Origin of the sequence: Pseudomonas sp. FFUP_PS_473, from assembly GCF_002858665.1 — a bacterium.
In the GTDB taxonomy this organism is placed as follows: domain Bacteria; phylum Pseudomonadota; class Gammaproteobacteria; order Pseudomonadales; family Pseudomonadaceae; genus Aquipseudomonas; species Aquipseudomonas defluvii.
Genome location: NZ_PJQQ01000011.1, coordinates 57672 through 113915 on the forward strand (window position 1 = coordinate 57672; position 56244 = coordinate 113915).

Consider the following 56244-nt stretch of genomic DNA (forward strand, 5'->3'; position numbering starts at 1 on the left):
CGTCGTAACCGGATTTACCGGCCAGCAACTTGGCTTCCAGCGTTTCGTTACTGTCGAAAACGTCGTAGACCACCTTGATGCCCGACTGCTTTTCGAACTTGGCGATGGTGTCTGCTGCAATGTAGTCAGACCAGTTGTACACGTGCAGCGTCTTGTCTTCTGCCTGAACAGCACTGGCCATTGCCCCCATCAGGGACATTGCCAACAGCGTCTTGCCCAATTTCTTCATGCGTAATGCTCCAGAATTTTTATTGACCATCTGTTCAGCAACCGGGACCTTCGGCGCAGGCACTAGGCGACTGAAACAGCCGCTAGTCTGGCAAGGTACAAGGCGCTCTTTCAAGGAAAGAGCAACCCTGAACCCCCTTAATGTCACAACGCTAGCCTAGCAGCAGGCTTACTGGATCGCCTCATAGGTCAGGTCCAGGCATTTACGTGCCTTTTCCACCAGCTCATCGATCTCTTCACGCGTGATCACCAACGGCGGCGCAATGATCATGGTGTCGCCTACAGCGCGCATGATCAGCCCGTTGTCGAAGCAGAACTGCCGGCAGATCATGCCCACGCCTTTGCCTTCATAGCGCGCACGGGTCGTTTTGTCCTTGACCAGTTCGATCGCACCCAGCATCCCCAAGCCACGAACTTCACCCACCAGCGGGTGATCGTTTAGCTCGCGTAGACGCTTTTGCAAATACGGTGCCGTTTCCTCATGAACATGCGTGATGACCTTCTCGTCACGCAGGATGCGCAGGTTTTCCAGGCCTACTGCAGCCGCCACCGGGTGGCCTGAGTAGGTGAAACCGTGGTTGAAGTCGCCGCCTTCGGTGACCACGCGGGCCACTTCGTCACGCACAATAACGCCGCCCATGGGGATGTAACCGGAAGTCAGGCCCTTGGCGATTGTCATCAGGTCAGGTTTGAGGTCGTAATAATCGGAACCGAACCACTCACCGGTGCGACCAAAGCCACAGATCACTTCGTCGGCAACGAAAAGAATCTCGTACTTGGCGAGGATTTCCTTGACCTTGGGCCAGTAGGTTTCTGGCGGAATGATCACACCACCGGCCCCTTGAATAGGCTCGGCAATGAACGCCGCAACGTTGTCCTCACCCACTTCGAGAATCTTTTTCTCCAGCTGCTCGGCCGCCCAGACGCCAAACTCGTCCGGGGTCATGTCGCCGCCCTCACCGAACCAGTAAGGTTGCGGAATGTGCACGATGCCCGGAATCGGCAGGTCGCCCTGCTCGTGCATGAAGGCCATGCCACCCAGGCTGGCGCCCGCGACAGTCGAACCGTGGTAGCCGTTAACGCGACCGATGATCACCTTCTTCTGCGGCTTGCCTTTGAGCGCCCAGTAATGGCGCACCATACGCAGTACGGTGTCGTTACCCTCGGAGCCGGAACCGGTGAAGAACACATGGCTCATACCCTTCGGAGCAACCGCGGAAATGGCTTTGGCCAACTCCAGTGCCGGTGGGTGAGCGGTCTGGAAGAACAGGTTGTAGTAAGGCAGCTCACGCATCTGGTCGCTGGCCGCTTTCACCAGCTCTTCACGACCGTAGCCAACCGCCACACACCAAAGCCCGGCCATGCCATCGAGGATCTTGTTGCCCTCGCTGTCCCACAAATACACACCCTTGGCCTTGGTAATAATGCGCGGGCCTTTCTCCTTCAACTGTTTATAGTCGCTGAAAGGGGCCAAGTGGTGCTCGCCGCTCAAGGCTTGCCATTCACGGGTTTGCGGGTTCTTGACGCTCATGTGCTTCTCCAATTGCTGGCGGCCGCGCTCCTGCGGCCCCGGGTTGATCAGACCGCGAACAGCAGGAACTCTCGTTCCCAAGAGCTGATTACGCGTTTGAAGTTTTCATGCTCGGCGCGCTTGGTCGCCACGTAGCCTGTGATGAATTTCTTGCCCAGGTACTTCTCCAGGGCCTTACAGTTTTCCATCCGCTCCAGCGCATCCTCGATGGTCAAAGGCAGGCGCAGGTTGCGTCGCTCATAGCCGCGCCCCTGAACCGGCGCACTGGCGTTGATGCGCTCCACCATGCCGATGTAGCCACACAGCAGGCTGGCAGCGATTGCCAGGTACGGGTTGGCGTCGGCGCCCGGCAGACGGTTCTCGACGCGACGATGCTGCGGGCTGGCATCAGGAACCCGCAAACCGACAGTACGGTTTTCCTCGCCCCACTCGACGTTCACCGGTGCCGAGGTATCAGGCAGGAAACGCCGGAACGAGTTGACGTTGGGCGCGAACAGCGGCAACAGCTCGGGAATGAACTTCTGCAGACCACCGATGTGGTAGAGGAACAGGTCGCTCATGCTGCCGTCGTCATTGGAGAAGATGTTCTTTCCGGTCTGCACGTCCACCACACTCTGGTGCAGGTGCATCGCGCTGCCTGGCTCGCCCGTCATCGGCTTGGCCATGAACGTGGCGGCGACGTTATGCTTGAGCGCAGCTTCACGCATGGTGCGTTTGAACACCAGGATCTGGTCGGCCAGGGACAGCGCGTCACCATGACGGAAGTTGATCTCCATCTGTGCCGTGCCGTCCTCGTGGATCAGCGTATCGAGGTCCAGGTTCTGCAGTTCGCACCAGTCGTAGACGTCCTCGAACAGCGGGTCGAATTCGTTGGCTGCTTCGATGGAAAACGACTGGCGACCGGTTTCCGGGCGACCGGAGCGACCGACCGGTGGCTGTAACGGGAAGTCCGGGTCTTCGCAACGCTTGGTCAGGTAGAACTCCATCTCTGGCGCGACGATCGGCTGCCAACCTTTGTCGGCATACAGCTTGAGCACCTTCTTCAGGACGTTACGCGGTGACAGTTCGACCGGGCTGCCAAACTTGTCATAGGTGTCGTGAATCACCTGTGCAGTAGGCTCGATGGCCCACGGGACAAGAAACACTGCGTTCTCGTCGGGGCGGCAGATCATGTCGATGTCGGCAGGGTCGAGCAGTTCGTAATAAATGTCGTCATCAACGTAATCGCCGGTGACCGTCTGCAGCAGGACACTCTCGGGCAAGCGCATGCCTTTCTCGGCAATGAACTTGTTGGTAGGCGAGATCTTGCCGCGGGTAATCCCGGTGAGATCGCTGATCAAACACTCGACTTCAGTGATCTTGTGCTCTTTCAACCAATCGGTGAGCTGATCGAGATTGGTACTCATAAACACCTCTGAAGGTAACCTGCTTCTATTAAGGTGGCGTCAGGCGCGGTGCGATGAATTGGCATCACGCTGACTGGCCCGCTTTCGGCAGGCATCGCCAAACGCCTTGAAAATGGCCAGATAGTCCGGATTGGACATCACGTGCCATTCGGGGTGCCATTGCACCCCCAAAGCAAAAGCCGTGCTACCTTCAATTGATATCGCTTCAATCAAACCGTCTGGGGCCACAGCCTCGATACGCAGGCCTGGAGCCAAACGTGCGATGCCCTGACCATGGATAGAGTTGACCTGAATCTCGGATGCCAGGCCCAAACCGGCCAGTACACCGCCAGGTTGAACCCACAGGGTATGGCTTGGGGCATACTGGACTTCGACCGGTTCGTTTGAAGGTTCACGGTGATCCATGAAGGTTCCGGTTTCATGAACCTTCTGGTGCAGGCTGCCACCGAACGCCACATTCAGTTCCTGGAAGCCACGGCAGATGCCCAGTACGGGTCGCCAGCAGCAACCGCAGCACGCAACAACGGCAGCGTGGTGTGATCACGCTGAGGATCGTGAGGGGTGCCCGGGCCATCGGCCGGCCCTTGGTAGTGATGAGGTTCTATATTTGAGGGGGAGCCGGTAAAGAGCAGCCCGTCCAGGCCGTCAATTATTTCAGCCGGGTCGAGCAGTTCCGCCAGCGACGGCAGAATCAATGGCAAGCCTTTGGCTGCCAGCGCAACTGCGCGCACGTACTTGTCGCCACTGATGTGGAAAGCATGCAGACCGATCTGCTTGGTGCAGGCGGTCACGCCGATTATCGGCATGCGAGACATGTAACCCCCGGTATTATTGCTGTTATGGGTTACGTTCGAGCTTAGCCTTGTTCATTTTTTTACACAACACCCCCGTAAAAAATAGAACACGGCCTGCTCAGCATCACCCCTGTTTACCCGATGGACGGGCTATCGGCGCCCTCAATTGCAGCAAAAGTGCCGCTGAGGCGCCGTTTTAGGGCATCATTGGGTCAGCTTGACTTAAGGGTGGCTTTCGGATTGACTGGAGCTGCAAGCCCCCATTGATTGATATATTTAACAACAAAGGTGTTGCATCATGTCGGTACCCCCGCGTGCCGTTCAGCTTAACGAAGCGAACGCGTTCCTTAAGGAACATCCTGAGGTTCTGTACGTTGACCTTCTGATTGCGGATATGAATGGTGTGGTGCGTGGCAAACGCATCGAACGCACCAGCCTCCACAAGGTTTACGAGAAAGGCATCAACCTGCCGGCCTCACTCTTTGCCCTGGACATCAACGGCTCGACGGTGGAAAGCACCGGCCTGGGCCTGGATATCGGCGACGCCGACCGGATCTGCTATCCGATCCCGGGCTCTCTCTCCAACGAACCCTGGCAAAAGCGCCCTACCGCGCAGCTGCTTATGACCATGCACGAGCTGGAAGGTGAGCCGTTCTTCGCCGACCCTCGGGAAGTCCTGCGTCAGGTCGTGACCAAATTCGATGAACTGGGCCTGACCATCTGCGCCGCCTTCGAGCTTGAGTTCTACCTGATCGACCAGGAGAACGTGAACGGCCGTCCACAACCGCCGCGCTCGCCAATCTCCGGCAAGCGTCCGATTTCGACTCAGGTTTACCTGATCGACGACCTCGACGAGTATGTCGACTGCCTTCAGGACATCCTCGAAGGAGCCAAGGAACAGGGCATCCCTGCCGACGCCATCGTCAAGGAAAGCGCCCCGGCACAGTTCGAGGTGAACCTGCACCACGTCCCAGACCCGCTCAAGGCCTGCGACTATGCGGTACTGCTCAAGCGACTGATCAAGAACATCGCCTACGACCATGAGATGGACACCACCTTCATGGCCAAGCCTTACCCAGGCCAGGCGGGTAACGGTCTGCACGTCCATATTTCCGTACTGGATAAAGATGGTAAGAACATCTTCGCCAGTGAGGATCCCGAGCAGAACGCCGCACTGCGTCACGCGATCGGCGGTGTGCTCGAGACCCTACCCGCGTCGATGGCGTTCCTCTGCCCGAACGTCAACTCGTACCGCCGTTTCGGTGCACAGTTCTACGTACCGAACTCGCCGAGCTGGGGCCTGGACAACCGTACCGTGGCGCTGCGCGTACCAACCGGCAGCTCCGACGCGGTGCGCCTCGAACACCGCGTTGCCGGTGCCGATGCCAACCCGTACCTGCTGATGGCGGCCGTCCTGGCGGGCGTACACCATGGCCTGACCAACAAGGTCGAGCCCGGTGCGCCGGTGGAAGGCAACTCCTACGAGCAGAACGAGCAGAGCCTGCCGAACAACCTGCGCGATGCACTGCGCGAGCTGGACGACAGCGAGATCATGGCCAAGTACATCGATCCGAAGTACATCGACATCTTTGTCGCGTGCAAGGAAAGTGAGCTGGAAGAGTTCGAACACTCGATCTCCGACCTCGAGTACAACTGGTACCTGCACACCGTGTAAACGGTGTGCGCTGCACTGAAAAACGCCGTCGGCCCGCTGGGTCGACGGCGTTTTTTTATGCGCCTGCTGTCTCGTTATCGCCGGCTCTACCGGCGATAGCCTCAGAGGGCTTTCTCGAAGATCTTCGAATTACGCTGGAAGTTGTACAGTGACGCCCGCGCCGCCGGTAGGCGTTCGACGCCACTCGGGGAGAACCCGCGCTCACGGAACCAGTGCGCAGTACGGGTCGTCAATACGAACAGGGTCTTCAGGCCCATTGCCCGCGCGCGCGTCTCGATACGCTCGAGCAGTTCATCACCGCGCCCCCCATGGCGGTACTCGGGGTTGACCGCCAGGCACGCCAGTTCACCCGCATCGGAATCGGCAATCGGGTAGAGCGCAGCACAGGCGATGATCATGCCCTCGCGTTCAACCACACTGAATTGCTCGATCTCACGCTCCAGCACCTCACGCGAACGACGCACCAGAATCCCCTGCTCCTCCAGCGGGCTGATCAGCTCGAGCAAGCCACCGACATCCTCGATGGCCGCCTCGCGGACCTTCTCGAACTGCTCCTGGGCAACCAGCGTACCGCCACCGTCACGGGTGAACAGCTCCGTGAGCAAGGCACCGTCTTCGGCATAACTGACGATATGGCTGCGCGCCACGCCGCCACGGCATGCCTCGGCAGCCGCATCCAGCAATTCGCCCTGATAATCGCTGCCCAGCCGTTGCAGATGCGCCGGTACCTGCTGTGGGCGAAGCTCACGCACCAGATTGCCATTCTCGTCGATCAAGCCACGCTCAGCACCGAACAACAGCAATTTATCGGCACCCAGGTCTATGGCGGCGCGAGTCGCCACGTCTTCGCAGGCCAGGTTGAAAATTTCGCCGGTGGGCGAGTAACCCAGTGGTGAAAGCAACACGATCGAACGCTCGTCGAGCAGCCGGTTGATACCTTTGCGGTCGACCCGGCGCACTTCGCCAGTGTGGTGATAGTCGATGCCTTCAACTACTCCAATCGGCCTTGCAGTCACCAGGTTGCCGGCCGCCACCCGCAGGCGCGAGCCCTGCATCGGCGAGGCTGCCATGTCCATCGACAACCGCGCCTCGATGGCAATCCGCAGGTGCCCGACAGCATCGATCACGCATTCCAGGGTCGCGGCATCGGTGATGCGCATGCCACGGTGGTAATGCGGCGTGAGGCCGCGTGCCGCCAGGCGGCTCTCGATCTGTGGGCGCGAACCGTGCACCAGTACCAGGCGCACACCCAGGCTGTGCAGCAGCACCAGGTCGTGGACAATGTTGCCAAAATTAGGGTGTTCAACCCCGTCGCCAGGGAGCATGACAACAAACGTGCAGTCCCGGTGGGCGTTGATGTAAGGCGAAGCGTGACGCAGCCAGTTGACGTAATCGTGCATAACCAGAGCCTGTAAAAAATTGAACAAAGGCGGAACAACACACAGCGCTCGAAGGGTTATCGTCGGAACAGGCTTGGCGTCACGCGTACTCTCCTTGAAAAAATACAGTTGAACTCAGCGGGCAACAGCCGGGCTGAGGCAATAATGTTCGATCAACTCACGCAATAGACGCACGGTAGGCTGCAAGCGTGACATTTCGAGGTACTCACCCGGCTGATGCGCACAGGCGATGTCGCCTGGGCCAAGCACCAGGGTCTCGCACCCCAGGCGCTGAAGATAAGGCGCTTCGGTGCCAAAGGCTACTGCTTCAGCACTATGCCCGGTAAGACGCTCGGCCAGACGCACCAGCTCGGCATCAGCCGCCTGCTCAAACGGCGGCACCTCCGGAAACAATGGCGCATAGTCGATACGCACCTGATGACGCTCGGCCAACGGCTGAAGCTTGCCACGAATGGCGGCACGCAACGCTTCCGGGTCCATGCCGGGCAACGGCCGCAGGTCGAACTCCAGAGCACATTGGCCACAGATGCGATTGGGGTTGTCGCCGCCATGAATGCAACCAAAGTTCAGGGTCGGCTGGGGGACGCTGAACTGCGCATTGTTGAACTCGCGCTGCCATTGCCGACGCAGCCCCATCAATTCGCCCATCGCCTCATGCATCGCCTCCAGAGCACTATGGCCCAGGCGCGGATCCGACGAATGGCCACTGCGCCCGAGAATATCGATGCGCTCCATCATCACGCCTTTGTGCAGGCGGATCGGTCGCAGCCCGGTGGGTTCACCAATCACCGCCGCGCGCCCCAATGGCCGCCCCGCCGCTGCCAACGCGCGGGCCCCCGCCATCGAGCTTTCCTCGTCGCAGGTCGCGAGAATCAGCAGGGGTTGCTTGAACGGTTGATCGAGCAGGGTGCGCACCGCTTCGATGATCAATGCAAAGAAGCCTTTCATGTCACAGCTACCCAGGCCCACCCAGCGCCCGTCCACCTCGGTCAGCTTCAGCGGGTCGGTCTGCCACAGTTGCGGGTCGAACGGCACGGTGTCGCTGTGCCCGGCCAGCACCAGCCCGCCCGGGCCGCTGCCATAGCTGGCCAGCAGGTTGAATTTTCCGGGGTTCACCTGCTGGATCTCGCAGGCAAAACCGAGGTCGCCCAGCCAACCGGCGAGCAAGTCGATCACCGCACGGTTGGATTGATCCAGCGCGGCTTGAGTACAACTGACCGAGGGTGCGGCAATCAGCGCGGCAAACTGGTCTTTGAGCGGCGGCAACGGCATGCGGATTCTCCTCGGGTCGGACCTCATCATAGGGCCATCGGGCATCTGGAATAAACCGTCTGCGGCCGACTCCTGTACACTGCACGGCCAAGACGCCCCCTGTCATCCGACGCCGGATTGCCCAGCAATGCATAAAGAAACCGAAATCAAACTGCGGGTCAGCCGCGACACCCTCGCGGCCCTGCGCGAACACCCATTGCTGAAGAAGCGCAACAAGTCCGGCTGGCAGCAGCGCGAGCTGCTCAACCAGTACTTCGACACGCCTGAGCGCGACCTGGCTGCGGCCAAGGTCGCCCTGCGTTTGCGCCGCGATGGCGAGGTCATCATCCAGACCCTCAAGACCCGTGGTCAAAGCGTTGCCGGCCTGTCCGAGCGCCATGAATACGAATGGCACCTGGAAAAAACCAAGCTGGACCTGAAGAAACTCGACGCACAGTGCTGGCCAGAACAACTGGCCGAGGTCGACAAGAAAACCATCAAGCCACTGTTCAGCACCGACTTCACCCGCGAATACGCGGAAATTGCCTGGGGCCGTGGCAAGGCCAAGGTCGTGATCGAAGCGGCCCTGGACCTGGGCAAGGTCATCGTCGGCAAGCAGCACGAAGAGATCTGCGAACTGGAGCTGGAACTGCGTGAAGGCCCCGCCGAAGCCCTGCTGGAGCTGGCCGCCGAACTCGCCGCCAGCCTGCCGATGATGCCCTGTGATATCAGCAAGGCCGAGCGTGGCTACCGCCTGCTCGACCCGGCCAGCTATGACCTGAGCCTGCCTGCGGCGGAACTGAACGCCGAAATGACCCTGGACGACGCCTTCGCCGCACTGGGCTGGCAGTTGCTGGGCAGCAGCCAGCGACTGGCCGAGCAGTACCGCTTCAATGGCCACTGGCGCCTGCTGCAGGACTGGGTCGAGAACCTGACCGAACTGCGTGCCCTGGCCAGCAGCCTGGGCCAGGCTGCGCCACGCGCCAGCACCCGCGAACTGCGCAACAGCCTCGACGCCTTGCTGGAAGACTGGAAGCCACTGGTACTGGCCGGCCTGGAAGACGAAGACGTCCGCCGTGCCGCACCGGAACAGTTCGCTGAAGAGCTGCTGGAAACCCGCTGGGGCCAGTTCTCCCTGGACACCTCGCGCTGGCTGCTGGCCCGTGCCTGGACAGTCGAGCGCAACAACCGTGGCAATCGCCAGGGCGCTGCGCAACTGGGTAACTGGCTGACCCACCTGCTGGCCGAGGAAGCCCAGGCCCTGCAACTGCCGCGCTACCAGCAGCAGCCTGAAGACCTGGCCGAGCAACTGCCACGCATCGAACGCCTGCTGGCCTGGCTGCATCACGCCCGCAACGTGCTTGAGGTGCCGGAAGTCGACCGCCTGTACGGCGAGCTGAACAAGCTGCAACACCTGGCCCATCAGCCCATCAACGACGAAGCTCTGGATGCCCGGGTACAACAGGCCATTGCCGTGTTCCAAAGCCGTGCCTGGAAATACCTGCTGCGCAAGTAAGCCTCAGAGCACCGGCAGACTCGTCGTGGACTTGATTTCAGACAAGGCCACGATCGAGTTGACCTCCTGGATCCCCGGCACCATCGACAGCTTTTCGAAGAAGAACCGTTCGTAGGCTTCGATGTCCGGGGTGACAATACGCAAGAGAAAATCCACAGCCCCCATCAGCACGTAACACTCCAGAACTTCAGGGAAGCCGCGAATCTGCTCGGTGAACTCGGTGAAGTTTGAACGCCCGTGGGCGTTGAGTTTGACCTCGGCAAAGATCTGAGTGTTCAGGCCGATTTTCTTGCGGTCGAGCAGGGTCACCTGCCCGCGAATAATCCCTTCCTCCTTCATACGCTGTATACGCCGCCAGCAGGGCGACTGTGACAACCCCACACGCTCGGCAATCTGCGCGCTGGACAGCGAAGCATCCTCCTGCAGCAGGGCCAGGATGCGTCGGTCATAGGCATCTAACTCGCTCTGCATAATTTTTTCTCCAGACGACTTATTCAAGAATTAATCAATTCAATTGATAGCAATAACTGCGGATCATAGAGAAAAAATACCCCGCGCATCATGCAAAAATCTTCTCATCAACTTCGGAGAATTCCATGAGCGCACTCGAACGGCTGGACCACCCTGTCACTGCGCTGCGCACCGATGCGTGGGCCAGCAATGCCACGCACGCACACGTTCAGTACCGATTGCAGGCTGAAGCCGAGCCGGACAGCCTGTGCCGTATTCTCAATCTGTTCGCATTACAGTTCCTCGTGCCTCAACAGCTACAGATGAAACAAGAAGATGAGCTGATGCACATTGAGGTACAGATCGGCGGCCTGAGCTGGCATCGCGCCGAACTCATTGCGCAAAAAATGCGCAACCTGATCAGTGTTGTCGAGGTACACCTTGAGCCCTGCCTGCCACCGGTCAGCGCCTTCGGATCACGACCCGCACGCTGAGCCACGACATACCCGGAAAACCTTGCGCCCGACCGTCGAGCACGGCAGCAACTAGCCTTGGCAGGCCATAACCGACCTGCAAGGAAGCCCCATGCCCGCGCTCGCAGAGGATCGCCCACTCGACCTTGTTACCCTGCTGGATGCACTGGTTGCACAACACGTCATCCACGCCGAAGACGCCCAACGTGTTGTGCCAACCGCCGACGACCCTGACCATCCGCTGGAGGTCATCGCCCGCCGCAGGCTGCCCGACGCGCGCCAGCCTGGCCAGGTGCTGGAGCTGGAAGGGCTGTGCCAATGGCTGGCCGCCGATGCTGGCCAACCCTACCTGTGCATCGACCCGATGCGCATTGATGCAGCCCACGTTACCGCCCTGATGTCTGCAGCATTTGCCCAGCGCCACGGCATACTTGCAGTCGCGGTGGATGCCGACAGCGTGACGGTGGCCAGTGCACAACCGTTTGTACGCAGCTGGGAGAGCGACTTGGCCCACGTCCTCAAACGGCAGATCAAGCGGGTAATCGCCAGCCCTGAACGCATCCGCAACCTGAGCCGGGAGTTTTTCAATGTCGCCCGTTCGGTCAACAGCGCCTGCCAACTGGAAATCGCCCGGCCCGCTGCCAGCATCGAGCACCTGCTCGACCTTGGCACCGCACACCAGGAAGCGGACGCCAACGACACGCACATTGTGAGCATCGTCGATTGGCTGCTGCAGTACGCCTTCGAGCAGCGCGCCAGCGATATCCATATCGAACCTCGCCGCGAGCAGGGTGGCGTACGCTTTCGTATCGACGGCGTGCTGCATGAGGCCTACCGGTTTCCACCGTGGGTGACGCTGGCAGCGATAAGCCGGCTGAAAAGCCTGGGACGCATGAATGTCGCAGAAAAACGCCGCCCACAAGATGGCCGGCTGAAGACTCGCACACCCGCCGGCAGCGAGGTGGAAATACGCCTGTCCACCCTGCCGACCACCTTCGGTGAAAAGCTGGTGCTACGGATTTTCGACCCTGAGCTGCTGCAACGGGATTTCCAGCAGTTGGGCCTGGTCGGCGATGAGCTGGCATGCTGGCAACGCATGCTGGGGCACAACCACGGGATCGTCCTGGTCACCGGGCCGACCGGCTCCGGCAAGACCAGCACCTTGTATGCCAGCCTCAAGCAACTGGCAACGCCTGAGGTCAACCTCTGCACCCTGGAAGACCCGATCGAAATGGTCGAACCCGCGTTCAATCAGATGCAGGTCGACCCGGCCATCGACCTGTGTTTCGCCAACGGAGTACGCGCACTGCTGCGCCAGGACCCGGACATCATCATGATCGGGGAGATACGCGACCTGGAGACCGCACAGATGGCCATCCAGGCAGCGCTGACCGGTCACTTGGTGCTGTCCACCCTGCACACCAACGATGCCTGTACTGCCATTGGCCGTTTGCTGGAGCTGGGCATCCCGCACTACCTGATCCGTACAACGTTGATCGGGGTGATGGCCCAACGCCTGATCCGTACCCTCTGCCCCGCCTGCAAAGTGCCCGCAACCCTGTCCGAACAGGATTGGCATACCCTGGTCCAGCCCCAGCAGTGGCCGTTACCCACTGAGGCGAAGCAGGCAGCGGGCTGCCCTGCCTGCCGACACACCGGCTACCGGGGGCGTACTGGCATCCATGAGCTGCTGCCCTTGAGCGAGTCGCTCAAGCCATTGATCTGTGCCGACGGCGACGCTCAGGCGTTACGTCACCAGGCGCTTGCCGAAGGGATGCGAAGCCTGCGCTTGAATGGCGCGCAAAAGGTCGCCGCTGGCCTTACCAGCGTGGCGGAAATTATCAGGGTCGCGCCATGATCAACGTACGTTCATCGGCCCGTTGAGGGCCAGGGAACTTGCCGAGGGGTGACAAGATCAAACCCGCTAGATCCCCCCCAATGTTGGAGTCACCCACCATGCGCTTCAAGCGTGCTGTAGCAACACTTGCATTACTGTCCCTGCCCTTCGGCGCTGCCATGGCCGACACCTTCTGGCGCGACGTTATTTCCTCGGGTGCAACCACTGCCTCTACTTACCTGACGTTCAGGGATCACAAGTTGATCGTTGCGGCTCAAGATGACGCGGGCAGCTTCGTCGCTAGCGAAGGCAGCATTCGCGGACCTTACCTCGAAGCGGCCATCCAGAAAGTGCGGGCCGACAACCCAGGGCTGAAAGCCAGCGACATGGAGCTGGCCAACGCCATCCTGGCGAAAAACGCCGGCGCCAACGAATAACCCGCCAAAACCATCGCAGGCAAGCCTCCCACAAACCCTGTAGGAACGGGCTTGCCCGCGATGCAAACACCGCGACCAACCTTCAGCGGTAGTCCTCTACCGGTACACACGCGCAGAACAGGTTGCGGTCGCCATACACGTTGTCGACCCGGTTCACCGCAGGCCAGTACTTGTGCAGCCGGGCATGCGTGCTGGGCGTCACAGCCTGCGCAATGCTGTATGGCCGCTCCCATACGCCGACAACGTCTGCCAGGGTATGCGGCGCGCCTTTAAGTGGGTTGTCTTCTGCTGGCCAGTTACCGTTCTGCACTTCGGCAATTTCTGCGCGGATACTCAGCATCGCTTCGATAAACCGATCCAGTTCCGCCTTTGACTCACTCTCCGTAGGCTCTACCATCAACGTGCCAGGCACCGGAAAGGACATAGTCGGGGCATGGAAACCGTAATCCATCAGGCGTTTGGCGACATCCTCCTCGGTAATGCCGGTCAGAGCCTTCAACGGCCGCAAATCGAGAATACACTCATGCGCCACCCGCGCATTGCGACCGCGATAGAGCACCGGAAACGCCCCGCCCAATTGCTGCGCCAGGTAGTTGGCGCACAGGATCGCCACCTCACTGGCGTCCGCCAATTGCGGCCCCATCATTGCGATGTACATCCAGCTGATCGGCAGGATACTCGCGCTGCCCCACGGCGCGGCGCTGATTGCCGTGTTCTTCGGATCAGGCCCCGGTACAGGCACCACCGGGTGGCTGGCGACAAAGGGCGCCAAGTGGGCCCGAACACCAATCGGCCCCATACCCGGGCCACCGCCACCATGGGGAATGCAGAAGGTCTTGTGCAGGTTCATGTGCGACACATCGGCACCGATATCGGCCGGCCGGGTCAGGCCGACCTGAGCATTGAGATTGGCCCCGTCCATGTACACCTGACCACCATGGCTGTGGATAACCTCGCAGATTTCGACAATCCCCTCTTCATACACACCGTGGGTCGAGGGGTAGGTCGCCATCAGGCAGGACAGGCGCTGACCCGCCGCCTTGGCTTTCGCCTTGAGGTCGGTCAGGTCGACGTTGCCGTCCTTGTCACAGTCAACGATGACCACCTGCATACCGGCCATTTGTGCAGACGCCGGGTTGGTCCCATGAGCTGAGGCGGGGATCAGGCAGATATCGCGCTGGCCCTGCTGGCGGCTGCGATGGTACTTGGCAATCGCCATCAACCCGGCATATTCACCTTGGGCACCGGAGTTGGGCTGCATGCAGACCGCGTCGAAACCGGTGATCGCGCAGAGCCAACTCTCCAGTTCGTCGATCATGGCCTTGTAGCCCTGCACCTGCGCGGCGGGGGCGAACGGATGCAGCTGTGCAAAACCTGGCCAGGTAATGGGGATCATCTCGCTGCTGGCATTGAGCTTCATGGTGCAAGAGCCCAGTGGAATCATCGACTGGTTCAGCGCCAGATCCTTGTTCTCCAACTGCTTGAGGTAGCGCAGCATCTCGGTTTCGCTGTGGTGCAGATTGAATACCGGGTGCGTCAGGAAGGCCGAGCGGCGCACCAATGCTGCAGGTATCCCCTCAGGCAGGGCATGGGTATCGAGGGTTGCGATGTCCAGGCCGTGGTCGGCGCCCAGGAAGATATCGAACAGGCGCAGCACCGTGGCTTCGTTGCACGTTTCATCGAGGCTGACACCCAATTGGCCGCGCCCCAGAATCCGCAGGTTGATCTGCGCCGCCTCGGCGCTCTGAATGATCGCAGTCTGGCTGCCGCCCACTTCCAGGGTCAGGGTGTCGAAGAAATGCTCATTGAGCCGCTTGATACCCTTGCTCTCCAGCCCGGCCGCCAGGATGAAGGTCAATCGGTGTACCCGCTGAGCAATCCGTTTCAGGCCTTCCGGCCCATGGTAGACCGCATAGAATCCGGCGATATTGGCCAGCAGCACTTGTGCCGTGCAGATGTTCGAGTTGGCCTTCTCCCGACGAATATGTTGCTCACGGGTCTGCAGTGCCATGCGCAGCGCGAGGTTGCCACGGGCGTCCTTGGACACGCCGATGATCCGCCCCGGCATCGCCCGCTTGAACTCGTCACGACAAGCGAAATAAGCCGCATGCGGCCCGCCATAGCCCATCGGCACACCAAAGCGCTGGGTAGAACCCAGCACCACGTCGGCCCCCAGCTCGCCCGGTGGCGCCAACAGCACCAGGCTCAGCAGGTCGGCGGCGACACACGCCAGTGCCTGCTGCGTATGCAGCTGTTCGATAAACGGCCTCAGGTCGCGCACCTCGCCATGGGTGTCGGGGTACTGCAACAAGGCACCGAACACAGCGTATTTGGCGAGGTTATCCACAGCGTCGATGACCAGTTCAAAACCAAAACCGTCGGCGCGGGTCTGCAATACCGAGAGGGTTTGTGGATGGCAGTGCTCATCGGCAAAAAACACGTTGCTCTTCGACCTGGCAACGCGGCGAGCCAAGGCCATCGCTTCGGCGGCAGCCGTGGCTTCATCAAGGAGCGAGGCGTTCGCCAGGTCCAGCCCACTGAGGTCAATGATCATCTGCTGAAAGTTCAGCAAAGCTTCCAGTCGCCCTTGAGCAATCTCGGGCTGATACGGCGTATAGGCCGTGTACCAACCGGGATTTTCCAGGACGTTACGCAGGATCACCGTTGGCGTGAGGGTACCGTGGTAGCCCATGCCGATAAGGCTGGTCCAGATCTGGTTTTGCTCGGCGTAACCACGCAGCTTCGCCAGCGCGGCCTCTTCATCGAGGGCGGGCGGCAAGTCGAGGGGGCGGTTCAGGCGAATGCCGGGTGGGACGGTCTGTTCGATAAGCTCGACACGACTGCCCAGGCCAAGGGCTTCGAGCATGGCCTGCTGCTCGCTGGGGTCAGGCCCCAGGTGGCGACGCAGGAAAGGATTGGCGTCGTACAGTTGGCTCAGGGACGGCGACTGGGACATAGCGGCTCTCTCTTCCTAGACCAAGCCTCGACCAGCCGAGGCATATTGAGTCTAGGAAGAGATTGCCGCTTGTGTCGGAAAACTATTCGCCGATAAGCGCTTTGTAGCCTGCCGCGTCGAGCAGATTGTCCAGTTCAGCCGGGTTGGCGGGCTTCAGCTTGAAGATCCAGGCGCCATACGGATCGCTGTTCAGCGACTCAGGGCTGTCGCTCAGATCCTCGTTGACCGCGATGACTTCGCCGCTGATCGGGGCGTAGATGTCCGAAGCGGCCTTGACCGACTCGACCACACCGGCGGTATCGCCAGCGGCAAACACCATGCCCACTTCGGTCAGCTCAACGAATACCACATCGCCCAAGGCTTCCTGTGCATGGTCGCTGATGCCGACCGTGACACTACCGTCAGCCTCCAAACGGGCCCACTCATGGCTATCGGCAAAACGCAGTTCGGCAGGGATATCGCTCATATTGTTGTCCTCGATAAGGTCAGCGGTCGGCCCGCCAGAAAAAATTCAGATCAGAATCTTGCCATGCCGCACGAACGTTGGCTTGACCACTCGCACCGGGTACCAGCGACCACGGATCTCGACTTCAGCGCGATCGGCAGTCGCCATTGGCACCCGTGCCAGAGCAATCGATTTGCTCAGCGTAGGGGAGAAACTACCACTGGTGATCTCTCCTTCGCCAATTTCACTGATACGCACGACCTGGTGCGCCCGCAACACCCCGCGCTCCTCCAGCACCAGGCCCACCAGCTTAAGCTTCGGCCCGGCATCACGCTCGGCCTCAAGCGCGGCACGACCGATGAAGTCTCGCGTCGCCGGCTCCCAGGCAATGCTCCAGGCGAGGTTCGAGGTCAGCGGAGAATGGGCTTCGTCGATATCCTGGCCATAGAGGTTCATACCCGCCTCAAGACGCAAGGTATCGCGTGCGCCCAGCCCACTCGGGGCAATACCGGCACCGACCAGGTCGTTGAAGAACCCGGGCGCCTGAACTGCTGGCAGCATGATTTCCAAACCATCTTCGCCGGTATAACCGGTACGAGCGATAAACCAGTCACCGTCGACCAGGCCCTCGAACGGCTTGAGTTCGCGAATCAATGCCGCACGTGCGGCAGTCACCAGATCTGCGACCTTTTCGCGGGCATGAGGCCCCTGGACCGCCAGGATCGCCAAATCCGTGCGCTCCTGGATACTCACGTCAAAACCAACCCGGCACGCTTGTAGCCAGGCCAGGTCCTTGTCGCGGGTCGCAGCGTTGACCACCAGACGATAACCGTCATCACAGCGGTAGACGATCATGTCGTCGATCACCCCGCCTTGCTCATTGAGCAGGGTGCTGTACAGGGCTTTGCCTGTGGCACTCAGGCGCTCGATATCGTTGGCCAGCACATACTGCAGCCACGCCGCTGCCTGAGCGCCGCCGATATCAATCACGGTCATGTGAGATACATCGAAAACCCCGCAGTCGCGACGCACCTGATGGTGCTCCTCGACTTGCGAGCCGTAATGCAGGGGCATGTCCCAACCGCCAAAATCGACCATCTTGGCGCCAAGCGCCAAATGCAGGTCATAAAGAGGCGTACGCAGTCCCATGGGTTTCTCCTTCCGCGCGTGGCGAGGCTACGACCGGCGGCAGTGCAGCCACCGACGTAGCGAATGCCGCGCATTGTAGCTGCAAGGCTGGATGCTTACACCCTCAGTGCGCTTGGCCGGGGTGCCGAGCCGACCGTCGAATCAGCCCGATAACCGGCAACAGGCCGACCAACACCAGGGTTAGCGCAGGCAGCGAAGCACGTGCCCACTCGCCCTCACTTGTCATTTCAAAGACCCGCACCGCTAGCGTGTCCCAGCCAAAGGGCCGCAGTAGCAAGGTAGCAGGCATTTCCTTGAGTACGTCGACAAACACCAACAGCGCCGCGCTCAGCGCACCAGGCACCAACAACGGCAGGTAGACCTTGAAGAACAGGCGCGGCCCCGCAACCCCAAGGCTGCGCGAAGCTTCCGGCAGCGAAGGCCTAACCCGCGCAAGGCTGCTTTCCAAAGGCCCGTAGGCAACGGCCACGAACCGCACCAGGTACGCCAGTATCAATGCACTGAGGCTGCCCAGCAGTAACGGCTTGCCAGCGCCACCCAGCCAGCTGGACAGCGGGATGACCAGTTGCTTGTCCAGGTAACTGAACGCCAACATGATCGACACAGCCAGTACCGATCCCGGCAAGGCGTAACCAAGGTTAGCCAGGCTGACGCCAGCCCGGATACCGCGCGTGGGCGCCTGCCGTCGGGCAAATGCCAGCATCAGCGCCACGCAGACCGTGATCAACGCCGCCATGGCGCCCAGGTAGAGGGTGTGCACAATCAGCCCGGCATAGCGCTCGTCGAGGTCGAAACGACCACGCTGCCAGAACCACACCAGCAGTTGCAGCACCGGGATGACGAACGCACAGGCAAAGACCAGCAGGCACCAACCGGTCGCTGCAAACGCCTTGACCCCGCGCAGGTGATACAAGGCCTTGCCCCGTGGCCGCTCACTGCCACTGCGGGTTGCACCACGTGCCCGGCGCTCGCCGTACAGCACCAGCATGACCGCCAGCAATAACAGACTGGCCAGTTGTGCCGCACTGGAAAGGCTGAAGAAGCCGTACCAGGTTTTATAGATGGCCGTGGTGAACGTATCGAAGTTGAACACCGAGACCGCACCGAAGTCCGCCAGGGTTTCCATGAGTGCCAATGCCACGCCCGCGCCAATCGCGGGACGCGCCATGGGCAGGGCAACCCGCCAGAACGCCTGCAACGGCGAATGCCCCAGTACCCGCGCGGCCTCCATCAAACCCTTGCCTTGAGCAATGAACGCAGTGCGAGCCAGCAGGTAAACGTAGGGGTAGAACACCAGCACCAGCACCGTGATCACGCCACCGGTGGAGCGCACCCGAGGCAGACGCATCGGCCCGAACCACTCGCGCAGCAGGGTTTGCACCGGCCCGGAAAAATCCAGCAAGCCGACAAAGACGAACGCCAGTACATAGGCCGGGATGGCGAAGGGCAGCATCAAGGCCCAATCGAGCCAGCGACGCCCGGGAAACTCACAAAGGCTGGTCAACCAGGCCAGGCTGACGCCCAACAGGGTGACACCCATGCCGACACCGGCGACCAGTGTGGCGGTATTGCCCAACAGGCGGGACATCTGGGTTTCGAGCAGGTGCGACCAGATCTGCCGGTCAATCGTCTCCCAGGACAGGAGCAGAACACTGATCGGCAACAGCACCAAGGTGACAACGGCGAAAACCAGGGGATACCAGCGGCGTTGGGCAGGGTGGGCCAAAGGGCGATGCTCTAGGTTTTAATGACTGTCGCCGGCAACACCTGCCCATCAGAGCTGGCCTTGCCGGCGATGAAGCCGCAAAGGGTCGAACAAGCATAAAGCCTGGGGCTTAGTTCCAGCCAGCCCGGTCCATCAAGCGAATCGCTTCAGCCTGACGCTTGCCTGCGACTTCCACCGGGAGGGCGTCAGCCTTGAAGGTTCCCCAGGCGGCGACTTCCTCGGACGGTGCAACCTTCGGGTTGGCCGGGAACTCCTGGTTGATACTCGCGAACATCTTCTGTGCATCCGCACCGGTCATCCACTCGACCAGGGCCTTGGCTGCCTCTGGATGCGGCGCGTACTTGGTCAGGCCGATACCCGAGAGGTTGACGTGAACACCGCGGTCCGCCTGGTTAGGCCAGAACAGCTTGACCGGCAGTTGCGGGTCCTGCTGGTGCAAGCGACCGTAGTAATAGGTGTTAACGATACCGACATCGCACTGACCGGCCTTGATCGCCAGCAGCAAGGCCGTATCGTCAGAGAAGACGTCTGTGGACAGGTTGTTCACCCAGCCCTTGATGATCTGTTCGGTTTTCTCGGCGCCATGGGTCTCGATCAGGGTGGCGGTCAACGACTGGTTGTAGACCTTCTTCGCGGTACGCAGGCACAGGCGGCCTTCCCATTGTTTGTCGGCCAGTGCCTCGTAGGTGCTCAGCTCTTCCGGCTTGACCCGCTCGGTGGAGTAGACAATGGTTCGTGCGCGCAGGCTCAGGCCTGTCCAGTCATGGGACGAGGCACGATATTGAGACGGGATGTTGGCATCGATCACCGACGACTGGATCGGCTGCAGGATGCCCATTTGCTCGGCCTGCCAGAGGTTGCCCGCATCGACGGTGAGCAGCAGGTCGGCGGTGGCATTCTCGCCCTCGGCCTTGATCCGCTGCATCAGCGGTGCTTCCTTGTCGGTAATGAACTTGACCTTCACACCAGTCTTGGCCGTGTAGGCATCAAATACCGGCTTGATCAGCTCATCAATTCGCGAGGAGTACACCACCACTTCATCCGCTGCCTGGGCGGTGCTACCGAACAGGGTCAATGCCAGGGCGGCCAGTAAATGCTTGCGTGACAACATGGAAGCGGTCCTCGAAAGACAAGAAAGGCAGAAATGGTAGTGAATCCCATTTGCCATCTCAACCTAACTCACAACAGAGCAGTTACCAGATGTTGCAAGCCTCTCAGGGCCGCGCCAATTCGGGCAGATCACCGCTCAAGCCGAGGGCCTGACGCACAAACAGCGCCTTGGCCTCAGGCAATTGCTCGACCCACTTCAGGCCCGTATTACGCAGCCAGCGCAGCGGCAACGGATCGGCCTGGAACAGCCGCTCGAAGCCTTCCATTGCCGCCATCAAGGCCAGGTTGTGCGGCATCCGGCGCCGCTCGAAGCGACTCAGTACCCGCACATCGGCCAGCCGCTCGCCACGGTCCAGAGCGTTTAACAGTTCCTCGGCGAGCACCGCCGCATCGAGGAAGCCCAGGTTGACGCCCTGCCCGGCCAACGGGTGAATGGTATGCGCAGCATCGCCAATCAGCGCCAGGCCCTCGGCCACATAGCGCTTGGCATGGCGCTGGCGCAGCGGCACACACAATCGCGGGTCGGCACTCAGCACCTGGCCCAGACGACCTTCAAAGGCGCGCTCGAGTTCGGCGCAGAACGCCTCATCGGCCAACCCCATCAGGCGCTCGGCCTGCTCCGGCGTGGTCGACCAGACAATCGAGCACCACCCCTGCTCGCCGTCGCGCTGCAGCGGCAGAAACGCCAGCGGGCCATCATCCGTAAAGCGCTGCCAGGCCGTGGCCTGATGAGCCTGGCTGCAGCGCACACTGGTCACGATGGCGTGATGCAAGTAATCCCACTCACGGGTTTCGCATCCCGTCAGGCGGCGCACGGCCGAGTTCGCCCCGTCGGCTGCGATCACCAAGGGTGCACGCAGCGTACGGCCATCGGCCAAGGTCAGCAGCCAGTCCTCTCCAGAACGCCGTATCTGTTCCAGGCGTGCATTGGCCAGCAGGCCGATCTCGCTGTCATGCAGGCGCTCCAGCAGCGCATCCTGGACCACTCGGTTCTCGACGATATGCCCCAGCACCTCGGCATGCACGCTGGCTGCGGAAAAGTGAATACGACCTGTCCCGCTGCCGTCCCAGACCTCCATCTGCCCATATGGGCAGACGCGTCGGGCGCAGATACCGTCCCAGGCACCGAGCCGTTCAAGGATCCGCTGGCTAGCCACCGACAGGGCGCTGACCCGTGGCTCGAATGCGGCCTCGGCATCAAAGGGTTTGACCGACAGCGGGCTGCCATCGACCAGCAGAATATTCAGGCCACTGTGCTGTAGCGCCAACGCCAGGGCGCTGCCGACCATACCGGCACCGACAATCAACAGATCCGCGCGCATTTCCATGCCTTAAGCCTGTATTGCTTGCGGCCGGAGCCGCAGATAAAGGGAAAGTGGTATGTAGCCCTTGCGCATGCTCAACCCTGCAGGTCCGAACGGGTGCCCAGGCCCATCGCTTGCCGGGCGAACCAGCGCTTGGCCGGTGGCAGCAGGTCGAGCCCAAGCAGGCCCAGGTTGCGCCCGGCCGTCACCAGCGGCTGGTTGTTGCCAAACAGTCGGGTGACACGGTCGGAAAAGCCGATGGTCAAGGCCTGATCAAGGCGTTGACGCTCACAGTAGGCTTGCAACGTCGCAAGGTCACCGGGCGCTTGTGGCCCGGCGAGCAAGGCTTCAGACAAGGCCTGAACGTCACGCAACGACAGGTTGAAGCCCTGCCCGGCAATCGGGTGCAGGCTGTGCGCCGCATTGCCCAGCACCACCAGGTGAGGACGCACCTGTTCCTGCGCCTCGACCAATGACAACGGATACAGGTGACGAACACCCACCTGACACAAGGCACCCAACCGGTAGCCGAACACGCCCTGCAATTCGTCGAGGAAGCTGCGCTCATCCAGCTCGGCCAACCGCTTGGCGTCCATCCCCTTGCGGGTCCAGACCAGCGCGCAGCGGTTTTCCGGCAGCGGCAACAGCGCCATAGGTCCTTCGTCGGTGAAGCGCTCAAACGCTTGCCCGCAGTGCGCTTCACTGGGCGTAATGTTGGCGATCAACGCACTCTGGTTGTAAGGCCGCGTCGTGACATGAATGCCCAACTGCTCGCGCAGGCCAGAACGGCCACCGTCGGCCAGCACCGCCAGGTCGCAGTCAAGGGTCGTGTCGTCGTTGAGCGACAGGCGATAACCGTCTTCCAGCGCCTGCAAGGCCGTCACTTCGGCCGGGCAGCGCCAACTGACCACCTCAGGATCCAGCCCTTTCCAAAGGCACTGCCCCAGCCAGGCGTTTTCCACCACATAGCCGAGGGCCGGTACGCCCTCTTCCATTGCGTTCAAACGGGCCGCGCCGAAACGCCCCCGATCAGACACCTGGATCTGCCGGATCGGCTCGGCACGGCGACTGATCGCCTGCCACAGCCCCAGCCGTTCATAGATCTGTCGGGTACCGAAGGATAACGCCGACGAGCGCGCATCGTAGCTGGGCTGATAGCTGTCGCCGGGTGCAAACGGCTCGATCAGCAGGATCGTCCAGCCCCGGGCCTTGGCACCGGCCTGCAGCGCCAGGGCCAGGCTGGCCCCCACCAGACCGCCGCCAATAATTGCCAGATTGAACCGGTTCATGCGGCCTGGCTTCGCGCAGCAGCCATCAAGGCTTCGATTTCAGCGACTGTCTTCGGCACACCCGCCGTCAGAACTTCACACCCATGCTTGGTTACCACTACGTCGTCCTCGATGCGTATGCCGATACCACGCCATTTTTTTGCCACGTGCATATTGTCCGCCGAGATGTAGATCCCCGGCTCGACCGTTAGGGTCATGCCCGGCTCAAGTACCCGCCACTGGCCGCCAACCTTGTAGTCCCCGACATCGTGTACATCCATGCCCAGCCAGTGCCCGGCACGGTGCATGTAGAAGGCCTTGTAAGCCTCGGACTCGATCAGATCCGGCACTTCGCCTGCGAGCAGGCCCAACGCCACCAGCCCTTCGGTAATCACCTGCACGGTCGCTTCGTGCGCGTGGTTCCAGTGCTTGCCCGGCGCAATCTCTTCGAACGCCGCCATCTGCGCCTTGAGTACCAGTTCGTAGATTGCTTTCTGCTCCGACGAAAAGGTGCCACTGACCGGAAACGTCCGAGTGATATCGCTGGCGTAGCAGTCAATCTCGCAACCCGCGTCGATCAGCACCAGATCACCATTCTTCAGCGGCGCATCGTTTTCCTGGTAATGCAGGATGCAGCTGTTGCGTCCAGCCGCAACGATCGAGCCGTAAGCCGGCATCTTCGCCCCGCCCTTGCGAAACTCGTAATCCAGCTCGGCTTCAAGGCTGTACTCGTGCAAGCCGGCCCGGCAGGCTTGCATCGCCCGCACATGAGCACGCGCCGAAATGGCCGCGGCTTCGCGCATCACCTTCACTTCCGCTGCCGATTTATACAGACGCATGTCATGCAGCAGATGATCCAGGGCAACGAATTCGTTGGGCGGCTGCGCACCGAGGCGCGCCTTGGAGCGAATCACGTTGATCCACTCCATCAAATGGCGGTCGAACTCGGCATTGCTGCCCATCGCCGAGTACACGCGGTCGCGTCCCTCGATCAACCCCGGCAGAATTTCGTCGATATCGGTGATCGGGAAGGCATCATCGGCGCCAAAATCGCGAATGGCGCCCTCCTGCCCGGCGCGCAAGCCATCCCACAGCTCACGCTCAGGATTGCGCTCACGACAAAACAACACATATTCACCGTGCTCACGCCCGGGTATCAGCGCAATCACCGCTTCGGGCTCGGGAAAGCCGCTCAGGTACTGGAAGTCGCTGTCCTGGCGATACACGTGCTCGACATCGCGGTTGCGTATGGCGACCGCAGCCGCCGGCAGGATGGCGATGCTGTTGGGCTCCATCTGCGCCATCAGCGCCTTTCGCCGGCGGGCGTATTCCGACTTGGGGATGTGGGTCATGGGCAGATGGCGTCCAGGCAAAAATCAGTGCAGGGAAGGTTTCGCAGCGGCTGGAGCAGGCTTGGCCAGCTCCGTGTAAAGCAGCAACGGCGCGACGCGCAGGTATTCCATGACTTCCATGTAGTCGCTCTCGCCGTCCTCGGATTCCTCCAGAGCATCCTGGACCTGGGAAATGGCGGCCAGGTCCTGCAGCACTTCCTTGGCTTCAGTGCTCAATGTCAGGCCACCTGAGTTCAGGCCGAAACCGTCGAGGAAGCCCCGGCACCACTGGCCCAGCGCAACGGCACGCTCGGTCAGCGGCGCGTCATCGCCCGGCAGCAGCAAGACGATGGTGATGTCTTCACCTGTGAGTTCGGCCTTGACCATTTCCTGCAAGCCAATCAGGGCATTGCGAACATTGTCGGCCGGCTCGGCCTCAAGCAGGTGGGCGGCATCGGCCAACCAGCTGTCGGCATCGAAGCCGACACCTGTGCAGCTACGCCCGAGCAACAGCCCGTGCAGTTCGGCAGGAGAAACTGGATGACCGCCGCTGCTCAGCAGGGCGGCGAATGCGGTGTACGGCGAGTTGGTATTGGGCATGGGCAACTAGGCGCCAGACGGCGCAATGACTAGAATGAAGACCTTGTATCCTAGCACCGGCAGGCGCGCCAAGACCATCGACGCGGCCAACTCGGGGCTGGCAGGGCATAATCGCCGGGAACTCAGGCACACCCAATCGAGTGGCATTTCATGCAAGAGACCGAGCTGCAAGCGCTGATGGGCCGACTCGAACTGTTGATTGAACGGGTCGAGCAACTAAAACGGCAAAACGCACTCTTATTAGCTCAGGAAAAATCCTGGCGTGAGGAACGTGCCCACCTCATCGAAAAAAATGAAATCGCCCGGCGTAAGGTCGAATCGATGATTTTGCGACTCAAGGCCCTGGAGCAAGACTCATGAGTTCAAGCAATAGCGTCACCGTTCAGATCCTCGACAAAGAGTACTCGATCATCTGTCCGCCGGAAGAACGCAGCAACCTGATCAGCGCTGCACGCTACCTGGACGGCAAAATGCGCGAGATCCGCAGCAGCGGCAAGGTTATTGGCGCCGACCGTATCGCGGTCATGGCCGCCCTCAACATTACCCATGACCTGCTGCACCGGCAGGAACGCCCGGCACCTCAAGTCGGCGGCGCCACCCGCGAACAGGTGCGCGACCTGCTGGAACGCGTCGATCAGGCGTTGGCCAACGATGCCGATACACCATCCAATTGAGTTTCAGGTATACTCTCGCTCACTCCCTGGAGTGCTTGCCAGTCGGTCATGTCCCTGAGCCGATACGCACAACCACGGGGGTTGCACGCTGGGGCCGGTGCGCATGTCCGCCTGACGGAAAGCCTTAACGCCCCCTGCAATCTCCACCTTGAACTTTCGGGTTCAAGGGCTACACCGACAGCGGTTCGTCGGGGAGCCTGATTATCCTGCGCCTGCCAGCCTTGGCATGCGCACACGCGCTGCCACCCGCCTGGCAGTTGCTCAAGAGACCGCCCGTGCCATGACCGACACCGCGCTGCTCACCCGCCCCCAGCTACGCCGCCTGCTTCGAGATGCCCGTCGCGCGTTGACGCCTGCCGAACAACGCCGGGCCGCGCAAAACCTGTATTGCCAACTGGCACAGCATCCATTGTTCCGTCGTGCCAGGCACATTGCCTTGTACCTGCCCAACGACAGCGAAATCGACCCGCGCCTGTTGCTGCGCGAGGCCCAGCGCCGTGGCAAGCGTACCTACCTGCCAGTACTGCACGCCTGGCCGAAGACCAAGATGGCCTTTCAACGCATTGAGGCAGGCGAAAAGCTGCGCCCCAACCGCTTCCGCATTCCTGAACCCGTAATCAGTCAGGCACGGCAACGCCCCGTATGGGCGCTGGACCTGGTCCTGCTGCCGCTTGTAGGGTTCGATGAAACAGGGGGACGCTTGGGTATGGGCGGTGGTTTCTACGACCGAAGCCTGGGCTACCTGGCCCGACGCAAAACCTGGAGAAAACCACTGCTACTGGGGCTGGCGCATGAATGCCAGAAGGTCGAGCGACTGACTCAAGCCAGTTGGGACGTGCCGCTTCAAGGAACTGTTTCGGACAAGGGCTGGTACCTGGCGAACTAAGCGCAGGCAAGCAGCCGATCAACGCTGTTGCGGGATGACCGACACTTCATAATTGGTGTCGAGGTTGCGCTCCCAGAGGCTTTCCGCATAACCGGTAGTGACCACACCCAAACCGAACAGAAAAACGAGTACCCAGATCATATCCGGTTTGCGATTCATCGATTGCCCCCCTCAGGCAAACTGATCACGATGGCAGCAACGGTTAGCGAGGTAGGCCGTGCAGCAGCGTCATGCTTAAAACCCGCGCATTCTCCGACAACCTGAAGCGACACGCAAACGTTGACGTCAACCGGCTGTCGGTTTCGCGCCACAGGTTGTTTCCAATTTTTTCAGGAGCACCTTCCATGGCCTATTGGCTGATGAAATCCGAGCCCGACGAGCTCTCGATCCAAGACCTGGCCACGCTCGGCGAAACCCGCTGGGACGGCGTGCGTAACTATCAGGCACGCAATTTCATTCGTTCGATGACGGTAGGTGATGCGTTCTTTTTCTACCATTCCAGCTGCCCGGAGCCGGGTATTGCCGGCATTGCCCGGATCACCTCGGACGCTTACCCGGACCCCACCGCGCTCGACCCCGAGAGCCACTACTTCGACGCCAAGGCCACTGCCGAGAAGAACCCGTGGAGCGCCATCAATGTCATCCATGTCGAGACATTCACACAGGTGCTTGGCCTGGGTTACCTGAAACAACAAACAGCCCTCGCCGAGCTGCCACTGGTACAGAAAGGCAGCCGCCTTTCGGTCATGCCGGTAACTGCCGAACAATGGGCCGCTGTACTCGCCTTGCGCTGAACATGGTAGGATTCCTACTCAATTGACGGACATCAACCCGGCTAAACAGGGAACCGTCACACTGACGTCATTGCCGCAGGATGCTTGAACAATGTCGCTTAGCCAACACACACCAAGACTTTTCGCCGCTGCCCTGATTGCTCTGCTCGTGGCCGCGGGGGGCTTGGGCTACTGGAAATCACTGCATGATCGCCTGCCCGAAGGCCTGAGCCAAGGCAACGGTCGGCTTGAAGCCACCGAGGTGCAGATCGCCAGCAAGGTTCCCGGGCGCCTGGCCGAAGTGCTGGCCGATGAAGGCGACAGCGTGAAGCAGGGACAATTGCTGGCCCGCATCGACACCCGCACCCTCGAAGCTCAACGTACCCAGGCCGAAGCGGAAGTGCTGCGCGCCAAGGAGAACTACGCCGCGGCCCAGGCCAACGTGCAGTTGCGTCAGAGCGAATTGCTGCTTGCCAGCCAGGAGCTGCGGCGCAGTCGTGAACTGTTCCAGCGCAAGTACGCCAGCCAGCAACTGCTCGATCAGCAACAGGCACGCTTCGACACCAGCAGCTCGGCGGTGGTCGCCGCTCGTGCACAACTGGCGGCTATCAATGCGGCCATTGGTGCGGCGCAGGCACAGGTCGAACAGTTGACCAGCGAAATTGACGACAGCAGTCTGCGCGCCCCCATCGATGGGGTGATCCAGTTACGCTTGGCCGAACCCGGCGAGGTGCTGCCGGCGGGCGGACGTGTACTCCTGCTGATCGACCCCAACGATCAGTACATGAACCTCTACCTGCCGGCTTCGACCGCCGGCAAACTGACCATGGGCGATCAGGCACGGATCGTACTCGATGCCCTGCCCGACAAAGCCCTGCCGGCCAAGATCACCTTTGTCGCGGCCAAGGCTCAGTTCACCCCCAAGCAAGTGGAAACCCGTGACGAACGCCAGAAGCTGGTGTTCCGGGTAAAACTGCGCCTGACCGACCCTAGCGCCCTGCCTCAAGCCAAACCCGGTATGCCGGGGGCCGGCTATGTACGCACGGCCCCCGTGGACTGGCCGGCCAACCTGCAATGAATGCGCTGGCGCTGCACGCCAAGGGCATCAGCCATCGCTACGGCACCGTAGTGGCCCTGCAGGGCATCGACTTCGAGCTGCCAGCCGGCACCCGTTGCGGTCTGATAGGCCCCGATGGGGCGGGCAAGTCCAGCCTGCTCGGGTTGATTGCCGGGGTGAAAAAGCTGCAGACCGGCACGCTACAGGTGCTCGACGGCTCGATCGACGAGCGTCGCCATCGCCGCAGCCTGTACTCACGCATCGCCTTCATGCCCCAAGGGCTGGGCAACAACCTCTACCCGGACCTGTCGATACGCGAAAACATCAGCTTCTTCGCTACCCTGTTCGGCCTGCCCCGCGCGGAATGCGAGCGACGCATGCACGAGCTGCTGCTGGCCACTGACCTGGTGCGTTTCGCCGACCGCCCCGCCGGCAAGCTCTCGGGCGGCATGAAACAAAAGCTCGGGCTGTGCTGCGCGCTGATCCATGACCCCGACTTGTTGATCCTCGACGAACCGACCACAGGCGTCGACCCGTTGTCACGGCGGCGCTTTTGGGAACTGGTCGAGCAGGTGCGCCACGAGCGCCCGCAACTGACCCTGCTGGTCGCCACGGCCTACATGGAAGAAGCCGAGCAGTTCGAGCATTGCCTGATGCTCGACCGCGGACGCCTGATCGCCGCCGGGCCCAGCCGGGAACTGGCTGCCGTTACCCCCAGCGACAAGCTCGACGACGCCTTTACTCACTTTCAGGGTGACAGCAAGCGCAGCGGGCAACCCTTGCACATACCACCACGGGCCGACAGCAACGCCGAAATCGCTATCGAAGCCCATGAACTGACCCTGCGCTTTGGCGACTTCACCGCGGTCAACAAGGTCAGCTTCGCCATTGGTCGTGGCGAGATCTTCGGCTTTCTTGGCTCCAACGGGTGCGGTAAAACCACCACCATGAAGGTCCTGACCGGCCTGATGCCCGCCAGCGAAGGCAGCGCCAGCCTGCTCGGGCGCCCCGTGGATGCCAGCGACCTGGCCACCCGCAAACGGGTCGGTTTCATGTCGCAGAGCTTTTCCCTGTACGGCGAGCTGAGTGTGCGGCAAAACCTTGAGCTGCACGCACGCCTGTTTGACTTGCCCAACGCCGAAAGCCGTCCGCGCATCGCCGAACTGATCCAGCGTTTCGATCTGAACAGCGTGGCCGACCAACAATCCGGCGCGCTTCCCCTGGGGATTCGCCAACGGCTTTCGCTCGCAGTGGCGGTACTGCACCGGCCGGAAGTGCTGATCCTCGACGAACCGACCTCGGGAGTCGATCCCGCCGCCCGTGACGACTTCTGGCGCCTGCTGATCGAGCTGTCACGGGAACAGGGCGTGACCATCTTCCTCTCCACCCACTTCATGAACGAGGCACAACGCTGCGACCGCATTTCGTTGATGCACGCCGGCCAGGTACTGGCCTGCGATACGCCCTCAGCGCTGCAGACCCAGTTCGCCGGCGAAACCCTGGAAGACGCCTTCGTGCGCTGCCTGGAACAGGCCCAGGGCCCAGTGGAGGCGCCTGCCACTGACACCCCGCTGAACACGGCCGCCGCGCCGACGTTACTGCGCCAGCGCCGAGGCTTCAGCCTCAAGCGCCTGTTCGCCCTGGCGAACCGCGAGGGCAAGGAGCTACTGCGGGACAAGGTACGCCTGGCGTTTGCCTTGCTCGGCGCACTGTTCATGATGGTGATCTTTGGTTTCGGGATCTCGCTGGACGTCGAGAACCTCGCCTTTGCGGTCTATGACCAGGACCAAAGCCCGCAAAGCCGCGCCTACCTGGAAGCGTTTCGTGGCTCGCGCTACTTCGATGAGCAAGCACCGATAACCGACCTGGGGCAAATGCACCGGCGCCTGCAGCGTTCCGAGATCAAGCTGGCGCTGGAGATACCGCCGGGCTTTGGTCGCGACCTGTACGCCGGTCGCCAGCCGACCGTAGCCGCCTGGCTCGACGGTGGCATGCCGTTTCGCGCCGAAACCAGTCGGAACTATGTCGAAGCCGTGCATCAGGGCAACCTGGCATTACTGGCGTCCTTGAGCAGTGCCGCTCAGCCGGCGCAGCCACTGGTAAACCTGGAAACACGCTTTCGCTACAACCAGGATGTCGTCAGCGTGAACGCCATCGGCCCCGGCGTCATGGCGCTGATTCTGGCCTTCATCCCGGCCATGCTGACCGCGCTGGGTATCGTCCGGGAGAAGGAGCTGGGCTCGATTACCAACTTCTATGCCACACCCCTGACACGCCTGGAATTCCTGCTCGGCAAGCAGGTGCCTTATCTGATCGTCAGCCTGATCAACCTGGCACTGCTGGTGGCGATGAACCGCTGGCTGTTCGGCGTGCCGTTCAAGGGTAGCGCCTTCGCACTGGCGTGCGGTGGCGTGCTCTACCTGCTGGCGACCACCAGCATGGGGATGCTGATCTCCGCGTTCACCCGCACCCAGATCGCCGCGATCCTCGGCACCATGATCATCACCAGCCTGCCCACCATTCAGTTCTCCGGGTTGATCGTGCCACGCTCGTCACTCGAAGGCACAGCAGCGGTGATGGGGCAACTGTTCCCCGCCGGCTACTTCCTCGACATCGCCGTCGGCACCTTCACCAAGGCCCTGAGCCTGCGCGAGCTGTGGCCGCAATGCCTGGCCCTGCTGGGGTTCTTCCTCGCCTTCACGGGCTTGAGCTTGGCCATGTTGAAAAAGCAGGAGGCCTGATGCATCGCCTTGCCCACATTCTGCGCCTGGGGCTCAAAGAGCTCACCAGCCTGCGCCATGACAGCGTGCTGTTGCTGTTCCTCCTCTATGCCTTCAGTGTGGCCATCTACATGCCGGCGGCGGGTTCCGTGATTGGCGTGCACAACGCCAGCGTCGCCGTGGTCGACGAAGACCACAGCCTGATCTCGCGCAAACTCACCCAGGCCCTGCAACCTCCCGAGTTCCAGACAGCCACCGCCCTGTCCTATGACCGGATCGACCAGGTTCTGGACAACGGTCAGTACACGTTCGTGATCAACATTCCGGTGAACTTCCAGACCGACCTGCTCGCGGGGCGCTCACCGGAACTGCAGATCAATGTTGACGCCACCGCCATGAGCCAGGCGTTCATGGGGGCTGGCTACATCGGGCGGATCTTTGAGCGCGAGTTGCTCGACTACGCCAACCCCGACTCAAGCGTCGAGCGTGCACCGGCCCTGCTGACCAATCGGGCGTTGTTCAACACCAACCTGGAAGGTGGCTGGTTCCTGGCGGTGATCCAGATCGTCAACAACATCACCATCCTGGCGATCATCCTGACCGGCACAGCGCTGCTTCGTGAGCGCGAGCACGGCACCCTCGACCACCTGCTGGTATTGCCATTGACCGCACTGGAAATCATGCTGGCGAAAATTGGCAGCAACGCGCTGGTGGTGGTGCTGTGCACCTGGGTATCGCTGGAGGTGGTGGTCAAAGGCGCACTGGGTGTACCGCTGGCAGGTTCGCTCGGGCTGTTCCTGGCAGTGACCGCGCTCTATCTGTTCGCCAGTACCGCCTTGGGGATTTTCCTCGCCACGCTGGCCCGTTCGACCCCGCAGTTCGGCTTGTTGGCGATCCCGGTGATTATCCCGATGCTGTTGCTCTCGGGCGGCAGCACACCGCTGGACAGCATGCCGCAGTGGCTGCAGTGGGTCATGCAGGGCTCACCGTCGACCCACTTCGTCAGCCTCGCCGCCGCCATCCTGTTCCGCGATGCCGGCGTCGACGTAGTCTGGCCAGACCTGCTCGCGCTCGGCGCGATCGGCCTGTTGTTCTTCAGCATCGCGTTGGCGCGCTTCAGACGAACCCTGACCTCCTGATTACTGCACGATCAGGTTGTTGAACAGCAGGTCCTCGACGATCGGCTTGCCCTCTTCGTCATTGAGCACCTGCTGGACCTGCTTCAGCGCTTCCTGACGCAGCTTTTCCTTGGACTCGACATTGCTCATGCTCTCCAGGTTCTGCTGGGTAAACAGTGCAACGAGCTGGTTGCGGATCAACGGCTCATGGTGCTTGACCGCTGCCGCTGCGGCTTCACCGGTCACCCGCAGGGCAACATCAGCCTTGTACACGTGCAGCTTCGGCCCACCGTCGAGGGCATAGTTGCCAACAAAGGGCGGCGTCAGAGAGATGTAGGCCACTTTCGGTGCATCTTCCTTGGACTCCTCGGCCATAGCGGCCGCAGGCAGCATCAGGGCCACCAGCATCACGATCCACGCTTTCACGAATTCACTCCTCAAACAGTTGGCGCCAGCATAACCAGCGCTTTTGGCAAACCCAAGCGCGGGCTTATGCCAGCCTATCAAGCCGGGCCATGCTCGTTGACCCCAAACCTGCCCTTCTACACTTATCGGCCAGCACACGCAAAGGAATAGCCCGGCGGTGCAAATGGCACATCCCCTGACGGCCAACTGAACAAATCCTTGCCAGCGTCGGGATCTTTCCTTGAAACGCGCCCTCCAATCGCCTGACCCGCGTGTCCTAACTGACAAGGAAGACGACCATGACTCGCCCAACCCCACTGCCTGCCCTTGGCCCCAACGACCTGCTCAAGCTGCTTATCGCGCTGCACAGGGCCGTTGCCAGCGAAGACCGACACGCATAAAAAAACGCCGACCCAGGCATCTGCGTCGGCGTTTCAGGTTAGCGGGAGGTCGTGTGAGCAGGTTTGCCTGCGATGGCTTCGGCGCAGTGCCAGTGAGTGCGCGGCGCCTGCATCGTTGGCAAGCCAACTCCTGCAGCGATCCGCGCAGACCACCGTATTTTCTGTGGGAGCGGGCTTGCCCGCGATGCAAGCACCGCGCAAGAGCAATGCGCCCGGCAGGCGCTGGGCGTATCAGAACGCTGGCAGTACCGCACCCTGGTATTTCTTCTCGATGAACGCTTTCACTTCAGGGCTGGTCAGGGCTTTGGCCAGCTTCTGGATAGCGGCGCTGTCCTTGTTGTCTGGACGGGCGACCAGGAAGTTCACGTAAGGCGAGTCGCTGCCTTCGATGACCAGCGCATCTTTGGCCGGGTTCAGACCGGCTTCCAGCGCATAGTTGGTGTTGATCATGTCCAGGTCGACCTGGTCCAGCACACGCGGCAGCATGGCCGATTCAAGCTCGCGGAACTTGAGTTTCTTCGGGTTCTCGGCGATGTCTTTCGGCGTAGCCAGGGCATTCTTCGGATCTTTCAGGGTGATCAGACCCGCCTTCTGCAACAGCAGCAGGGCACGACCGCTGTTGCTGCCCTCGTTCGGGATCGCAACGGTTGCATCGTCCTTGAGCTCGGAGAGGCTCTTGACCTTCTTCGAGTAGCCACCGAACGGTTCGACGTGAACGCCGATCACCGTTTCCAGGTGAGTCCCTTTGCCTTCGTTGAAGTTCTTCAGGTACGGCAGGGTCTGGAAGTAGTTGGCATCCAGGCGCTTCTGGTCGACCTGAACGTTAGGCTGCACATAGTCGGTGAACACCTTGATCTCCAGATCCACACCTTCCTTGGCCAGCGTTGGCTTGATCAGCTCAAGGATCTCGGCGTGGGGTACCGGGGTAGCCGCGACGACCAGTTTTTCAGCCGCTTGGGCAAAGCCGGCTACCGACAGCGCAGTCGCCAGAGCAGTGAACAGCAGAACCTTTTTCATGCACAGTCCTTATTCGAATCATGGCCATCAGACGACGGCGAAAAGAAGATGCCCGTCATTGAAGACTGGCGTGAGGTGGACAATACCGAGATTTTTTATTCCAGAACAATACCTTTTATTTAGAGGCTTATTCCATTTCGAGAAGCCGCTCTTTAACCCTGCGCCCGAGTATCCGCAACGATGAACGCCGGCAAGCTCAGGTGCTCTGGCAGGATCTCGTCACCAGTGCTCACCAGCAAGGCAAAGTGGATAACGTTTTCCAGCTCACGGGTATTGCCCGGCCAGCAATGCGCCTCCAGTACGCGCTGTGCCGCCTCACTGATCAGCGGAACCGGCACGTTCAGCCGCTGGCTGTAGATACCGACGAAGTACTCGGCCAACGGCAAGATGTCTCCCACCCGCTCGCGCAAGGCCGGCAGGGTCAAATGCCCCTCATGCAGGTAGTGATAGAGCCGCTCATGGAACTTGCCCGCACGCACCGCCAATGCCAGGTCGATGCTTGAGGCCGCCACCAGGCGCACGTCCACCGGGTTCGGTTGCTGCGCGCCAACGCGGGTGACTTCTCGCGTCTCCAGCGCGGCCAGTAACTTGACCTGAATCGGCAACGGTAAATCGGCGATCTCATCCAGGTACAAGGTGCCGCCATTGGCCGAGCCGAACCAACCGGCCCGGCTACTGGCGGTCCCACTATGAGCGCCCGCACTGTAGCCAAACAATTCAGCATCGGCGTAGGTCGGGCTGATGGCTGCGCAGTTCACCGAAACGAACAACCCGCTGCGATCACTGGCCCGGTGGATCTGCCGCGCCAACAACTCCTTGCCGGTACCGGTTTCGCCGCGAATCAATACCGGCAGGCCCAGCGGTGCAAGCTGCTCCAGTTCCTCACGCAACTGGCGTGAGCGAGGGTCAACGAACACCAGCGCCTTGGCGCGAATACTGAGCGGGCTCTTGTCCAGTTCAGGAAAGGTCAGCAACGGCTGGCCGTGGGTGTCATGAATAGGCATGGCAAACTCCCGCCCGGCCACCAGGCGACCAGGCGTTTCAGATAGAAGTGGTTAACGCCTTGGGATCAGGCGCGGCGCAAGGCGCCTTGTTCCAACCGGCTCTGCAGGCGATACAGGTAAGCAAACCCTTGTTCCCAGCGACGATGCCCGGACTTCACGTTGATGTGACCGGCGCCGGAGAGAATCCCCGCTTCAGCCCCCCAGGCCCGGGCCAGTTGCATCACCCGTGGAGCGCTGGCCGCCGGGTCGTTGTCGGAGCCGACCACCTGGCAAGGGAATGGCAATACCTGTTGCGTGATCGGCGCGAAGTTGCGCAAGGCCGGCGCACAGGTAGGGCGCTCGACATCCGCCGGCGCCACCAGCAGGGCACCACGCACCCGGCGCAACAGGTTGGCACTGGCCTGCGCCGCCCAATGGGCGACAGTGATGCAGCCCAGGCTGTGGGCAATCAGAATGACCGGCGCTGCATCAGCCGCGATAGCCTGCTCCAGCGCCGCCACCCAGTCTTCACGCCGTGGCGTCAACCAGTCAGCCTGTTCGACCCGGGCACTATTGGGCAAGCTTTGTTGCCAGTAACTCTGCCAGTGATCCTCTGGCGAACCCTGCCAACCCGGCACTATCAGGTAACGAATCGACGTGTTGGACATGGGACGCCTCCTGCAGGCTTGCGTGCTTGAGGACCAGTATAGGGCGAGGGTTATATTCGTAAAGGAATAAGAAGCTATTTGGTAATAACCAAAACCAATACTTCGCGTGACAATCTGGACGCTCCGGTGAGCACTGGAGCGCAATAAAAAAGGGGCCGCACCCTGCCAAGGAACGGCCCCTGAAACGCTCGCGTACGGTTAGATGTTCGCGACTTTCTGCCAAACCTTCGGCTTGAAGAACAAGGTCTCGCCACGCACCAGCCCGGTCAGGCTGTCGTGATCCTTGACCACTTCGGCTTCAATCAACTCGCTCTGCCCCTCGACCTTGAGGGTGACCCGGGTCGTCGCACCCAAGGGGCGGATGTCCCGCACTTCAGCGACGTGGTGGCCTTCCATCTCATGGCGCGACAACGACACTTCGTGCGGCCGGAACAGCACGTGATGACCTTCGCTCAGGTGCAACCGGTTGGAATCGCCCAGGAAGTGATAAACAAAGTCGCTGGCCGGGTGCTCGTAGACATCCCCCGGCGAGCCGATCTGCTCGATCACGCCCTTGTTCATCACCACGATACGGTCCGCGACTTCCATGGCCTCTTCCTGGTCGTGGGTCACGAACACCGAGGTCAGGTTGATGTCTTCGTGCAGCCGCGCCAGCCAGCGGCGCAGCTCCTTGCGCACCTTGGCATCCAGGGCGCCGAAGGGCTCGTCGAGCAGCAATACCTTGGGCTCTACTGCCAGGGCGCGAGCCAGGGCAATACGTTGGCGCTGGCCACCGGACAATTGCTCGGGGTAGCGGTCTGCAAGCCAGTCGAGTTGAACCATGTTCAACAGTTCGTGAACTTTCTCGGCGATCTTGCTCTCGCTCGGGCGCTCGGCCTTGGGCTTCATGCGCAGGCCGAAGGCGACGTTGTCGAACACGCTCATGTGGCGGAACAGCGCATAGTGCTGGAACACGAAGCCGACGTTACGGTCGCGCACGTCGTGGCCGGAGACGTCCTCGCCATGGAAAACGATGCTGCCCTGATCCGGGGTTTCCAGCCCGGCGATAATGCGCAGCAGCGTGGTCTTGCCGCAGCCGGAGGGGCCAAGCAATGCCACCAGCTCGCCGCTGTGGATATCCAGGTTGATGCTGTCCAGAGCCTGGAAAGCGTTGAAGCGCTTGCTGACGTTACGAACTTCGATCGACATGAATTATTCCTCCGCTGCGTTGTGGCGCAGACGGTTAATGCGGGACTCGCTCCACTGCTTGAGCAGCAGGATGAAGAGCGCCAGGATCAGCAACAGGCTGGCCACGCTGAAGGCCGCGACATGGTTGTACTCGTTGTAGAGGATCTCGACATGCAGCGGCAGGGTGTTGGTCACCCCACGAATGTGCCCCGAGACCACCGACACCGCACCGAACTCGCCCATGGCTCGCGCAGTACACAGCACCACACCGTAAATCAGGCCCCACTTGATGTTCGGCAAGGTCACGTGCCAAAACATCTGCCAACCGTTGGCGCCCAACAGGCGCGCCGCTTCTTCTTCCTGGGTACCCTGCTCCTGCATCAGCGGGATCAGCTCACGGGCCACGAAGGGGACGGTTACGAAGATGGTCGCCAGGACAATCCCCGGCAACGCAAAGACGATCTGAATATCGTGCTCCTGCAACCACGGCCCGAACAGGCCCTGGGCACCGAACATCAACACGTAGACCAGGCCGGCGATAACCGGGGACACCGAGAACGGCAGGTCGATCAGCGTCACCAGGATGCTTTTGCCACGAAAGTTGTACTTACTGACGCACCAGGCCGCGCTGACACCAAACACCAGGTTCAGCGGCACCGAGATGGCCACGGCAATCAGGGTCAGTTTCAATGCCGAGAGGGCATCGGGCTCAAAGATCGCACTGAAAAACGTACCCAGGCCCATTTTCAGGCCTTGGGACACCACGATGAACAATGGCAACAACAGGAACACGGCAAAGATCAGCCAGCCAAAACCGATCAGCACCCGTCGTGAAACTGCACTGCCACGGCGAGCGGCATTGGCCGAAGCGGCTGCGCCAAGGGAAGAGGTAGACATGGACAAAGCCTCCTTCACGGGGTTTCGATGCGCCGCTGCAACAAGTTGATCAGCAGCAGCAGAATGAAGGAAACCACCAGCATCAACACGCCGATAGCGGTAGCACCGGTGTAGTCGTACTGGTCCAGTTTGACCATGATCAACAACGGCAGGATCTCGGTTTTCATCGGCATGTTGCCGGCGATGAAAATCACCGATCCGTATTCACCGACGCCTCGGGCAAAGGCCAGGGCAAAGCCGGTCAGCCAAGCGGGCAGCAGCGCGGGCGCCAATACATAACGGAACACCTGCAAGGGTTTGGCGCCAAGGCAGGCCGCGGCCTCTTCGACTTCCCGCGGAATGTCGGCCAGCACCGGCTGCACCGTACGCACCACAAACGGCAAGGTGACGAAGGTCAGTGCCAGGGTAATACCCAGCGGCGTGTAGGCGATCTTGAAGCCCAGGTCGGTGGCGAACTGACCGACCAACCCGGTCGGCGCATACAGTGCGGTCAAGGCAATACCGGCAACGGCCGTTGGCAGGGCAAACGGTAAGTCGATCATTGCATCAATGATCTTGCGCCCCGGAAAGGTGTAGCGCACCAGCACCCAGGCCAGCAGCGTACCGATCAGGCCGTTGATTAGGGCAGCGTACAACGCAGTGCCAAAACTGAGCTTGAGCGCCGCCAGCACGCGCGGAGCACTGACGATGGCCCAGAACTGCTCCCACGTAAGCTGGGAGGCATGGACGAACATCGCCCCCAGCGGTATGAGCACAATCAGGCTGAGGTACACCAAGGTGTAGCCCAGCGTCAGCCCGAAGCCGGGTATGACGGGGGAGATACGACGTGACATAAAGGTCCTTGGTTGAACGCAGTAAGCCCGGAACGAATCCCGGGCCCATGCTGGCTACTGAACGGCTTTCATCCTGGCGGTGACCACTCACTGCGCCGTGTAGATCTGATCGAACACCCCGCCATCGTTGAAGAACTTGGGCTGCGCAGTTTTCCAGCCACCGAAATCTTTGTCGATAGTTACCAGATCCAATTTCGGGAACTGTTTGGCATACTCGGCCGCCACCTTCACATCACGCGGACGATAGAAGTTCTCTGCGGCGATCTTCTGCCCGGCCGGGCTGTACAGGTACTTGAGATACTCCTGGGCAATGGCCTCGTTGCCTTTTTTCTCGGCATTCTTGTCGACCACGGCAACTGGCGGCTCAGCCAGGATCGACAGGGACGGTACGACAATCTCGAACTTGTCGCTGCCGCCATCTTCCTTCAATGCCAGAAACGCCTCGTTCTCCCAGGCCAGCAGCACGTCACCCTGGCCATTGTTGACGAAGGTAATGGTCGAGCCACGGGCACCGGTGTCCAGCACAGGCACATGCTTGAACAGCTCCGTCACATACTCCTGCGCCTTGGCTTCACTGCCACCGGCTTTCAGGCCGTAGGCCCAGGCAGCAAGAAAGTTCCAACGCGCCCCCCCGGAGGTTTTCGGGTTCGGGGTAATCACCGACACGTCTTTCTTGATCAGGTCGCCCCAGTCCTTGATGCCTTTGGGGTTGCCCTTGCGTACCAGGAAAACGATGGTCGAGGTGTAAGGGGTACTGGCGTCCGGCAGGCGGGTCTGCCAGTTCTCCGGCAAGCCTTTGCCCAGCTTGGCGACTTCATCGATGTCGCCCGCCAGGGCCAGGGTGACCACGTCGGCGCGCAGGCCATCGATGACCGCGCGAGCCTGTTTGCCCGAACCGCCGTGGGACTGCTGGATCTTCACCTTGTCGTCCGGGTGAGCCTGCTGCCAGTGCTTGATGAACTCGGCGTTGTACTGCTGGTACAGCTCACGGGTCGGATCGTAGGACACGTTCAGCAGCTCGTAGTCCTTGGCGATGGCGGAACCGGCAAAAACGGCACTGGCGAGAGCAGCCAGAGCATAACGGCGAATGGACATGGTGAAGCTCCTGACGTTGGCTTTTCTTCTAATGTGTTGGCAGGTTGCTACGAGGCTTCAGCTCGCCTTGTTGCTGGCGTTCTGCAACCGGAATTTTTCCTTGCGTTCGATCTGGACGACTTGGGCGTTATGAACAGTGATCTCCACCGCGCCGAACCGCAGATCGCGCAGCGCGCTCTGGATCTCCCGCAGAATGGTGGCTTCGTCCTGTCCATCAACGCTACGCAACGATGCGCTCATAACCCGTACTCCTGTGGCTAAAGGGTGCCGTGCAGTAGCAGGGGATGTAAGCGACTGCGCTGGCTTGAGGGCAATCTTAGAGAGGGCTGAATATTCTTAAAAATACTATTTAAGAATTTTTATATAACTGTTAGTGCTTATCGCCAGCGCGGCTGGCTCCTAGGGGTGCTGCAACGCATGCAGGAGCCGGCCTTGCCGGCGATGCACAGGGTTTACCAACGCACTTGCTGCGCCGGAACCGGACGGCCATACCAATAGCCCTGCCCCAGGTCACACTGCTGCTCCAGCAGACATTGCGACTGCTCGGCATGCTCGATGCCTTCAGCCTGGATCTGCATACCCATGCTTCGAGCCAATGCAATGATTACCCGGACAATCGCCATGTCGTCTTCGTCACTCGGCAAACCGGCCACAAAGCCCTGGTCGATCTTCAGCTTCTGCACCGGCAGGCGCTTGAGGCGCAGCAGCGAGGAATAGCCCGTACCAAAGTCATCGATGGCCAGGCGCAAGCCAAGCTCACGCAAGCGATGCAGTTGCTCAAGCGCCACCTCAGGCTCTTCCATGACCGCACTTTCGGTCACTTCAAGCTCCAGAAAGGCAGGCGCCAGCTGGGTTTCGTGCAGCACCTGGGCGACATACTGGTAAAGGTCACGGTGCACGAACAAACGGCTGGAAACGTTCACCGCAACAAAGTCCAGGGTCTTGCCCTCGCGCTGCCATTGGACCATCTGCAGGCAGGCCTGGCGCATGACCCAGGTGTCGATATCGGAGATCAAACCCGTGCGCTCGGCAATCGGGATGAACTCTCCCGGCGGCACCAGGCCGCGTTGCGGATGCTGCCAGCGTACCAACGCCTCGACACCGATCATCCGCCCACTGCTCAGGTCGTGCACCGGCTGGTAGTACACCCGCAGCTCTTCCTGCTCCAGCGCCCGACGCAATTCGGCGGCGGTTTCTACCCGCTGCTGAGCGTGGGCGGTCAGCTCTTCGGTGTACAGCGCATAACCTGCACGACCATTGCCCTTGGCCTTGAACAGGGCCGAGTCGGCATTGCGCAGCAACTGCTCGGCACTGAGTGCATCACCGGGGAACAGACTGATACCGATACTGACACTGATGAACAGACGATGGTTGTCCAGCTCAATGGGTGCCTTCATGCCGTCGATGATGCTCTGCGCCATCACCGCCGCCTGGCCAAGTTGTGAGCAGTTCTCCAGCAATACCGCGAACTCATCGCCCCCCAGGCGCGCCAGCGTCACCCCTTCGCCGATCACGCCCTTGAGGCGTTCACCAACAGACTTGAGCAACTGGTCACCAATATTGTGCCCCAGGCTGTCGTTGATACTCTGGAAGTGATCGAGGTCGAGCAGCAACAGGGCGCATCCGCGCTTGTTGGCTTGCGCCGCCGCCAGCGCCTGGGCGGTACGGTCATTGAACAGCAGGCGATTGGGCAGGCTGGTCAACGGGTCGTGATGCGCCAGGTAGGCCAGCTCGCGCTCCGTGTGCTTGATTGCGCTAATATCGCTGAAAACAGCGACATAGTGGCTTACAAAACCGCTATCGTCGAGAATCGCGCAAATGGTTTGCCACTGCGGGTAGACCTCGCCGCTTTTACGTCGGTTCCAGATTTCGCCGCTCCACTCGCCCTTTTGCGCGAGGGCCGCGAACATCTCCTGGTAGAACTGCGAACCATGTCGACCCGACTTGAACTTGTTCGGCCGATGACCGATCACTTCCTCTTTCTGGTAGCCCGTGATCCGCATGAACGCGCGGTTTACATGCACGATCAAGCCCTGGCGATTGGTCACCAGTACCCCCTCAAGGGTGCTGTCGAAGACTGCCGCGGCCATTCGCAGGCGCTCCCGGTCTTCGCGACGCAGACGTGCCCCGACGCCGATAAACTTCAGCAGGCGTACACGCGAATAGAAGATCAACAGGGTGCTGCAGAACACCCACACAAGGGCGTTGACCATCTGCCAGTGCAATAACTGGGCAGGATCATCGAAAAGACTGCTTAATATTTGGTCAGACAGCCCAAGCCACAGGACTGATAACACCAGGTAGAGCGCAGCCGTGCGCAGGGCATCTCGTGCAGAAACAGACATAGTGTGTTTGGGCAGCCCAGATCAAAAGTTGGCGCATTATAGGACAGAAACATCCAGCGACCGTCTATCAAAAAGGCCGACTGGTTTTATTTATGTTGCGAAGGATAATGTCACCTGCTGTTTTCTTCGCTTTACGAGGGCCAACCCGGCTATGTGGTACAACGGTTTACTCGATTTATCCGCTTGGCAACTGCTGGCAGTCACGCTGCTGATGACCCACGTGACCATTGTCAGCGTCACGGTTTATCTGCACCGCTATTCCGCTCACCGCGCGCTGGAACTCAACGCCGGGCTCAAGCATTTCTTCCGTTTCTGGCTGTGGCTGACCACCGCACAGAACACCCGTGAGTGGACCGCCGTCCACCGCAAGCACCACGCCAAGTGCGAAACCGTCGACGACCCGCACAGCCCGGTCGTAAAGGGCCTGTCCACGGTGATGCGCAAAGGGGCCGAACTCTACCGGGAAGAGGCACGCAATCCGGAAACCCTGCGTATCTATGGCAAGAACTGCCCAGAGGACTGGATCGAGCGCAACCTCTACTCGCGCTACAAGCTGGGCGGCATCGCCCTGATGGCAATCATCGACCTGCTGCTGTTCGGCACCATCGGCATCACCATCTGGGCCGTGCAGATGATGTGGATTCCGTTCTGGGCCGCCGGCGTGGTCAACGGCCTTGGCCATGCTGTCGGCTACCGCAACTTCGAGTGCCGCGACGCCGCGACCAACCTGGTGCCGTGGGGCATCATCATTGGTGGCGAAGAACTGCACAACAACCACCACACCTACCCGAATTCGGCCAAGCTCTCGGTCAAACGCTGGGAATTCGACATGGGTTGGGCCTGGATCAAGCTGTTCAGCCTGTTGGGGCTGGCCAAGGTGCAACGTGTCGCGCCCATCGCCCACCGGGTTGCAGGCAAGGGCCAACTGGACATGGACACCGCCATGGCCATCCTCAACAACCGTTTCCAGATCATGGCGCAGTACCGCAAGCTGGTGATTGGTCCGTTGGTCAAACAGGAGCTGGCACGGGTCGACGGCTCGGTGCGTCATCAGTTCCGCCGCGCCAAGCGCTTGCTGTCTCGTGAAACCAGCCTGCTGGAAGACCGCCATCACCTGCACATCCAGAGCATGCTCGAGCACAGCCAGACACTACGCACCATCTATGAAAAGCGTCTGGCACTGCAACAGATCTGGGCTCGCACCAGCGCGAACGGCCATGACATGCTGGCCGCAATAAAGGACTGGGTACATGAAGCCGAAGCCAGCGGCATCCAGTCGCTACGCGAATTCGCTGCCCAGTTGAAAACCTACTCGCTACGCCCCGCCCTGGCCTGATGCCGTTGATCGGCGCGCCCTTCCCAAGGGCGCGCCGACCGGAACTTCAGCACACTTTCCAGCTCTTACAAGCATATCGTCCGCGTGGCGGGCCGGGTCGTGGCCGCACGCCCTTGCCTTTTGAGAAGCTGCGCGCCAATGGTCAAGCATACGCCCACCTCCATGCCCCAACACCCACCGCCCGAGGCCGCTCAGACCCTGCTGGACCTGATGCATGCACAAGGTGAAGTGGCTCGCCTGAGCGAACGCGAACAGCTGTTCAGCTCGCTGCTCGACAGCGTCAATGCCGTGCTCTGGGCCTTTGACTGGGAAAGCCGCAAGGTGCTCTACGTCAGCCCGGCGTACGAGCGTATTTTCGGTCGCCCCGCCAACTTGCTGTTGGCCGACTACAACGCGTGGCGCAACAGCGTTTTCCCGGAAGATCTGGAGTACGCCGAACGCAGCCTTGCCGAAGTACTGGTCAAAGGCGCCGTGGAAAACCGCGAGTACCGCATCCTGACAGCCGACGGCCAGCTTCGCTGGCTCAGTGACAAGTGCTTCATCAACCAACAGACTGACGGCGATCAACGGGTAATCGTGGTTGGTATCGCCGAAGACATCACCGAAAAAAAGCAGCTTGAAGGTGAACTGCAACGCCTGGCGACGACCGACGTGCTGACCCAGAGCAGCAATCGCCGGCACTTCTTCGACTGTGCCCGCAGCGCCTTTGCAAAGGCCCGCCAGGATGACACCGCCCTGTGCTTCCTGCTGCTGGACATTGATGACTTCAAACAGATAAACGATACCTATGGCCACCCGACCGGCGACCAGGTGCTGCTGCGCATCGCAGACAGCGGCAAAGCCGTCCTGCGCCGCGGTGATCTGTTCGGACGAATCGGCGGCGAAGAGTTCGCGGCGATATTCCCTGACTGCACGCCGGAAATGGCGCAGCACATTGCCGAGCGCTTGCAACGCGAGATCCAACGCCTGAGCTTCAGTCACGAAGATCAAACCTTCGGGGTAACCGTCAGCCAAGGGCTGACCGGCATTGTCGATACCGACAAAACCCTCGACAGCCTGTTCGCCCGTGCCGATGCGGCGATGTACCAGGCCAAGCGACAAGGCAAGAACCAGATTGTTCTAGGCTGAGCGCTGGCGCGCCAGCGCAGACGACAGCAATCAGGCACTCACCCCTTGCGCAAACGCCTCAACTCGCTTGCGCCAACCTTGAGCAGGCGTGCTGCCTTGCTCTCGGCGATGGCGTCCAGCGATGTCTCGGCGGGCAAGTGCACCAGTTGCCCGACCAGGTTCATGACCAAGGCTTCCCGCGAGTAGACCCCACCGCCAAGGTGGTACACCCCCGCGATCAACTCACGCAGTTCCAGCGGCAGGCGCCAGCGTGTACGCAGTGCCGAGCCATAGGCCGCCGCTGATTGCGACAGGGCCAGTTCGACACTGGCTTCGTCCAGCTCACCACCGGCCAGGCGCCATTCCTGCATACAGCGCAACACCGCCAACTCACCCAGGCAATGGAGCAAACCTGCGCAGTAACAGCGTTCCTCATCCAGTTCAAGGATGCGCGCCAGGGTGCGGGCATACTCTGCCGTATGCAACGACAGCGCCCAGTAACGCTCGGCATAGCCAGACAGCAGTGGATCATCGAGCTTGGCGCTGCGCTTGAGCGCAAGGCCGAGAATCAGGTTCATGCTCTGGGTCGAGCCCAGTTTGTTCAGGGCCTGCAACAAGGACTGTACCTGCCCGTCATGATGCACCGCAGCGCTGTTGGCAGCTGCAATCAACACGGCGGTGATCTGCGGATCGGTGCGGATCTCTTCCTCCAGGACCTTCAGGTTCAAACCCGGTGCCTTCAGACTGCGCTTGACCGCTTTCTGAACATCGGCCAGCAGCGGGCCACCGTCAGCGGTAGCGCGGCGGTCCTCAAGAAAACGCGTCAATGTCATGCTGGCTGGCAGCGACGGCACAGAACAGGCAACTGGCGCACCGGCCGAAAGCAACAACTGCTCCAGACGCTGACGCAGCGAATCCATGTTCAAGGGTTTGCTCATGTACGCGGTAGGCGCCAGCGGCAAGGCCTCTCGCACACTGGCACTGTCGCTACGGCTACTCAACAAAATGAACGGCAACGGCGGCTGACGGCGCTTGGCACGCACCGAGCGCAGCAGGTCAAGACCATCCAGCCCGGGCAATTCACGCGAGGCAATGATCAGGTCAGGCTGGCTGGCCAGCGCAGAGAGCGCCTCATGACCATCAGCGCACACCTGCAGGGACGCATCACAGCGCACATCCAGCAACACCTGAGTCAGCATGTCTCGTACCCATGGGTCGCCTTCGGCGATCAACACACAGGGCTGGCCGGGTGAATCTGCAACAGTCATACGGTTCTCCTGAAAACGTCTGCATGCAATCCACTGCACCCTCCAAGATGTCCATTGCTGGCTACCTTAGTACGCCGCCCATTCCTTTGGCATAAAAAAAACCCGCCGAAGCGGGTTTTTCTTTAGCGCGTCACAGTTTACGCGAGTTCGGCGAAGCACTCTTCAATGATTGCCAGGCCTTTGTCCAACTGTGCGTCTGGCGCGGTCAGCGGAACCAGGATACGCAGGACGTTGCCGTAGGTGCCGCACGACAGCAGGATCAGGCCCTTGTCGCGTGCCTTGGCTACAACCTGAGCAACGGCAGCAGGGTTTGGCGTGTGGGAGTCCTTACCTTCGAAGACTTCAACGGCGATCATCGAACCCAGGGCACGCACGTCACCGATCACTGGGTACTTGTCCTGAATCTTGCGCAGGCCAGCAACCAGGCGCTCGCCAACAGCGTTGCTGCGCTCCAGCAGTTTCTCTTCTTCGAACACTTCCATCACGGCCAGAGCAGCGGCACATGCGATCGGGCTACCGGCATAGGTGCCGCCCAGGCCGCCTGGAGCGATAGCGTCCATGTATTCGGCCTTGCCGCAAACACCGGCCAGTGGGAAACCACCAGCGATGGATTTGGCGAAGGTGGTCAGGTCTGGGGCAACACCCATCTGCTCCATCGCGAAGAAGGTGCCAGTACGGCCAGCGCCGGTCTGTACTTCGTCAGCGATCATCAGGATGCCGTGCTGGTCGCACAGGGCGCGCAGACGCTTCATGAACTCTTTAGGCGCAACGTAGAAACCACCTTCGCCCTGTACTGGCTCGATGATGATCGCGGCGATGTCTTTTGGCTCAGCGTCGTTCTTGAAGATGCGCTCGATGCTGGCGATCGAATCGTCGACGCTCACACCGTGCAGTGCGCATGGGTACAGTGCACGGAAGATGCCGCCTGGCATCAGGCCCATACCAGCCGAGTAAGGCACGACTTTACCGGTCAGGCCCAGGGTCATCATGGTACGACCGTGGTACGCGCCGGTGAACGCGATCACGCCGGTACGGCCAGTGGCAGCACGGGCGATCTTCACGGCGTTCTCAACGGCTTCGGAACCGGTGGTGACCAGCAGGGTTTTCTTGGCGAAGTCGCCTGGAACCTTGGCGTTGATCTTCTCGCACACTTCAACGTACGGCTCGTAGGCCAGTACCTGGAAGCAGGTGTGAGTCAGCTTGTGCAGCTGTTTTTCAACAGCGGCGATGACTTTCGGGTGCACGTGACCGGTGTTCAGTACCGCGATACCGCCAGCGAAGTCGATGAACTCGCGACCTTCAACGTCGGTAACAGTGGCGTTCTTCGCGCTGTCAGCGAAGATTGGGTGGATCTGGCCAACACCGCGTGGGACGGCGGCTACACGGCGTTGCATCAAGGATTCGTTGGTCTTGTTGCTCATGAACATGTCCTCATTCGCCACACAGTGGCGTAGTTTCAAGGCTTGGGCGACCGGGGTTCAACTGCCACAGCATGCGCTGATCGACTGCTACAGGATCCGGGGCGCCAGGTATCGGCTTGTGTCTAAAAAGGCCAGCGAGGCGTCACTCTCGCGCCTCGCTGGCAGAGGTAAAACGTTAACCGGCGATCAAACGCTGATGCACAGGTATTTGATTTCCAGGTAGTCCTCGATGCCGTACTTGGAGCCTTCACGGCCCAGGCCCGAAGCCTTGATGCCGCCGAACGGTGCGACTTCGTTGGAGATCAAACCGGTGTTGATACCGACCATGCCGTATTCCAGCGCTTCAGCAACACGGAACACACGGCTCATGTCGCGGGCATAGAAGTACGAGGCCAGGCCGAATTCGGTGTCGTTGGACATGGCGATGACTTCAGCTTCGTCCTTGAAACGGAACAGCGGTGCCAGCGGGCCAAAGGTTTCTTCCTTGGCCACAGCAGCCGTCTTCGGTACGTCGACCAGTACGGTCGGCTCGAAGAAGTTGCCCTCGATCAGCTTGCCACCGGTCAGTACCTTGGCGCCTTTGCTAACGGCGTCAGCAATGTGCTCCTGGACCTTGGCCACAGCCTTGTGGTCGATCAGCGGGCCAGTGGTGGTGCCTTCTTCCAGACCGTTGCCGATCTTCAGTTTGGCGACCGCTGCACGCAGCTTCTCGGCGAAGGCATCGTAGACACCATCCTGCACGTAGATACGGTTAGCGCAGACACAGGTCTGGCCGTTGTTGCGGTACTTGGAGATGATCGCGCCTTCAACGGCCTTATCCAGGTCTGCGTCGTCGAACACGATGAACGGTGCGTTACCGCCCAGTTCCAGGGAAACCTTCTTGATGTCCTTGGCGCATTCGGCCATCAGCTGGCGACCGATTTCGGTCGAGCCGGTGAACGACAGCTTGCGCACGATCGGGTTGCCGGTCAGCTCGCTGCCGATGTCGCCAGCGCTGCCGGTCACCACGCTCAGCACGCCTTGCGGAATGCCGGCACGGTGCGCCAGCTCAACCAGGGCCAGGGCCGAGTAAGGGGTCTGCGAAGCAGGCTTGAGCACCATGGTGCAACCAGCGGCCAGGGCTGGGCCGGCTTTACGGGTGATCATCGCCGCCGGGAAGTTCCACGGGGTGATCGCGGCAGTAACACCGATTGGCTGCTTGATAACGATCAGGCGCTTGTCTGGCTGATGGCCAGGAATGGTGTCGCCGTAAACGCGCTTGGCTTCTTCAGCGAACCACTCGATGAAGGAAGCGGCATAGGCGATCTCGCCCTTGGCTTCGGCCAGTGGCTTGCCCTGCTCGGTGGTCATCAGACGCGCCAGGTCATCCTGGTGCTCAATCATCAATTCAAACCAACGACGCAGCTTGCCAGCGCGCTCTTTGGCGGTCAGTGCGCGCCAGGCTGGCAGCGCCTTGTCGGCGGCCTCAATGGCACGGCGGGTCTCGGCGGCGCCCATCTTCGGCACGGTGCCGATGATTTCGCCCGTTGCCGGGTTGTTCACCTTGATCGTCTGACCGTTGTCCGCGTCCAGCCAGATACCATCGATATAGGCTTGCTGGCGGAACAACTGGGCGTCTTTAAGCTGCATGTCGGCGTCCTTAACAGCACCGTGCGCACACGGAGCGAATTGTTGATTGTAAAAAAGGAGCCCTCAGGTGGGGCTGCCGTCAGGAATTCACACACCGGGCCAGCCCACGAAACCACCGTCGCAGGATCAGGCACCACGCAAGAGCGTTTGAAATCTCAAACGAATCCTAGGATTAAAGGGGTTAAAGGACAATAGGCTGTTCGAAAAAAAGAACAAAAAGCTGCTCAAAGAACCTTTTTTCGGATCAACGTCACTTATAGCCCCTTCAGTGTGCGAAATCGACTACAGATTCTGACGATGGACGCCGACAGGTGAGATGGGTATCATGGCGCCCGCGTTGCACTCGTAGCTCAGCTGGATAGAGTACTGCCCTCCGAAGGCAGGGGTCGTGGGTTCGAATCCCGCCGAGTGCGCCATATAAAACAAGGCCTTAGGTGAAAACCTAGGGCCTTTTGTTTTTCATGTGTCCAAAATGTGTCCATTCTGTGCCCATCCAAATTGGCACTCGGAATGAAGCGACAGCATTTTGACCACTGCCCTTATCTGCAGGGCGCTGCTAGACACTAATGGCTTTTATGAGCGGTGACGCGCAAGGCGTCACTCAGCCTCTCCGGGTAACTCAGTTACTCGCTTCAGTAAATCGCCCAACTCGCACCCCAGATACTCACAGAGCAGATCAATGTGATCCGTCGAGGTGTTGTAGCCGGGCGTGTTGGCTATGCGTGACAGCGTGGCTCTCGAAATGCCCGTGGCATCACTCACGTCTTGCAGGGTGATTCGCCGCTTTTCTCTGAAGGACTTCTCGTCCAGCTGTTGTTTGAACATCACGCGAATCATGGTGGGTGACCTTGCTCAGGTAGGTCACTCATTTTGCATTCGACTCAAATTTGAGTCAAAAACAGCTTGAAAGTCTCAAATGACTCGTTATTATCAAATTCGAGCTAATAAGCTCACATTTGATTCATTTGAGTCTGGAGAGAGAAATGAGTGGAATTTATCTGACAACTGATGAGCTGTCCCAACGCATCAAATACGACGCACGGACTATCCGTAATCGCTTGAAGGATTCCGTACTGCTGGAAGGCATTCACTACTTCCGCCCTTTTGGCGGTCGGAAAATTCTTTTCATCTGGGAAGCTGTCGAGCGCGACATGGTGAAGTTTTCACGCGGTAATGGCTTTGGTATCCCAATGGCCAGTGGTGGTGTTTGCCATGGGTAAGATCGTCGCGCGAAAAGAGACGGGAAATCTGTTCTTTGATTTCCGCTATCTGGGCAAGCGGTGTCGCGAGCAAACCACGCTCGCCGACACGTCGACCAACCGTAAAAAGCTGCAGAAGCTCCTTGATCGAATCGAGGCCGAGATCACCCTTGGCACCTTTGATTACAACGAGTACTTCCCTTCAGGAAGTCAGGCTCAGGTGATCAGCAGGCTTAAGGCCGGGCGCGGGGATTCGAAAGTACCGATCTTTCGGGACTTCGCCGAACTCTGGTTCGACGAGAAACAGATGGAGTGGCGGCAAAGTCACACCAAAACAGTACGGCTGACACTTGAAAAACACCTGCTGCCTAATTTCGGCAAGCAAGAGGTCAGCGCCATCACCAAGGCAGACGTCCTGGCTTTCCGTTCGGCACTCGGCAAAGTCCCCGGGCAGAAAGGTCAGAGTCTGTCAGCGACGCGAATCAACCACATCATGACGCCATTGCGCATGATCCTTAATGAGGCGGCTGACCGTTTCGAGTTTACGTCACCCTTCCTCGGCATCAAATCCCTGAAGGTGCCCAAAACGGATGTTGAACCTTTCACCCTGCAAGAGGTGCTGCAGATCGTGAACTCGGTCAGGGAGGACTTTCGCCCGTACTTCAGGGTGAGGTTCTTCAGCGGGATGCGCACCGCCGAGATTGACGGCCTGCAGTGGAAGTATGTCGATTTTGACCGCCGTCAGATTCTAATCCGAGAAACCTGGGTGGGCGGCAAGCTCGACTACACCAAGAACGACGGCTCTCAGCGTGAGATCGATATGTCCGGTCCCGTTTATGAGGCGCTTAAAGAGCAGCAGAAACGCACAGGCAATCAGCAGTTCGTGTTTTGTACCCACCAAGGCACGCCCCATGAGTACCGAAATATCAGTAACCGCGTGTGGTACCCACTGCTCCGCAATCTAGGTCTGCGCAAGCGCCGTCCTTATCAGAGTCGGCATACCGCCGCAACGCTATGGCTTGCTGCGGGTGAAAACCCAGAGTGGATTGCTCGGCAAATGGGGCACACGACAACCGAGATGCTGTTCCGTGTCTATTCCCGCTATGTGCCCAACCTTACGCGCCGGGACGGCAGTGCTTTCGACAACCTGATTAAAGCCAACCTGCAAGGGTGAGGATCGAACCGATGAAACTGATCAAACATGGCAACGTCATCAGCCTGAGTACGTCCTTGGAAGTACGCGAGAAACGCTATCTAAAGCACCTGGCTTCGGCCCTCAGCCACTACTTGGAAAACCCACAGGGCAGTGAGTTGGTTTTCCGACTGGGCTCAGGTTACGAGAAAGACAATCGGCAGGCGTTGGATACGTGGGTGAGCTATCACCGTGATGAGATCTTCGCGAAAAGGCTAGAAGGCCAAAACCCTCTGGACTACCTGATCAACAAAATCGAGCAGCTTGTCCAGAGCTGAAAGAACCACTCAAGGGGCCCGTAGGGCCCCTTTTCTATTGGTGCGAGTGCACTCAGGTAGTGACGCAAAAGGATGAACTTGGCTAAAGACTCATCGCCCAAACATGATCAATAGCTATTCTACTGCATAAAAAGCAGTTGACTGACCTTAAGAATAGGGCGATATTGATCTCGCCATCAGCTCAGTACTTTTTGTACGGAGAAAAAATGAGGTGCGACAGGTTGCAGCCTGCCGCGATTGCAATAACTGACTGTTAGGAGAGCTAAAGCCATGAAACTGTACCAAATCACCTATGACCTGCGTAAGCAGCGTAACTACCAATCTCTGTATGAGCGCATTAAGGCCTATGGCTACTGGTGTCGACCGCTGGAATCCACCTGGGTTATTGCCACAGGTCAGAGTGCCATTCAGGTGAGGGATAACCTCAAAGCTGTTATGGATGCTGATGACGGCTTGCTGGTAACCCGGCTTCAGGGGGACGCTGCATGGTATGGGCTGGCACCCGAGCAAGCCAAATGGCTGCAGAATCAGTACCAGAGCTGCGAAGTCTGACCAACTCTTGCGCCAAGGATGGCGCTTTTACCCAGGGCTACTTATGCCAACCCCATTACTTAAATTGAGCGAACTGGCAGAGGTTCGATCTGGTTACACCTTTCGCGGTGCACTGGAGCATGATCCGTCTGGCGATACTCGTGTGCTGCAGATCAAGGATCTGCGACACAGTGCTGCGATTGAGCCCGATAAGCTGATTGCCATTACCTGGGACGCTCGCACTGCTGCGCCCTTACTTCAGGCTGGCGACATCGCCGTGATCTCCCGTGGCGACAGTAACAAGGCTGCCCTTTATAACGATGAGAAGCCCGTTGTCGCGACGAGCCAGTTCTTTATTGTCAGCGCAAAAAAACCAAACGTCTTACCCGAATACTTGTGCTGGATGATCAATTTGCCGCAAAGCCAACGCAGCCTCGAGCGCAGCGGCAGCAGCATCAAGGCCATCAGCAAAGGCGCCTTGCAGGACATGCTGATTCCTCTCCCCCTGCTTGCCACTCAGCAAAAGCTGATCGAGTTGCAGCGACTATGGGATGAAGAAGATCAACTGATCGTGCGCCTGCACACCAACAGAGAGCAAATGCTGCAAGGCATTTACCAGCACCTTATTAAGGATTGAGCCATGAACGACAAAGTAAACCAGGACGACATCAACAGGGCTCTGTGGGCTGCCTGCGACACCTTCCGCGGCACCATCAGTGCGGACACCTACAAAGACTTCATCCTCACCATGCTGTTCCTCAAGTACATCAGCGATGTCTGGCAGGACCACTACGACAACTACAAGAAGGAATACGGCGACGAGCCGGAGCTGATCGAGGAAATGCTCAAGAACGAGCGTTTCGTGTTGTCGCGTGATGCCAGCTTCTACGCCCTCTACGAGCGTCGCCATGAGCCAGGTAACGGCGAGCGCATTGACCAGGCACTGCACGCCATCGAAGAAGCCAACGGCACCAAACTCAAGGATGCCGGCAAGAGCGTGTTCCAGGACATTTCCTTCAACACCGACAAGCTGGGCGAAGAAAAGCAGAAGAACACCATCCTGCGGCACCTGCTGGAAAACTTCGCCGGGGCCGAACTCAACCTCAAGCCGTCCCGCGTTGGCAGCCTGGACGTAATCGGCAACGCCTACGAGTACCTGATCAAGAACTTCGCCGCCAGCGGCGGGCAGAAGGCCGGTGAGTTCTACACCCCACCAGAAGTCTCCGAGCTGATCGCCGAATTGCTCGACCCGCAACCGGGCGACACCATCTGCGACCCGGCCTGCGGCTCGGCCTCGCTGCTGATGAAGTGCGGACGTAAGGTGCGTGAACACCACAACAGCAAGCAATACGCCCTCTATGGCCAGGAAGCCATCGGCTCCACCTGGTCGCTGGCCAAGATGAACATGTTTCTTCACGGCGAGGACAACCACAAGATCGAGTGGGGCGACACCCTGCGCAACCCCAAGCTGCTCGACCAGAATGGCCAGTTGCTAAAGTTCGATATCGTCACTGCCAACCCGCCGTTCTCGCTGGACAAGTGGGGCCATGATGAAGCGGAGCATGATCAATTTGGCCGTTTCAAACGCGGTATCCCGCCGAAAACCAAGGGTGACTTCGCCTTTATTCTGCACATGATCGAAACCCTGAAAGCCAAGACCGGGCGCATGGCCGTGATCGTGCCCCACGGTGTGCTGTTCCGCGGCTCCAGCGAAGGCAAAATCCGTCAGCAACTGATCGAAGAAAATCTGCTGGATGCCGTCATCGGCCTGCCGGAAAAGCTCTTCTATGGCACCGGCATCCCCGCTGCGATCCTGGTTTTCAGCAAAGCCAAGACCGATGAAAGCGTGCTGTTTATTGACGCCAGCAACGACTTTAAGACTGGAAAAAATCAGAACGTTCTTGGGGAGGAGCAGATAAGGAATATCCTGATTACCTACCGTCACCGTATCAACTCGGAAAAATATAGCTACCGCACCAGCCTGCAGGAAATTCGCGATAACGATTACAACCTAAATATCCCTCGTTACGTTGATACATTTGAGGAAGAGGGCGAAGTTGATTTGCGTGCAGTGCGTGCTGAGCGTGAGGATCTGAAAATTCAATTGAGCAAGTTGGAATTTGAGATGGCTAAGTATTTGGAGGAGCTCGGTTATGGTTCCTGAGGGATGGAGTTATACTGAGCTAAGACAACTGACGTCTATTTATGACGGAACTCACTCCACGCCAGACTACGTAGAAAAAGGAGTTCCATTTTATAGCGTAGAGCATTTAACCAGTGGTGATTTTTCAAAAACTAAATTCATCTCAAATGAAGTATATGAGCGCGAAAATAAGCGTGTAAGGTTAGAGAAAGGCGATATCCTGATGACCAGGATTGGGGATATTGGTACTGCTGTCCACTTGGACTGGGAAGTAAAAGCTTCTTTTTATGTAAGCCTGGCGTTAATAAAATCAAGTGATGCATTTTGCTCACTATACTTGACGCAGTACATAAATAGCCATGCATTTCAGCGAGAGCTGTGGCGAAAAATAATTCATGTGGCTTTCCCCAAGAAAATAAATTTAGGAGAAATTGGGAAGTGCCACGTATTGCTTCCGCCTTCTTGTGATCAAGAGAAAATCTCTAGAATTCTTAGAGTTTGGGATCAAGCTATTTCTGTGACGAAAAAAATGGTCAGTAATAGCCAGCGCCAGAAAAAGGCGCTCGCGCAGCAGTTACTAACGGGAAAGAAACGCCTGGCCGTGTTTAAAAAATCATGGGAAAAACATCGTCTGGAAAATCTGTTCTCCAGAGTCACTACCAGGAATACTGAAGCCAGCACAAATGTTGTCACTATTTCGGCCCAGCATGGCCTGATCCGGCAGGAAGATTATTTTAATAAAACGGTAGCCTCAGAAACGTTAGACAACTATTTCCTGCTCAAGAAAGGGCAATTCGCCTACAACAAAAGCTACTCAAATGGCTATCCAATGGGCGCTATAAAACGTCTAAATAAGTATGAAAAAGGCGTAGTTACCACTCTCTATATTTGCTTTGAAGTGCGTGATGAAACCACCTGCAACCCAGAATTTTTTGAGCACTATTTCGAATCTGGCTTGTTGAATAATGGCTTGAGCAAAGTCGCTAACGAAGGCGGCCGAGCGCATGGCTTGCTTAACGTCAAGCCAAGCGACTTCTTTGGGCTAACTGTTTATGTTCCCGAGGTGGATGAGCAAAAAGCAATTTCTGCAGTGCTCACAACAGCTGACCAAGAAATCCAAACGCTCCAAGCCAAACTCGCTTGCCTAAAAGATGAGAAAAAAGCTTTGATGCAGCAACTGTTGACCGGCAAGCGCCGGGTGAAGATAGACGAGAGCTTGCAGGAGGCACCATGCTGACGAATATTCTTATCAATGGTTTCAAAAGCTACCGGAACCAGCGTCTACCGCTCTCACCCTTAACCCTGATGATTGGTGCCAATGCCTCGGGCAAGAGTAATGCACTGGAAGCCTTTCGTTTCTTGTGCTGGCTTGGCCAGGGTCAGAAGCTGTCGGTGTTACGCCACAGGGTCGATGATTCGGAGCAAATCCTCCGCGGTCAGGTCAGGGACCTTCCTTATCTACAGGGCCAGTCGTTTATCTTGGGTTGTGAAACCGACGACAATGAGTGGAATAACTTCAGTGTTGAAATTGCTCTGCGTGATGATGAGTTGCACATTATTCAGGAAAGCATCAACTCACCTCAGCAGAAATTTCCGCTTTACCGCATCGAACAACCCTCTAGCGGGTTAAGTACTGACGTGCGCGTTGCCTACAACAACTTTTCCACAGGTGGCAAGAAGCCACAAATCACATGCTCTGACCAGATTGCTGTCCTTAACCAGCTAGCCAGTTCGGCCATGTTCGACTCTGGGCATAAGAAAGCCCAGAAGGTCATACCAGAGACTACGGAGCACTTTCAGCGTCTACTCGCCAATACCCTGTTCCTTGACCCCGTGCCTGCCTTGATGCGCGGAGATAGTTATCCAGACAAGAAGCTGCGGGGCGACTGCTCTAACCTTTCCGGTGTGCTTTTCACCCTCTGGCAGGACGAAGACGCCCGTCCTGCCATTATCGAATTCATCAAGAGTTTGCCCGAGCAGGACGTGAAAGATGTTTGCTTCTTCGAGGATCGCCGCGGACGCGTATCTCTAGAGTTGGTCGAGAGCTTTGGTGCGGTTGACCGTAACTGGTCCGTTGAACTGCTTTCCGATGGAACTCTAAGAGTACTGGCGATTGCGGCAGCTCTACTTTCTGCGCCGGCAGAGTCAACACTGGTGATCGAAGAGGTCGATAACGGCGTACACCCATCACGCGCCCGACAACTATTGAGAACA

General features: G+C 59.5%; 52 protein-coding genes, 1 tRNA gene, 1 other RNA gene and 1 pseudogene (2 of these 55 running past the window's edge). 24 read left to right on the forward strand and 31 right to left on the reverse strand.

The window, feature by feature from the left end; translation table 11 throughout:
• The 4 genes and pseudogenes from CYD26_RS09695 to CYD26_RS09710 all read right to left on the reverse strand — a co-directional run.
• Nucleotides 1–229: the 5' end (the start) of a polyamine ABC transporter substrate-binding protein gene (locus CYD26_RS09695; RefSeq protein WP_102052480.1), read on the reverse strand. It extends 869 nt beyond the left edge of the window; only the first 229 of its 1098 coding nucleotides appear in the window; its start codon is at nucleotides 227–229; the stop codon falls past the left edge of the window.
• Nucleotides 230–397: 168 nt separating this feature from the next.
• On the reverse strand, nucleotides 398–1759 hold the full coding sequence (locus tag CYD26_RS09700; RefSeq protein ID WP_065760070.1) for an aspartate aminotransferase family protein: 1362 nt from the start codon (nucleotides 1757–1759) through the stop codon (nucleotides 398–400).
• Nucleotides 1760–1806: 47 nt separating this feature from the next.
• On the reverse strand, nucleotides 1807–3165 hold the full coding sequence (locus tag CYD26_RS09705; RefSeq protein ID WP_065760069.1) for a glutamine synthetase family protein: 1359 nt from the start codon (nucleotides 3163–3165) through the stop codon (nucleotides 1807–1809).
• A 39-nt stretch (nucleotides 3166–3204) separates the two neighbouring features.
• Nucleotides 3205–3980, reverse strand: a pseudogene (locus CYD26_RS09710) (gamma-glutamyl-gamma-aminobutyrate hydrolase family protein).
• 277 nt (nucleotides 3981–4257) lie between these two features.
• Between CYD26_RS09710 and CYD26_RS09715 the strand changes: the two are divergent.
• Nucleotides 4258–5634 carry a glutamine synthetase family protein gene (locus CYD26_RS09715; RefSeq protein WP_065760067.1) on the forward strand — a complete coding sequence of 459 codons (1377 nt, stop codon included), beginning with the start codon at nucleotides 4258–4260 and terminating at the stop codon, nucleotides 5632–5634.
• Nucleotides 5635–5735: 101 nt separating this feature from the next.
• On the opposite strand, the gene argA is transcribed toward CYD26_RS09715, so the two are convergent.
• Both argA and argE read right to left on the reverse strand, forming a co-directional pair.
• Complete coding sequence (argA, locus tag CYD26_RS09720) at nucleotides 5736–7034, reverse strand: amino-acid N-acetyltransferase (RefSeq protein WP_065760066.1); 1299 nt, start codon at nucleotides 7032–7034, stop codon at nucleotides 5736–5738.
• Between the two features lie 114 nt (nucleotides 7035–7148).
• Nucleotides 7149–8306, reverse strand: coding sequence for an acetylornithine deacetylase (gene argE / locus CYD26_RS09725; protein WP_102052481.1), 1158 nt, complete (start codon nucleotides 8304–8306; stop codon nucleotides 7149–7151).
• Between the two features lie 127 nt (nucleotides 8307–8433).
• On the opposite strand from argE, the gene CYD26_RS09730 reads away from it, so the two are divergent.
• Nucleotides 8434–9801 carry an inorganic triphosphatase gene (locus tag CYD26_RS09730; RefSeq protein ID WP_102052482.1) on the forward strand — a complete coding sequence of 456 codons (1368 nt, stop codon included), beginning with the start codon at nucleotides 8434–8436 and terminating at the stop codon, nucleotides 9799–9801.
• 3 nt (nucleotides 9802–9804) lie between these two features.
• Here the strand turns inward: CYD26_RS09730 and CYD26_RS09735 are convergent, their stop codons facing one another.
• On the reverse strand, nucleotides 9805–10272 hold the full coding sequence (locus CYD26_RS09735) for an Lrp/AsnC family transcriptional regulator (RefSeq protein ID WP_065760063.1): 468 nt from the start codon (nucleotides 10270–10272) through the stop codon (nucleotides 9805–9807).
• Nucleotides 10273–10397: 125 nt separating this feature from the next.
• On the opposite strand from CYD26_RS09735, the gene CYD26_RS09740 reads away from it, so the two are divergent.
• The 3 genes from CYD26_RS09740 to CYD26_RS09750 all read left to right on the forward strand — a co-directional run bounded on the left by CYD26_RS09740 (nucleotide 10398) and on the right by CYD26_RS09750 (nucleotide 12998).
• Complete coding sequence (locus CYD26_RS09740; protein ID WP_102052483.1) at nucleotides 10398–10745, forward strand: hypothetical protein; 348 nt, start codon at nucleotides 10398–10400, stop codon at nucleotides 10743–10745.
• Between the two features lie 91 nt (nucleotides 10746–10836).
• Nucleotides 10837–12582: a GspE/PulE family protein gene (locus CYD26_RS09745; RefSeq protein ID WP_102052484.1), complete on the forward strand. Its 1746-nt coding sequence runs from the start codon at nucleotides 10837–10839 to the stop codon at nucleotides 12580–12582.
• A gap of 98 nt (nucleotides 12583–12680) precedes the next feature.
• Entirely contained in the window at nucleotides 12681–12998 is a 318-nt protein-coding gene (locus CYD26_RS09750) for a DUF2388 domain-containing protein (RefSeq protein ID WP_065760060.1), read from the forward strand.
• Nucleotides 12999–13080: 82 nt separating this feature from the next.
• Here CYD26_RS09750 and gcvP read toward each other — a convergent pair whose 3' ends face one another.
• The 9 genes from gcvP to CYD26_RS09795 form a co-directional block, all read right to left on the reverse strand.
• Nucleotides 13081–15954: an aminomethyl-transferring glycine dehydrogenase gene (gene gcvP / locus CYD26_RS09755; RefSeq protein WP_102052485.1), complete on the reverse strand. Its 2874-nt coding sequence runs from the start codon at nucleotides 15952–15954 to the stop codon at nucleotides 13081–13083.
• An 82-nt stretch (nucleotides 15955–16036) separates the two neighbouring features.
• Nucleotides 16037–16420: a glycine cleavage system protein GcvH gene (gene gcvH, locus CYD26_RS09760; protein ID WP_102052486.1), complete on the reverse strand. Its 384-nt coding sequence runs from the start codon at nucleotides 16418–16420 to the stop codon at nucleotides 16037–16039.
• 45 nt (nucleotides 16421–16465) lie between these two features.
• Nucleotides 16466–17548 carry a glycine cleavage system aminomethyltransferase GcvT gene (gene gcvT / locus CYD26_RS09765; RefSeq protein WP_065760057.1) on the reverse strand — a complete coding sequence of 361 codons (1083 nt, stop codon included), beginning with the start codon at nucleotides 17546–17548 and terminating at the stop codon, nucleotides 16466–16468.
• 103 nt (nucleotides 17549–17651) lie between these two features.
• Nucleotides 17652–19274 (reverse strand): iron ABC transporter permease, encoded by a 1623-nt coding sequence (locus tag CYD26_RS09770; protein WP_065760056.1) that lies wholly within the window; start codon nucleotides 19272–19274, stop codon nucleotides 17652–17654.
• 109 nt (nucleotides 19275–19383) lie between these two features.
• Entirely contained in the window at nucleotides 19384–20385 is a 1002-nt protein-coding gene (locus tag CYD26_RS09775; RefSeq protein WP_102052487.1) for an extracellular solute-binding protein, read from the reverse strand.
• 103 nt (nucleotides 20386–20488) lie between these two features.
• The gene (locus CYD26_RS09780) at nucleotides 20489–21706 is read right to left on the reverse strand and encodes a 2-octaprenyl-3-methyl-6-methoxy-1,4-benzoquinol hydroxylase (RefSeq protein ID WP_178081705.1); all 1218 of its coding nucleotides are present in this window, start codon (nucleotides 21704–21706) and stop codon (nucleotides 20489–20491) included.
• Between the two features lie 77 nt (nucleotides 21707–21783).
• Nucleotides 21784–22977: a 2-octaprenyl-6-methoxyphenyl hydroxylase gene (gene ubiH, locus CYD26_RS09785; RefSeq protein WP_102052489.1), complete on the reverse strand. Its 1194-nt coding sequence runs from the start codon at nucleotides 22975–22977 to the stop codon at nucleotides 21784–21786.
• Nucleotides 22974–24308: a Xaa-Pro aminopeptidase gene (gene pepP, locus CYD26_RS09790; RefSeq protein WP_102052490.1), complete on the reverse strand. Its 1335-nt coding sequence runs from the start codon at nucleotides 24306–24308 to the stop codon at nucleotides 22974–22976. Before pepP ends, ubiH begins: the two co-directional genes overlap by 4 nt.
• A gap of 24 nt (nucleotides 24309–24332) precedes the next feature.
• Nucleotides 24333–24887: a YecA family protein gene (locus CYD26_RS09795; protein ID WP_102052491.1), complete on the reverse strand. Its 555-nt coding sequence runs from the start codon at nucleotides 24885–24887 to the stop codon at nucleotides 24333–24335.
• A gap of 150 nt (nucleotides 24888–25037) precedes the next feature.
• Between CYD26_RS09795 and CYD26_RS09800 the strand changes: the two genes are divergently transcribed.
• The 4 genes from CYD26_RS09800 to CYD26_RS09815 all read left to right on the forward strand — a co-directional run bounded on the left by CYD26_RS09800 (nucleotide 25038) and on the right by CYD26_RS09815 (nucleotide 26447).
• Complete coding sequence (locus tag CYD26_RS09800; RefSeq protein WP_065760050.1) at nucleotides 25038–25247, forward strand: TIGR02449 family protein; 210 nt, start codon at nucleotides 25038–25040, stop codon at nucleotides 25245–25247.
• Complete coding sequence (locus CYD26_RS09805; RefSeq protein WP_065760049.1) at nucleotides 25244–25561, forward strand: cell division protein ZapA; 318 nt, start codon at nucleotides 25244–25246, stop codon at nucleotides 25559–25561. The genes CYD26_RS09800 and CYD26_RS09805 overlap by 4 nt, the downstream gene beginning before the upstream one ends.
• Nucleotides 25562–25581: 20 nt before the next feature.
• Nucleotides 25582–25760: non-coding RNA, 6S RNA (gene ssrS, locus CYD26_RS09810), on the forward strand.
• 81 nt (nucleotides 25761–25841) lie between these two features.
• A complete protein-coding gene (locus tag CYD26_RS09815) occupies nucleotides 25842–26447 on the forward strand; it encodes a 5-formyltetrahydrofolate cyclo-ligase (protein ID WP_065760076.1) in 606 nt (201 codons plus the stop codon).
• Nucleotides 26448–26465: 18 nt separating this feature from the next.
• Here the strand turns inward: CYD26_RS09815 and CYD26_RS25230 are convergent, their stop codons facing one another.
• A complete protein-coding gene (locus CYD26_RS25230; RefSeq protein ID WP_178081702.1) occupies nucleotides 26466–26606 on the reverse strand; it encodes a hypothetical protein in 141 nt (46 codons plus the stop codon).
• Nucleotides 26607–26791: 185 nt separating this feature from the next.
• Here CYD26_RS25230 and CYD26_RS09820 point away from each other — a divergent pair, with 185 nt between their 5' ends.
• From CYD26_RS09820 to CYD26_RS09835, 4 genes are all read left to right on the forward strand, one after another.
• Nucleotides 26792–27241 (forward strand): EVE domain-containing protein, encoded by a 450-nt coding sequence (locus CYD26_RS09820; protein ID WP_102052492.1) that lies wholly within the window; start codon nucleotides 26792–26794, stop codon nucleotides 27239–27241.
• A 91-nt stretch (nucleotides 27242–27332) separates the two neighbouring features.
• Entirely contained in the window at nucleotides 27333–28298 is a 966-nt protein-coding gene (locus CYD26_RS09825; RefSeq protein WP_102052493.1) for an HlyD family secretion protein, read from the forward strand.
• The gene (rbbA, locus tag CYD26_RS09830; RefSeq protein ID WP_102052494.1) at nucleotides 28295–31018 is read left to right on the forward strand and encodes a ribosome-associated ATPase/putative transporter RbbA; all 2724 of its coding nucleotides are present in this window, start codon (nucleotides 28295–28297) and stop codon (nucleotides 31016–31018) included. The genes CYD26_RS09825 and rbbA overlap by 4 nt, the downstream gene beginning before the upstream one ends.
• On the forward strand, nucleotides 31018–32136 hold the full coding sequence (locus CYD26_RS09835; protein WP_065760045.1) for an ABC transporter permease: 1119 nt from the start codon (nucleotides 31018–31020) through the stop codon (nucleotides 32134–32136). Before rbbA ends, CYD26_RS09835 begins: the two co-directional genes overlap by 1 nt.
• Here the strand turns inward: CYD26_RS09835 and CYD26_RS09840 are convergent, their stop codons facing one another.
• From CYD26_RS09840 to dibA, 10 genes are all read right to left on the reverse strand, one after another.
• On the reverse strand, nucleotides 32137–32541 hold the full coding sequence (locus CYD26_RS09840) for a flagellar basal body-associated protein FliL (protein ID WP_065760044.1): 405 nt from the start codon (nucleotides 32539–32541) through the stop codon (nucleotides 32137–32139).
• 611 nt (nucleotides 32542–33152) lie between these two features.
• Complete coding sequence (locus CYD26_RS09845; protein WP_102052495.1) at nucleotides 33153–33938, reverse strand: MetQ/NlpA family ABC transporter substrate-binding protein; 786 nt, start codon at nucleotides 33936–33938, stop codon at nucleotides 33153–33155.
• 152 nt (nucleotides 33939–34090) lie between these two features.
• A complete protein-coding gene (locus CYD26_RS09850) occupies nucleotides 34091–34942 on the reverse strand; it encodes a sigma 54-interacting transcriptional regulator (RefSeq protein WP_065761647.1) in 852 nt (283 codons plus the stop codon).
• A 65-nt stretch (nucleotides 34943–35007) separates the two neighbouring features.
• Nucleotides 35008–35589: an alpha/beta hydrolase gene (locus tag CYD26_RS09855; RefSeq protein WP_158240127.1), complete on the reverse strand. Its 582-nt coding sequence runs from the start codon at nucleotides 35587–35589 to the stop codon at nucleotides 35008–35010.
• Nucleotides 35590–35787: 198 nt separating this feature from the next.
• Complete coding sequence (locus tag CYD26_RS09860) at nucleotides 35788–36777, reverse strand: sulfate/molybdate ABC transporter ATP-binding protein (protein ID WP_065761645.1); 990 nt, start codon at nucleotides 36775–36777, stop codon at nucleotides 35788–35790.
• Nucleotides 36778–36780: 3 nt separating this feature from the next.
• Complete coding sequence (gene cysW, locus CYD26_RS09865; RefSeq protein ID WP_102052496.1) at nucleotides 36781–37653, reverse strand: sulfate ABC transporter permease subunit CysW; 873 nt, start codon at nucleotides 37651–37653, stop codon at nucleotides 36781–36783.
• 14 nt (nucleotides 37654–37667) lie between these two features.
• On the reverse strand, nucleotides 37668–38486 hold the full coding sequence (cysT, locus tag CYD26_RS09870) for a sulfate ABC transporter permease subunit CysT (protein ID WP_099776278.1): 819 nt from the start codon (nucleotides 38484–38486) through the stop codon (nucleotides 37668–37670).
• 87 nt (nucleotides 38487–38573) lie between these two features.
• Complete coding sequence (locus CYD26_RS09875; protein WP_102052497.1) at nucleotides 38574–39581, reverse strand: sulfate ABC transporter substrate-binding protein; 1008 nt, start codon at nucleotides 39579–39581, stop codon at nucleotides 38574–38576.
• Between the two features lie 57 nt (nucleotides 39582–39638).
• Nucleotides 39639–39821, reverse strand: a complete 183-nt coding sequence (gene oscA / locus CYD26_RS09880) for a sulfur starvation response protein OscA (RefSeq protein ID WP_065761641.1) — start codon at nucleotides 39819–39821, stop codon at nucleotides 39639–39641.
• Nucleotides 39822–40033: 212 nt separating this feature from the next.
• On the reverse strand, nucleotides 40034–41926 hold the full coding sequence (gene dibA, locus CYD26_RS09885; RefSeq protein WP_102052498.1) for a phosphodiesterase DibA: 1893 nt from the start codon (nucleotides 41924–41926) through the stop codon (nucleotides 40034–40036).
• Nucleotides 41927–42077: 151 nt separating this feature from the next.
• Here dibA and desA point away from each other — a divergent pair, with 151 nt between their 5' ends.
• Both desA and CYD26_RS09895 read left to right on the forward strand, forming a co-directional pair.
• Entirely contained in the window at nucleotides 42078–43262 is a 1185-nt protein-coding gene (desA, locus tag CYD26_RS09890; RefSeq protein WP_099776284.1) for a delta-9 fatty acid desaturase DesA, read from the forward strand.
• Nucleotides 43263–43400: 138 nt separating this feature from the next.
• Entirely contained in the window at nucleotides 43401–44390 is a 990-nt protein-coding gene (locus CYD26_RS09895; RefSeq protein ID WP_102052499.1) for a sensor domain-containing diguanylate cyclase, read from the forward strand.
• A 38-nt stretch (nucleotides 44391–44428) separates the two neighbouring features.
• On the opposite strand, the gene CYD26_RS09900 is transcribed toward CYD26_RS09895, so the two are convergent.
• The 3 genes from CYD26_RS09900 to gabD form a co-directional block, all read right to left on the reverse strand.
• A complete protein-coding gene (locus CYD26_RS09900) occupies nucleotides 44429–45637 on the reverse strand; it encodes a response regulator (RefSeq protein WP_102052500.1) in 1209 nt (402 codons plus the stop codon).
• Between the two features lie 137 nt (nucleotides 45638–45774).
• Nucleotides 45775–47058, reverse strand: a complete 1284-nt coding sequence (gene gabT, locus CYD26_RS09905) for a 4-aminobutyrate--2-oxoglutarate transaminase (protein WP_102052501.1) — start codon at nucleotides 47056–47058, stop codon at nucleotides 45775–45777.
• Nucleotides 47059–47244: 186 nt separating this feature from the next.
• Nucleotides 47245–48687 (reverse strand): NADP-dependent succinate-semialdehyde dehydrogenase, encoded by a 1443-nt coding sequence (gabD, locus tag CYD26_RS09910; RefSeq protein WP_065761378.1) that lies wholly within the window; start codon nucleotides 48685–48687, stop codon nucleotides 47245–47247.
• Nucleotides 48688–49026: 339 nt separating this feature from the next.
• On the opposite strand from gabD, the gene CYD26_RS09915 reads away from it, so the two are divergent.
• Nucleotides 49027–49103, forward strand: a tRNA-Arg gene (locus CYD26_RS09915).
• A gap of 181 nt (nucleotides 49104–49284) precedes the next feature.
• Here the strand turns inward: CYD26_RS09915 and CYD26_RS09920 are convergent.
• Nucleotides 49285–49524 carry a helix-turn-helix transcriptional regulator gene (locus CYD26_RS09920; RefSeq protein ID WP_033898926.1) on the reverse strand — a complete coding sequence of 80 codons (240 nt, stop codon included), beginning with the start codon at nucleotides 49522–49524 and terminating at the stop codon, nucleotides 49285–49287.
• A gap of 146 nt (nucleotides 49525–49670) precedes the next feature.
• Between CYD26_RS09920 and CYD26_RS09925 the strand changes: the two genes are divergently transcribed.
• The 8 genes from CYD26_RS09925 to CYD26_RS09960 form a co-directional block, all read left to right on the forward strand.
• Nucleotides 49671–49907, forward strand: a complete 237-nt coding sequence (locus tag CYD26_RS09925) for a hypothetical protein (protein WP_102052502.1) — start codon at nucleotides 49671–49673, stop codon at nucleotides 49905–49907.
• On the forward strand, nucleotides 49900–51060 hold the full coding sequence (locus CYD26_RS09930; RefSeq protein ID WP_102052503.1) for an Arm DNA-binding domain-containing protein: 1161 nt from the start codon (nucleotides 49900–49902) through the stop codon (nucleotides 51058–51060). Before CYD26_RS09925 ends, CYD26_RS09930 begins: the two co-directional genes overlap by 8 nt.
• A gap of 11 nt (nucleotides 51061–51071) precedes the next feature.
• Nucleotides 51072–51356 (forward strand): hypothetical protein, encoded by a 285-nt coding sequence (locus CYD26_RS09935; RefSeq protein ID WP_102052504.1) that lies wholly within the window; start codon nucleotides 51072–51074, stop codon nucleotides 51354–51356.
• A gap of 270 nt (nucleotides 51357–51626) precedes the next feature.
• On the forward strand, nucleotides 51627–51908 hold the full coding sequence (locus CYD26_RS09940) for a hypothetical protein (RefSeq protein WP_102052505.1): 282 nt from the start codon (nucleotides 51627–51629) through the stop codon (nucleotides 51906–51908).
• On the forward strand, nucleotides 51847–52524 hold the full coding sequence (locus CYD26_RS09945; protein WP_256588000.1) for a restriction endonuclease subunit S: 678 nt from the start codon (nucleotides 51847–51849) through the stop codon (nucleotides 52522–52524). Before CYD26_RS09940 ends, CYD26_RS09945 begins: the two co-directional genes overlap by 62 nt.
• A gap of 3 nt (nucleotides 52525–52527) precedes the next feature.
• Nucleotides 52528–54051 carry a type I restriction-modification system subunit M gene (locus CYD26_RS09950; protein ID WP_102052507.1) on the forward strand — a complete coding sequence of 508 codons (1524 nt, stop codon included), beginning with the start codon at nucleotides 52528–52530 and terminating at the stop codon, nucleotides 54049–54051.
• Nucleotides 54041–55267: a restriction endonuclease subunit S gene (locus CYD26_RS09955; protein ID WP_102052508.1), complete on the forward strand. Its 1227-nt coding sequence runs from the start codon at nucleotides 54041–54043 to the stop codon at nucleotides 55265–55267. Before CYD26_RS09950 ends, CYD26_RS09955 begins: the two co-directional genes overlap by 11 nt.
• A protein-coding gene (locus CYD26_RS09960) for an AAA family ATPase (RefSeq protein WP_102052509.1) crosses the window boundary here: on the forward strand, nucleotides 55261–56244 show its 5' portion. The gene runs 309 nt beyond the window's last position; the window shows 984 of its 1293 coding nt (coding positions 1–984); it begins with the start codon at nucleotides 55261–55263; the stop codon falls past the right edge of the window. Before CYD26_RS09955 ends, CYD26_RS09960 begins: the two co-directional genes overlap by 7 nt.

Excerpts from the sequence above, each read along its gene's own strand:
- CYD26_RS09800 (WP_065760050.1), top strand. The coding sequence starts at position 25,038 with ATGCAAGAGACCGAGCTGCAAGCGCTGATGGGCCGACTCGAACTGTTG.
- cysT (WP_099776278.1), bottom strand. The coding sequence starts at position 38,486 with ATGTCACGTCGTATCTCCCCCGTCATACCCGGCTTCGGGCTGACGCTG.
- CYD26_RS09820 (WP_102052492.1), top strand. The coding sequence starts at position 26,792 with ATGGCCTATTGGCTGATGAAATCCGAGCCCGACGAGCTCTCGATCCAA.
- CYD26_RS09900 (WP_102052500.1), bottom strand. The coding sequence starts at position 45,637 with ATGACTGTTGCAGATTCACCCGGCCAGCCCTGTGTGTTGATCGCCGAA.
- CYD26_RS09795 (WP_102052491.1), bottom strand. The coding sequence starts at position 24,887 with ATGCCCAATACCAACTCGCCGTACACCGCATTCGCCGCCCTGCTGAGC.
- oscA (WP_065761641.1), bottom strand. The coding sequence starts at position 39,821 with ATGAGCGCATCGTTGCGTAGCGTTGATGGACAGGACGAAGCCACCATT.
- cysW (WP_102052496.1), bottom strand. The coding sequence starts at position 37,653 with ATGTCTACCTCTTCCCTTGGCGCAGCCGCTTCGGCCAATGCCGCTCGC.
- pepP (WP_102052490.1), bottom strand. The coding sequence starts at position 24,308 with ATGACCCACATCCCCAAGTCGGAATACGCCCGCCGGCGAAAGGCGCTG.
- CYD26_RS09860 (WP_065761645.1), bottom strand. The coding sequence starts at position 36,777 with ATGTCGATCGAAGTTCGTAACGTCAGCAAGCGCTTCAACGCTTTCCAG.
- argE (WP_102052481.1), bottom strand. The coding sequence starts at position 8,306 with ATGCCGTTGCCGCCGCTCAAAGACCAGTTTGCCGCGCTGATTGCCGCA.
- gcvP (WP_102052485.1), bottom strand. The coding sequence starts at position 15,954 with ATGTCCCAGTCGCCGTCCCTGAGCCAACTGTACGACGCCAATCCTTTC.
- CYD26_RS09955 (WP_102052508.1), top strand. The coding sequence starts at position 54,041 with ATGGTTCCTGAGGGATGGAGTTATACTGAGCTAAGACAACTGACGTCT.
- CYD26_RS09855 (WP_158240127.1), bottom strand. The coding sequence starts at position 35,589 with ATGTCCAACACGTCGATTCGTTACCTGATAGTGCCGGGTTGGCAGGGT.
- rbbA (WP_102052494.1), top strand. The coding sequence starts at position 28,295 with ATGAATGCGCTGGCGCTGCACGCCAAGGGCATCAGCCATCGCTACGGC.
- CYD26_RS09940 (WP_102052505.1), top strand. The coding sequence starts at position 51,627 with ATGAAACTGTACCAAATCACCTATGACCTGCGTAAGCAGCGTAACTAC.
- dibA (WP_102052498.1), bottom strand. The coding sequence starts at position 41,926 with ATGTCTGTTTCTGCACGAGATGCCCTGCGCACGGCTGCGCTCTACCTG.
- gcvT (WP_065760057.1), bottom strand. The coding sequence starts at position 17,548 with ATGGGACTGCGTACGCCTCTTTATGACCTGCATTTGGCGCTTGGCGCC.
- CYD26_RS25230 (WP_178081702.1), bottom strand. The coding sequence starts at position 26,606 with ATGAATCGCAAACCGGATATGATCTGGGTACTCGTTTTTCTGTTCGGT.
- argA (WP_065760066.1), bottom strand. The coding sequence starts at position 7,034 with ATGCACGATTACGTCAACTGGCTGCGTCACGCTTCGCCTTACATCAAC.
- CYD26_RS09825 (WP_102052493.1), top strand. The coding sequence starts at position 27,333 with ATGTCGCTTAGCCAACACACACCAAGACTTTTCGCCGCTGCCCTGATT.
- ubiH (WP_102052489.1), bottom strand. The coding sequence starts at position 22,977 with ATGAACCGGTTCAATCTGGCAATTATTGGCGGCGGTCTGGTGGGGGCC.
- CYD26_RS09715 (WP_065760067.1), top strand. The coding sequence starts at position 4,258 with ATGTCGGTACCCCCGCGTGCCGTTCAGCTTAACGAAGCGAACGCGTTC.
- CYD26_RS09850 (WP_065761647.1), bottom strand. The coding sequence starts at position 34,942 with ATGCCTATTCATGACACCCACGGCCAGCCGTTGCTGACCTTTCCTGAA.
- CYD26_RS09835 (WP_065760045.1), top strand. The coding sequence starts at position 31,018 with ATGCATCGCCTTGCCCACATTCTGCGCCTGGGGCTCAAAGAGCTCACC.
- CYD26_RS09925 (WP_102052502.1), top strand. The coding sequence starts at position 49,671 with ATGAGTGGAATTTATCTGACAACTGATGAGCTGTCCCAACGCATCAAA.
- CYD26_RS09745 (WP_102052484.1), top strand. The coding sequence starts at position 10,837 with ATGCCCGCGCTCGCAGAGGATCGCCCACTCGACCTTGTTACCCTGCTG.
- gcvH (WP_102052486.1), bottom strand. The coding sequence starts at position 16,420 with ATGAGCGATATCCCTGCCGAACTGCGTTTTGCCGATAGCCATGAGTGG.
- CYD26_RS09780 (WP_178081705.1), bottom strand. The coding sequence starts at position 21,706 with ATGCGCGCGGATCTGTTGATTGTCGGTGCCGGTATGGTCGGCAGCGCC.
- CYD26_RS09845 (WP_102052495.1), bottom strand. The coding sequence starts at position 33,938 with ATGAAAAAGGTTCTGCTGTTCACTGCTCTGGCGACTGCGCTGTCGGTA.
- CYD26_RS09730 (WP_102052482.1), top strand. The coding sequence starts at position 8,434 with ATGCATAAAGAAACCGAAATCAAACTGCGGGTCAGCCGCGACACCCTC.
- CYD26_RS09945 (WP_256588000.1), top strand. The coding sequence starts at position 51,847 with ATGGGCTGGCACCCGAGCAAGCCAAATGGCTGCAGAATCAGTACCAGA.
- CYD26_RS09735 (WP_065760063.1), bottom strand. The coding sequence starts at position 10,272 with ATGCAGAGCGAGTTAGATGCCTATGACCGACGCATCCTGGCCCTGCTG.
- CYD26_RS09935 (WP_102052504.1), top strand. The coding sequence starts at position 51,072 with ATGAAACTGATCAAACATGGCAACGTCATCAGCCTGAGTACGTCCTTG.
- desA (WP_099776284.1), top strand. The coding sequence starts at position 42,078 with ATGTGGTACAACGGTTTACTCGATTTATCCGCTTGGCAACTGCTGGCA.
- CYD26_RS09705 (WP_065760069.1), bottom strand. The coding sequence starts at position 3,165 with ATGAGTACCAATCTCGATCAGCTCACCGATTGGTTGAAAGAGCACAAG.
- CYD26_RS09700 (WP_065760070.1), bottom strand. The coding sequence starts at position 1,759 with ATGAGCGTCAAGAACCCGCAAACCCGTGAATGGCAAGCCTTGAGCGGC.
- gabD (WP_065761378.1), bottom strand. The coding sequence starts at position 48,687 with ATGCAGCTTAAAGACGCCCAGTTGTTCCGCCAGCAAGCCTATATCGAT.
- CYD26_RS09750 (WP_065760060.1), top strand. The coding sequence starts at position 12,681 with ATGCGCTTCAAGCGTGCTGTAGCAACACTTGCATTACTGTCCCTGCCC.
- CYD26_RS09930 (WP_102052503.1), top strand. The coding sequence starts at position 49,900 with ATGGGTAAGATCGTCGCGCGAAAAGAGACGGGAAATCTGTTCTTTGAT.
- gabT (WP_102052501.1), bottom strand. The coding sequence starts at position 47,058 with ATGAGCAACAAGACCAACGAATCCTTGATGCAACGCCGTGTAGCCGCC.
- CYD26_RS09950 (WP_102052507.1), top strand. The coding sequence starts at position 52,528 with ATGAACGACAAAGTAAACCAGGACGACATCAACAGGGCTCTGTGGGCT.
- CYD26_RS09805 (WP_065760049.1), top strand. The coding sequence starts at position 25,244 with ATGAGTTCAAGCAATAGCGTCACCGTTCAGATCCTCGACAAAGAGTAC.
- CYD26_RS09815 (WP_065760076.1), top strand. The coding sequence starts at position 25,842 with ATGACCGACACCGCGCTGCTCACCCGCCCCCAGCTACGCCGCCTGCTT.
- CYD26_RS09920 (WP_033898926.1), bottom strand. The coding sequence starts at position 49,524 with ATGATTCGCGTGATGTTCAAACAACAGCTGGACGAGAAGTCCTTCAGA.
- CYD26_RS09740 (WP_102052483.1), top strand. The coding sequence starts at position 10,398 with ATGAGCGCACTCGAACGGCTGGACCACCCTGTCACTGCGCTGCGCACC.
- CYD26_RS09895 (WP_102052499.1), top strand. The coding sequence starts at position 43,401 with ATGGTCAAGCATACGCCCACCTCCATGCCCCAACACCCACCGCCCGAG.
- CYD26_RS09875 (WP_102052497.1), bottom strand. The coding sequence starts at position 39,581 with ATGTCCATTCGCCGTTATGCTCTGGCTGCTCTCGCCAGTGCCGTTTTT.
- CYD26_RS09775 (WP_102052487.1), bottom strand. The coding sequence starts at position 20,385 with ATGTTGTCACGCAAGCATTTACTGGCCGCCCTGGCATTGACCCTGTTC.